The following is a 57,671-nucleotide window of genomic DNA, read 5'->3' on the forward strand; positions in this document are numbered from 1 at the left end:
CGGGGTCTCCGCAGCACGCAACGCCGGGATCGCCGCCGCGGCAGGCCGCTACATCCTGCCCCTCGACGCCGACGACGTGATCGCCCCCACCATGCTGGAGAAGACCGTTGCCCTGCTCGACGCCGAGCCGGACATCACGATCGCTTCCACCGATCTCTTCGTCTTCACCGACGAGGAGGATGTGCCGCCGCAGGTGCTGCCGCTCCCGCCCTACAGCAGGGAACTGCTGCTCCAACGGCTGATCATGTTCTACTGCTCGCTGTACCGCCGCGAAGCCTGGGAGGCCGTCGGCGGCTACGACGAGCGCATGCGGGCCGGCGAGGACTGGGACTTCTGGATCGGCTGCGTCGAGCGGGGATTCGTCGCCCACCACATTCCCGAGCCGCTGTTCGGGGCACGCAACAAGGACACCGGCCTGCACGTGGAAGCGGCCGAGAACGATCTCACCGTCCGGGCCCGGATCGTGGCCAACCATCCCACCTCGTTCAAACCCCTGACCAGAGCGTGGGCGCAGGCCCTGCTCGAACAGGAGGAGGACGCCCACCGGAACGATGCACGGGTGCCCGACGACATCCTCAGCCGGGCCGGGGAGATGGACCAGTTCCTCCGCTCCGTCATGGACCTGCAACGTATCGCGCGCAAGCAGCGCTACCGCATCCAGCGCCTGGAGCAGGCCCTGGCGGAGCAGAATCTACCGAGCCAGGCCGACCCCGGTGCCCAGCCCCAGGCAGTGATCGACAGCGGCGGCGAGGGTGATCCGGCCGGCAAAAGCGCGGACCGGCAGGCAACTTCAGCGCAGGTGATGCCTTGACGTGGTGTGGAGCGGCGGGACACGCAGCGGATGAACGTCACGGCGGGCACGGAAGTTGACGCGGGGGCGGGCTGACGGCTCGGCACCCCGGTCGCCGAGGACGTCCTCGGCGACCGCCGTACTCCAGCCGCCCCCAGCGACCCGGCGCACGCGCTGGTCGCTGCCCAGGGCGTCGATCCGTGACCGGGCACGCCTTCAAGCAGTATGCGGAGCCGGGGTCATGTGGTCGGTGAACCAGTCTCGGGCCAGTTCGGTGACCCTCTCCAGGGCGCCGTGCTCCTCGAAGAGGTGGGTGGCACCGGGAACGGTCACGAGCCGGTTCTCGCAGCGGAGTTGCGCTTGTCCTTCACGGTTCAGGTCGAGTACCACTGGGTCGTGGCTCCCCACGATCAGCAGCGTGGGCGCCGTCACCATGGCCAGCCGTGGCCCGGCCAGATCGGGCCTGCCGCCCCGGGAGACGACCGCGGCGATCCCCGCGCCCGGCTCGGCAGCCGCCCACAACGCGGCGGCGGCGCCGGTGCTGGCGCCGAAGTACCCCATCGCGAGCCCTTGTATCCCGGGCTGTCCGTGCAGCCAGTCGGTGGCGTCCGCCAGACGCCGAGCAAGGCCGCCGATGTCGAAGACGTTTTCCTGGTCTGAGGCATCCTCCTCGGTGAGCAGGTCGAACAGCAGGGTGCCCAGCCCGGCGCGGTTCAGCCTGGCAGCCACGAACCGGTTGCGCGGGCTGTGCCGACTGCTGCCACTGCCGTGCGCGAACACCACGATCCCGGTCACACCGTCCGGCACCGTCAATTGCCCACGCAGCACCACCGATCCGGCCCGCACATCCACCTCGCGATCCATGGGACCAGCGCGACGCGGCTCAGGCCGGAGGGCGCTCAGCGGGGGAGCGACCGCAGCGTTCAGACAGGCGACGACCTCATCGTCGTCGATCTGTGAGAAGTCGACGTAGAACTGTCCGACCGCAGCGAAGTTCGACGGGGCGAGCAGGCATACGAGTTCGTCGGCTTGTTCGCCGAGCCACTGGGTCCAGTCCTGTGGCGCGACGGGGACCGCCAGCACGATGCGGGCCGCTCCGCAGGCGCGAGCGATCCGGCAGGCCGCGTGCGCCGTCGACCCCGTGGCCACCCCGTCGTCGACCACCAGCGCCGTGCGGCCCTTGAGCCCGGTTGGTGGCCGCCCGCCCCGGTAGCGCAGGGCACGGCTTTCCAATATCTGCTGTTCACGGGCCCTGACCTCGGCAAGCTCCTCGGGGGTGACTCGCGCGGTGCGCACCACGTCGTTGTTGATCACGCTGACGCCGCCCTCGCCGATCGCTCCCATCCCCAGCTCCGGCTGGAACGGTAGGCCCAGCTTTCGCACCAGGCAGACATCCAGCGGCGCGCCAAGCGTTTCGGCGACCTCGGCGGCCACCGGAACCCCTCCACGAGGCAGTCCCAGCACCACGACATTCTCGCCTCTGAGGTGCTCCAGCCGGGCCGCGAGCTGTCGGCCGGCGTCACGGCGATCCATGAAGAACACGATCCGACCTCCTCGTCCCTGAGGGGGCTCGGCGGGCAACGCCGTGCCCCTAACTTCTATCCTCGCTCCTGCTGAGAAGGGACGTGCACCGCAGGTTGACGTGCTCCTACCACCTCTCGGATGCTGGGTGGAACGCGAGGAGGGGGCAGCTCACTCCTGGGCAGGCAATCCGCAACCGCGCTGCCCCGTAGCCGTCGTCCCGCGCCCCGCTCCGGCCCGGGATGAGACCGGTCAGCGTCGCTTATGAGATGCCTGGCCCGGCCTCTTGCCCCGATGGGCCGGGAGGCTCTTCGAGGACGCTCCAGGCGATGGGACCGCCGAGCAGGTCGGCCATCCGGCGGAAGACGTCCATGAGCATGTCGTCGACGGCCAGGACCCCGATGACCTGCCGCTCGGCAAGGACAGGCAGGCGACGAACGCCACACCGACGGAAGATCCGGTATGCCTCCTGCGTTCCGTCGTTCACATCCACCGTGATCACTGGGGTCGACATCGCACTGCTCACGGGAGACTCCGGGTCCAGACCGTCGGCCAGGACGCGCAGAGCGAGGTCGCGGTCGGTGGCGATCCCGGCCGGTAACCCGCTCTCCGTCATCACCACGGCGCCAACGCCGTACTCGTTCATCAGCCGGGCGACGTCCCGCAGGGGCAAGGTGGCCCAGCGGCGGGCGTCACTGTCCGGGCCGGAGCAGGTGCTCATCGTCGGACCGGGCAGCGAGGACCTGCCCGGAACGGCCTCCCTCGATGCGCACGTAGGGTGCCGCCCGGCCTGCTGAGCCTCAGTTGTTCCGTAGCGCGGCGAGGGTGTTGGTGCGGTCGGTGCGCTTGGTGCGGTTGTAGGGGAGTTTCCCGAGGAGGGTGGCCATGGCACAGCTGTTGGAGAGGGCGGAGTAGACGAGGCCGGCGGCGATGCCTGCGGAGAGCAGTTGAAAGGCGGGATGGATCACCTGGCTGAGGAGCAGTCCGAGCAGGACGACGGAGCCTGCGGTGAGACGGACTTGGCGGTCCATGGCCCATTTGGGCGCTGCGGTGGTGGCGGGGCGGTGCAGTGCTTCTCCCGCCGAGGCCCAGGCGGCGGTCCCGCCTTCGAGGCTGGCGGCGGGTATGCCGTTGCGGGACAGCGTGGTGCCGGCGTTCTGCGAGCGGGTGCCGGAGGCGCAGACCATGAGGAGGTCGCCGCGGTCGGCCACCTCGCGGAGGGTGGGCAGGGCATGTTCCAGATCGTCGAGGGGGATGTTGTACGCGCCGGGCAGGTGTCCGTCGGCGTATTCACCGGGGGTGCGTACGTCGATGACAACCAGGGTGTGCAGGCGCTCACGGACGACACTGGTGGTGAGAGTCGAGTTCATGGGGTTTGTTCTGTCCTTCGGTTCGGGTGGGGCTGGATCAGATGAGACTGTCGAGGAGCATGAAGGCGGCCACGGCGAGCAGGACGTAGGCGAAGACGTGCTGCAGGCGGTTGCCGGGGATCTTCGTGGCGAGCCGTTTGCCGTCCCAGGCGCCGAGGATTGCGGCTCCGGTGAAGGGGGCGATGACGGCCCAGTCGAGGCCGTCGGCGGTGCCGCTGCGGGTGGCGAGCGCGGCGACCGAGTTGATGATGATGACCAGGAGACTGGTTCCGACGGCGGCCTTCATGCGCAGGCCGAGAACGCCGACAAGGGCGGGCACGGCGAGGAAGCCTCCGCCGACGCCGAGCCCGCCGGTGACGGCTCCCAGCCCGGCCCCGGCCCCTGCGGCTCTGGCCGGCCGTACGGGGCGATCTGGTGCGGGGCGTCCGGGGCGGAGCATCCGCCAGGCCGCGAGTGCGGCGGTCACCGAGAACGCGACGGTCAGGACTGGGGCCGGAATGCGGCTGGCAGCGAGGGCGCCGAGCATGGCGGGGCCGATGCCCGCGGCGGCGAACAGCAGTCCGGCCCGCCAACGGACGTTGCCGTCCCGGGCGTGGGCGACCAAAGAACTGACGGATGTCGTGGCGACAATGATCAGGCTCGCGGTGGTGGCGGCGACGGGGCTGAAGCCGAGCATGTAGATCAGTGCGGGCACGGCCAGCACGCTGCCGCCCCCGCCGAGTCCCCCCAGGGCCAGGCCGACCACCGCCCCCGCCACCAAAGCGAGGATGAGCACGCTCATGTGACGGTTCCCGCTGCCCCGACAGTGTCCTGGACCGGCAGTCCCTGGCGCACCCATGCCTTCAAACCGTCGGTGACTTCGACTGCGTCCATGCCCCGCTGACCCGGCAGGTGGGCGGCGTGCTGGGAGCGCTGTCCGGAGCGGCAGACCAGCAGGAGGCGCGAGCCGGCGTACGCGCTCGATACCTTTGCTCCGGCCGTCAGTCCGGACAGCGGCAGATGCTGTCCGCCGGAGATGTGCCCGGCCCGCCATTCCTCGGTCTCGCGCAAGGCCGGCAGGACGGCGGTGGCTTCCTGGAGCATGCGGTGGGCTTTCACGACGGGAAGGCGGCCGGGGCCCTGACTGGGACGGAAGATGGACATGGCGGGACTCCTCGCGGTGTCGACAAGGGTTCAGGTGGCGGTGCGGACGGTCAGGCCGGCGTCTGCTGCCTGGTCGAAGCCGTCGTCGACGGCGACCACGTCCCGCCCGACCGCGTTCAGCAAAGAAGCCGCGATGCCGGCCCGCATGCCGCCGGCGCAGTGAACCCACACTTCTCCCGCGGGCACCTCGTCGATCCGCTTGTGCAGCGTGTGTACGGGAATGTGGACCGAGCCCTCGATGTACCCGCCGGCACGCTCGGAATCGCGGCGCACATCCAGGACCACCGGCAACTCCGCTGCCTCAGAAAGCTCGGCTGCCAGGTCGGCGAAAACCGCGCGGCGGAACGAGGCCGGGGCATCTCCGGGGCGCAGCCAGTCGGACGGGCCGCCGGTCGCTGAGGCTGCGGGGCGGTCGATCCCGACCCGCACCAGTTCGCGCTGGGCTTCGGCAAGCTGCTGGGGTGTCTCGGCGAGCAGGGTGACGGGCTTGCCCCAGGGGATCATCCACGCCAGGTAGGTGGCGATCTTGCCGTCGGCTTCGAAGTTGAACGATCCGGCGACGTGGCCCTGGGCGAATGCGACACGGTTGCGCACGTCCACGACCCACTCACCGGCTGCGAGCCGGTCGGCGATCTCCTCGGCGTCCGCACGCCGGGGGGTGGTCAGGTCGACGGGGTCCGGGCCGGCGGAGTTGGCCGGGCCCATGTGCGCGTAGTAGGCGGGAACGTCCTCCAGGCCGGCCAGCAGGTCGGCGACGAAGGAGTCGACGTCCTGGGCCAGGGCGGCGTTCACGGTCTTCTCCCGGCCGATGGTGCTCGCGTCGCCCTCGGCCTGGCCGGAAGAGCAGAAGCTGCCGAACCCGTGGGTGGGCAGGACCGAGGTGTCATCGGGCAGTTCCGCGGCGAGCCGGTGCGCGGAGGCGTGCTGCGCACGGGCAAGGTGTTCTGTGAGGCGGGGTTCGACCAGGTCGGGGCGGCCCACGGTGCCGATGAGCAGGGAACCGCCGGTGAAGACGGCGATCGGCGTCCCCCGGTCCTCCAGGACGTACGCGGTGTGGTGTGGGGTGTGACCGGGGGTGGCCACAGCCCGCACGGACAGTTCCTGGTCGAGCTCGATCACGTCGCCGTCACTGACCGGAATGCGGGCGAAGGAGACCTGGGCGGCGGCCGGTACCAAGTAGGCGGCGCCGGTTAGCCGGGCCAGTTCCAGGCCGCCGGTCACATAGTCGTTGTGGATGTGTGTCTCCACCACGTGTGTGATGCGCACTCCGCGCCGTGCGGCAGCCGCGATCACTTGGTCGATGTCACGCGGCGGATCCACCGCCACTGCGGCACGGGCGCCCCCGGCCAGATAGTGCCGGTTGCCCAGGCCCTCGGTCCCGATGGTGTCGACGAAGAACATCTACGGCTCACTTCCTCGGATGAATACCCCCCCGGGTATTGAATTCACCGTAACAGATTACCCCCGGGGGTATAGTCGGAGGGGAATCGCCTCGTCCGTCCAGGCTGGGGAAGGAAGAGCATGGGATACGACCGGACCGTGTGTGTCCACGCCGACTTCGCCCGCACCGTGGCCGCCGCCCGGCAAGCCCTTGCCGCACGGGGTTTCGGAGTGCTCACCGAGATCGACGTGACCGCAACTCTCAAGGCCAAGCTCGGCCGGGAGATGGAGGACTACCTGATCCTGGGGGCCTGCAACCCACGGCTGGCAGAGCGGGCCCTCGACGCCGACCGGGGCATCGGGCTCCTGTTGCCCTGCAACGTGGTGATTCGCACCGAGGGATCGCAGACGGTGGTCCAGGCGCTGGACCCCGCCGCCATGGTCACTCCGACCGGCCTTGACATCATGACCCCTGTCGCGGACGAGGCCACCCACAGGCTGGACAACGCGCTCGCCCAACTCGCCAAGGAGCTCAACGGATGAACCCGACCCTGCCGAACCCGGCCCCGGAAACCGCCGAGGCCGTGACCGCCAAGGACGAAGCCTCCGCCCGCGCCGTGCTCAACCGCCTGCGCCGTGCACAGGGGCAGCTGGCGGGAGTCATCACGATGGTCGAGGAAGGCCGCGACTGCCGAGACGTAGTGACCCAGCTCGCCGCCGTCAGCCGCGCACTGGACCGCGCCGGATTCAAAATCATCGCCGGTCGCATGCGGGAATGCCTGACCGCCCCCGAGGACGGCGGCACCCCCGCCATGAACGAGGAAGAACTGGAGAAGCTCTTCCTCACCCTGGCCTGATCACTGTCACCCGCCCCACAGCAGGGCTGGGCCGTCCGCCACGCTCCCAGAAAGGCTCTCGGCGCAAGATCGGGAACGGTCCACGCGAACGGCCCGGACGTCCGATTCACCGTCAGAACCAGCTCTCACTCAAAAGTGGAACAGGGCCGGTTCCGGGAGTGGTTTGAGTTGTGCGACGCGCTGTTGTGCACGGACGGGCCGGTACGGGCGCTGGTCGACCTGGCGCTTGCGCCGGAACACCGACGCGGACATGGGGCCTCTACGTCGGCTTCAACAACGGACGGATCGACGTCGCCCGGCTGCGTCGCGCGCTGGCAGGGATCCGAATTTCAGCGATGACGGACGGATGCCGACGTCGCCGAGCGTTGGGTCCAGGCAGAGCTGAACCAGGACGACTTCGGCCTGGTCGGACCGGAAGCGTAAGCATGAGACCTGGACGACCGGGCCTGACGGAGCACATACCGTGGGCGGCAGGGAGCAAGGGACCCACTGATGCCCCGCCGCCCACCGCTAAACCGAGAGGGCGTCGAAGTTGGCGGGCAGGGTCTCGTAGTCGCGTGCGAGGTGGCGGTGCATCATGATCCGTCCGATGCTCGTTCCACGACCGAGCGCCTGCACGCTTTGCAACGGTCCATCCGGGGTGTGAGCGGAACGGCCGGTGTGCCAGTGACCGCCCCGGCTCTGGGGCGGGAACCGTAACTGGTCTGCGTTTTACGGCGCGAGAGAGAAGTAGTTCTCCTCCTCCTGGGTGAAGTGAAGGCGCAAAATGGTGTTCAGGCCGTAGAGACAGGAGCGCAGGTCGTCGAGTTGTTCGGAGGCCAGGCCGCCGTTCGCGTGGGCCAGTTGCAGGTGGGTGGCGATGCGGCGGGAGAGCCTTTCGATCTCGGTGTGGGCGCGGCTCATGGTGGCGGTGGTCTCGGAGCCACCTAGGGTCGGGGCGAGGGCGGGGTAGAGCTGATGTTCTTCGGCGTATTCGTGAGGCAGCAGTCGTGCGGTGAGCAGACGATGTGTCTCCTCCACCGTGGCGAGAGCCTCGGGGCCGGGTGTGTCGGAGAGGCGGTCGGCCGCTGCGCGTACGGCGTCGAGGACATCCTGGAGGTCGTCGTGTTCGGCGGCGAAGCGGTGGATGAGGGCTTCGGCTGCGGGTGTGAGGGTCGGGCGTGCGGCCTGGTCGACGCGCAGGGCACGCAGGGCGTTCAGGATGACGGCGACATCGATGCCCTCTTGCAGCAGTGCGCCGGCGGCTGGCGGGAGTAGTCCGACGGCCGCCGCGGCCATGGCGGCCAGGGACATCAGCATGCCGCCAAGGGCACTTTGGACGGCGATGCGGCGGGCGCGCTGGGCAATGGTGACGGCGTCGGCGAGGCGGTCGATGCGGTCGATGCGGTCGGTGGTCAAGACGATGTCGGCGGCTTCTGAGGATGCGGTGGAGCCGCGGGCGCCCATGGCGACACCGATATCGGCGGCGGCGAGGGCAGGGGCGTCGTTGACTCCGTCGCCGATCATCACGGTGACCGCGGCCTCACGCTCGGCGCGCACGACGGCAACTTTGTCGGCCGGGCCGAGTTCGGCACGTACGTCGTCCAAGCCGAGGATGGCGGCGACTTCGCGGGCGGGTGCGGCGCGGTCGCCGGTGAGCATCAGCAGCCGCTCGAAGCCGGCCGCCCGCAGGTGGCGCAGGGTGCGCGGGGCGTCGTGACGCAGGGGGTCGCGCAGCAGGACGGCACCGGCCAGTTGTCCGTCGATGGTGAGCCAGGCGACGGCCGCGCCGTCGAGCAGCGCGCGGTTGTCAACTGCCTTGGCCCACGTGGGCCGTGCGTCTGCGGGACCGAGGCGGCCGATGGAGACCCGGTGCCCGTTCACGGTGCCGGTGGCACCCCGTCCGGGTTCCTCGGTCACGTCCGTCGGGGCCGACAGTTCCAGGTTGCGTTCCCGGGCAGTGTCGACGATGGCCTGAGCCAGGACGTGAGGCGAGTACTGGTCCACGGAAGCCGCCAGGCGCAGCACCTGCGTCGGTTTCAGGCCGGGCGCGGCCGTGACGTCGAGACCACGGGGCCGGCCGCGGGTGAGGGTGCCGGTCTTGTCGAGCAGGAGGGTGCGGGCGCGGCCGAGGTTCTCCAGCGCACCTCCGTCGCGGATGACCACGCCGAGGCGGGAGGCCCGGGACAGGCCGGAGACAATGGCGACAGGGGCAGCCAGCAGCAGGGGGCACGGGGTGGCGACGACCAGGACGGCCACCGCGCGCACCGCGGAGCCGCTGATCAGCCAGGCCAGGCCCGCCACCACGAGAGACAGGGGGAGGAACCAGGCCGCGTACCGGTCGGCCAGCCGCACTACCGGCGCGGACTCCGCCCCGGCCTGCTGGGCCAACCGTACAATTCCGGCGTACGTGCTGTCCTGCTCGGCAGCGGTGGCGCGCAGCTCGAAGGCGCCGCCCGCGTTGACCACGCCACTTCGTATCGTCTCGCCCCGGGGTCGTTCGACCTGTAGGGGCTCACCGGTGAGCACCGACTCATCGAGGACGGCGGCGGTGCTCTCCACACGGCCGTCGACGGGAATGACCTCGCCGGGGCCGACGACGAGCAGGTCGCCGACGGCGACCTCGCCCAGCGGCACCGTGGCCACCCCGGTGTCCGTGCGGCGGCGCGCCGAGCGCGGCGCGTGCTCCAGCAGGGCACGCAGGTCGTGGGAGGCGCGCCGCTGGGCGGCCGTCTCCAGGGTGCGGCCGGTGGCGAGCATGAGCGCGATCAGTGCGCCGGCCAGGTATTCGCCCACGGCCAGGGTGCCGCCGAGCGCGAGTACGGCGATCAGGTCCACACCCGCCTGCCCGCGCTTCAGCGCGGCCAGCACCCACCCGATCGCGGGGATCACGGCGGACACGGTACCCAGAGCCCAGAACAGGTCCGCGAGACCGCGGGCATCGGCCAGCCAGGCGATACCGCCACCCGTCAGGGCCACCGCTGTGACGGCCAGGAGGACCGGTTCGAGCCGTGGGGAAACGACTGCGGCGGTCAGGTGGCGCAGTCGTGCTGCGGTGTGGTTCATGGCGCACCTCGGTCCGTGCGAAGTGGCGACCGCTCGGGGGGTCCCTTTCCATCATCGCGGCAGCTGATCCGGGCGGCAGAGGCCGTCCGGTCCTGCCTCGGGGCCGGACGGCCGGTGTGGCGCGTGCTTGTCATGTCCGACCGTCGGCGAGGTTGGAGGGCCAGAACACGATGCCCCGATCAGTCAGTTCCCCCCGAAGTTCCTCCACGGAGTCCAGCGCGGTGATGTCCACTTCCACTCGGGACGCGATGGTCGGCCGCCGCAGATCCGCTCCAGGACCGCCCGCACCGTCGGCAGGGCAGTTCGCGAGCCATCTCGCCCCCCGACACGAGCGCCGTCGCCCTTGTGCACTCCCGGGCCACTGTCTTGAGGACCGCAGCCTCACCGGCGAGACTCGTGGTGGCGTGCACGTATATTCCTGCGGCATGTCTATTAATGGAACGTGGCATGTGACATGCTACTGAAATGCAGAGTTCGGACGTCGTCGTCGTGGGGGCCGGTATCGTCGGGGCCGCCGTAGCCAGGCGGTTGGCCCTGGGCGGGTTCCGGGTCACCGTGTTGGATCGTGGCGCTTCCGCCGGCGGGACGTCGTCGAGCGGTGAGGGCAACATCCTTGTCTCCGACAAAGGCCCTGGCGCTGAACTCGATCTCGCGGTGATGTCCGGCCGCCACTGGACGGCACTCGCCGAAGAGCTTCCCGCTGAGTTGGGATCCGGCTTCCCTGACCTTGAGTTCGAGGCGAAGGGTGGTCTGGTGGTCGCGACGACCGCGGCGGGGGCGAAGGCTCTGCTCGCCTTCGCGGCGACGCAACGGAGTGTGGGTGTCGACGCGCGACCGGTGACGGCAGTGGAAGCTGCCGAGCTGGAACCCGACCTCACGCCGCACGTCGCCGGGGCCGTTTTCTATCCCGGCGACGCCCAGGTTCAGCCGACCGTCGCGACCGAGGCTCTGCTCGCGTCGGCTCGCCGGCACGGTGCGCGGGTACGGCAGGGTGTCACCGTTCTCGGCGGCATCGTGTCCCAAGGGCGGCTCGTCGGCGTGGAGACCACTGCTGGGCGATTCAGCGCCGAGCATACGGTCGTGGCCGCCGGGCCCTGGTCGGCCGAGGTCGCCGGAAGGCTCGGTGTTCGTCTTCCGGTTCTGCCCAGACGGGGGACCGTGCTGGTCACCGCACGGATGCCTCGCCGAATCCGCCACAAGGTGTACGACGCCGACTATGTCGGTGCCGTCGAGTCGGGGGACGCCGCCTTGCAGACGTCCAGTGTCGTGGAGTCGACGGCGGCCGGGACCGTGCTCATCGGCTCGTCGCGTGAGCGACGTGGTTTCGACGAGCGGATCGAGGCCGCGGTGGTCGGCGAACTGGCCGGCAAGGCCATGGTTCTCTTTCCTTTCCTGGCAGACGTTCCGGTCATGCGTGCGTACGGCGGGTTCAGGCCGTTCGTGCCCGATCACCTGCCGGTCATCGGTCCCGATCCTCGCCTGCCCGGCCTGTGGCACGCGACCGGGCACGAGGGCGCGGGCATCGGGCTCGCTCCCGGTACGGCGGAACTGATCGGTGCGCTCATGACCGGGGCAGAGCCCGAGATCCCGGCCGGCCCCTACGCCGTGACCCGCTCGTCCCTGAAGGAGGAAACGAACGGATGAAGATCTCCGTGACCCTGGACGGCGAACGGCTGCGTGCCGGGCAAGGGCAGACGGTTGCCGGGCTGCTCATGTCGCGTGGCCGTGTCTCCTGGCGCACGACCGCCAGGACCGGCCGGCCTCGTGGTCTGTTCTGCGGTATCGGCGTCTGCTTCGACTGTCTGGTGACGGTGAACGGGCTCAGTGATGTGCGTGCCTGCCAGCGCTTGGTGGCCGACGGCGATGTGATCGAGACAGGGGCGGCCGATGACGAGCGTTGACGTGCTGGTGATCGGAGGCGGGCCGGCCGGGCTGGCCGCGGCCCGGGGTGCCCGGCAGGCAGGCTCCCGGGTCGTGTTGCTCGACGCGTCGGTTGTGGTGGGCGGTCAGTTCTGGAGACATCCGCCGGCCGGGAGTTCCGATGCGGACAGCCGCGCGCTCCAGCACAAGTGGGACCGGTTCACCGCGCTGCGCGTCGCGCTGACGGAAGATCCTGACTGCGAGGTCGTCACCGGCGCCCAGGTCTGGGCGGTGGACCGGCGCGACACCATGCCGCCGGTCGTCCACGCGTTGGTCGGCCCGGCCGACGGCGGCGACCGTCGCCGCCGCGTCTTCGAACCACGCGCTCTGGTGCTCGCCACCGGAGCGCACGAGCGCACGTTGCCGTTCCCGGGCTGGGACCTGCCGGGTGTCTATACGGCAGGCGCTGCGCAGGCGATGGCCAAGGCCGAGCATGTCGCCGTGGGCAAGCGGGTCCTGGTCGCGGGCACCGGGCCGTTCCTGCTTCCCGTTGCCACCGGCCTCATCCACGTGGGCGCGACCGTGGTCGGTGTCGTCGAGGCGAGCAGCTGGCGGCGGATCGCCCGCGGCTGGCTGTCCCGCCCTCACGAGATGAGGCTGAAGGACCTGAAGTCCAAGTCGGCTGAACTCGGCGGATACGTAAGCGCGTTGGCCGCACAACGCGTTCCTTTTCGCACCGGCGCGGCAGTACTGGCCGCGCACGGTGAGGACCGGGTGACCGCGGTCACCGTGGCCCGGATCGCCGATGACTGGACGCCTAGGCAGGGTACCGAGCGGCGTATCGAAGTCGACGCGGTGTGTGTCGGTCACGGATTCGTCCCGCGCACGGAGGTCGCCATCTCTGCGGGCTGCGCGCTCGCCGCTGACGGAAGCGTGCGCGTCGACGACGAACAGCGCACCTCCGTGCCCGGCGTCTACGCGGCAGGCGAGATCACCGGTATCGGCGGCGCCGACCTGGCCCTCGTCGAGGGTGAGGCCGCCGGACGGGCCGCGGCAGGCCGGTCCGCCGGAACCGCCGAGGTGACCCGCCACCGAGTCTTCGCCGACCGCATGCACCGCGCTCACGGAATCCGGCCCGGATGGAAGTCCTGGGTCGGCGACAGCACGATCGTGTGCCGCTGCGAGGAAGTGACCGCCGGGCAGTTGCGCGAGGCAGCCACCGCGACCGAGACCTGCGGGCTGCGCTCCCTCAAGCTCAGCTCACGCGCCGGCCTGGGCATGTGCCAGGGCCGCACCTGCGGCCGAAACGTCGAAGACCTCCTCCCCAACACCCCCCTGGATCCGGGACGCATGGCGAATCGCCCGATCGTCGTCCCGGTCCGGCTCGGCGAAATCGCCACGACCCCAGTGAACACGACCCCAGTGAACACGGCCCCTACGGAACACGACCCCACTGATGAGAGGTAGACCATGACCAGCAAGCAATTCGACCTCGGCGGCGTCATCGTCGCAACGTCGCTGCCCTACAAGGCGGACAGCTCCGCCCCGGCGGGGCTCGCCGTCGACTACGACCGCTACGCCGAGCACTGCGACTGGCTGATGAGCAACGGCTGCCGCGGCGTCGGGCCGAACGGCTCGCTGGGCGAGTATTCGTCGCTGACCGACGAGGAGCGGCGCCGCGTGGTGCAGGTGGCCGTCGAGGCGGTGGGCGGGCGCGGACTGGTGGTGGCCGGCGTGCACGGCGCGGGCTGGCACCAGGCCAAGCACTGGGCCGAACTGGCCAAGGCTGACGGCGCCGACGGCGTGCTCGCCCTGCCGCCGACCCTCTACCGGGCCAGTGACGAGCAGGTGGTCGACCACTATCGGCACATCGCCGAGGTCGGCCTGCCGATGATGATTTACAACAACCCGTTCGACACCAAGGTCGACCTCGTGCCGCAGTTGGTCGCGGAGCTTGCCGAGATCGACGAGGTGGTGGCGATCAAGGAGTTCAGCGGGGACGTCCGGCGGGCTTTCGAGATCAGTGAGCTGTGCGACATCGACGTCATCGCGGGCGCCGACGACGTGCTGCTTGAGCTGATGCTCGACGGCGCGGTCGGCTGGTTCGCCGGTTTCCCCAACACCTTCCCGGCGGAGTCCGTCGCGATCTACGACCACATGGTGGCCGGCCGGTACGAGCAGGCTCGTGAGCTGTACAAGCAACTGGTCGCGGTGTTCCGTTGGGACTCTCGGACGGAGTTCGTACAGGCCATCAAGCTGGGGATGGACATGGTCGGCCGGTTCGGCGGCCCGTGCCGTCCGCCGCGTGGGCCGCTCACCCCGGCCCACGAGAAGCAGGTGCGGGCCGCCATGGAACGGGCGATCTCCGGAATCGCCGCACTGTCCGTGGAAGCGGTCTGACGTGCGGGCGAAGCGGCTGTTCTCGGCGGTCGACTCGCACACCGAGGGAATGCCCACCCGCGTCGTCACCGGCGGGATAGGCGTCATCCCCGGCGCGACGATGAACGAACGCCGACTGTACTTCATGGAACATCTCGACGATGTTCGCCGGCTGCTGATGAACGAACCACGCGGGCACGCCGCGATGAGCGGGGCCATCCTTCAGCCGCCGACCCGGCCGGACGCCGATTTCGGGGTGCTGTTCATCGAGGTGTCCGGCTGTCTGCCGATGTGCGGCCACGGCACGATCGGCGTGGCCACGGTGCTGGTCGAGACCGGCATGGTCGCGGTCAGCGAGCCGGTCACCACCATCCGGCTGGACACCCCGGCCGGACTGGTGGTGGCGACGGTCCAGGTCAGCGAAGGGCACGCCGACTCGGTGACGCTGGAGAACGTGCCGGCGTACAGCGACCGGCTGGACGCGACGATCGAGGTGCCGGGGTTCGGGCGGGTGCCATACAGCCTGGCCTTCGGCGGCAACTTCTACGCGATGGTCGATCTGGACGCGGTCGGGCTGCCGTTCGACCGGGCCCGCAAGACCGAGATCCTCACCGCGGGGCTGGCCATCATGGAGGCGATCAACACCCAGGCGCCGCCGAAGCATCCGGAGATCGCCGGGGTCGACCACTGTCACCACGTGGAGTTCATCGCACCCGGCTCGACGGCCCGGCATTCCCGGCACGCCATGGCGATCTTTCCCGGCTGGTTCGACCGGTCGCCGTGCGGCACGGGCACGTCCGCGCGCATGGCGGAGCTGTGGGCCCGCGGCGAGTTGGAGATCGGCGCCGACTTCGTCAATGAGTCGTTCATCGGCAGTCGGTTCACCGGGCGGCTGCTGAGGGAGACGACGGTCGGCCCGCACGCCGCCGTCGTGCCGACCGTCACAGGCCGCGCCTGGGTCACTGGGTTGGGGCAGTACATGGTGGACCCGTCGGACCCGTACCCGGCCGGCTTCGAGTTCTGAGGAAGACGTATGGACTTGATCGAGACCTCGCCGTCCGAGCGGGCGGGTGTGCTCACCGCGATAGCGGACGAGCTGTCGGCCGCGGCCGACGAACTGATACCTCTGGCGATGGCCGAGACCGGGCTGGCCGAGGCGCGGCTGACCGGGGAGCTGAAACGCACGGTCGTGCAGCTGAGGATGTTCGCCGATGTCTGCGCCGAGGGTGAGTTCCTTGACGTGCGCATCGACGAGGCCGACCCGGGGTTCGTCCTGGGCCCTCGTCCCGACCTGCGGCGGTTCAACCTGCCGGTGGGGCCCGTGCTGGTGTTTGCCGCGAGTAACTTTCCCTTCGCGTTCTCGGTAGCCGGCGGCGACACGGCCTCCGCACTGGCCGCCGGCTGTCCGGTGGTCCTCAAGGCACACCCCGGCCATCCGCGACTCTCGGCGCTGACCGCCGAGAGGGTGCGGTCCGCACTGGTCAGGGCCGGCCTGCCCGCGGAGACCTTCGAAGTGGTCTTCGACCAGGACGACGCCGTACGGCTGCTGCGCGACGACCGGATCGCCGCGGCGGCGTTCACCGGTTCCCTCAAGGTCGGCCGGATGCTCGCCGGGATCGCCGCCGGGAGGGCTCGCCCGATCCCGTTCTACGGTGAGCTGGGCAGCGTGAACCCGGTCGTGGTGACGCCGGGCGCGCTGGCCGAGCGGGCCGACGCGATCGCGTCCGGTTTCGTAGCCAGCGTCTCCGGATCGGCCGGGCAGCTCTGCACCAAACCCGGCTTCCTGTTTCTCCCGGAGGACCATGGCCTGGCTCAGAGGCTCGGCTCGGCGGCGGACGCGGTGCCGAGCCATCCGATGCTGCACCAGGGCATAGCCAACGCCTACACCGAGCGCCGCGCCGCCGTCCTCGCGTCCCGGGGTGTGTCCGTGCTGGCCGAGGGGGCCGTGGAGGCCGAACCGGACGGCGGGAGCCGGGCCGCACCGACTCTGGTGGAGGTGGGCCTGGACGATCTGCTGACGCAACGGAGCACACTGCTGGACGAAGCGTTCGGTCCACTGTCGATCGTCGTGCGCTACGCCCCGGACCGGCCCGACCTCCTGGTGGAGGCGATCGGCGAGCTGTTCCCGGGCGCCCTGACGGCCACGGTGCACCGCGGCGCCGGGGAGGACCACGCGTGGCTGCGCGGGCTCGTCGCGGTGTTGAGGGAACGCGTGGGCCGTTTGCTGTTCGACGGCTGGCCGACGGGTGTCGCGGTGACTCCCGCGATGCAGCACGGGGGTCCATATCCAGCCACCACCGCCCCAGCGACGACGTCCGTCGGCACAGCCGCGATCCAGCGCTTCCTGCGCCCTGTGACCTTCCAGAACTGCCCACCGGAGCTGCTGCCTGCGGCGCTGCGCGATGACAACCCCTGGAGCGTTCCCCAGCGCCGTGCGGCTGCCGGTGAATCGCTGAACTGGGGAAACCACTCCGCCTGACACAGTTGGCCGAAACACAGTTGTTACCGTCGACCTCTTTCGCGCTGGGTGCAGTGTGACATATCACTACTCCATGGCAATCTAACCGGAGGTTCTCCGATGAACAGTTTGCGCATCTCCGGCACCGTGGCTCTGACCGCCACCGCCCTCCTCCTCACCGCCTGCGGCGCTGCCGATTCGACCGGCTCGAAGGGCGAGACGCTCAAGGTCGCCGTGCTCGCGGCATCCAGCCAGAACGGCTACAACCAGGCCGTCTACCAGGGCGTCCAGCAGGCCGCCGAGGCGTCCGGCAAGAAGATAACCCTGAAGCTCCTCGACGGCCAGTTCGACTCGAACACACAACTGTCGCAGCTCCAGAACGTCACCAGCACCGGCAACTACGACGGCGTCGTCGTCGTACCCAACGACGGCGTCGGCCTGGCGGCGGCATTCCCGCTGTCCAAGAAGATCCCCGTCGCGACGGTCCTCAACCCCGTCGGACCGGACATCAACAAGATGGAACCGCAGGTCGACGGCGTGGTCACCACAGTCGGCGTGCCCCCCACCACGGCCGCGGAGAAGCAGGCCGAAGGCGTGGCCACCTACTGCGCCGACATCAAACCCTGCAACGTCGTGCTCCTGGTGGGCAACCTGTCGACGCCGCTCGACGTGGCCCGCCGCGACGCGTACAAGAAGGTGCTCGGCACCCACCCCAACATCAAGGTGGTCAGCACGGTCGAGGGCCAGTACGACCGGGACACCTCGCTCAAGGCGATCAGTAACGTGCTCCAGGCCCACAAGGACATCAACGTCATCCTGTCGAACGCCGACCAGCAATCAGCCGGTGCCCAGATCGCCCTGCAAAACGCGGGCATCAAGCCGGGCAGCATCTACCTGACCGGCGGCGGCGGCACCAAGGACGCCGTGGCCGCCGTCCGCGCGGGCACCTGGAAGGCGGACTACGTCAACTTCCCGGTGAGCATGGGCAAGGCCGCGATGGAGCAGTTGGTCAAGGCGATGGACGGGGGCACCGCGAAGGCCGTCGTCAACGCGGATGACATCGGCGGGACCGAGCCGTACGCGAACAAGGAAACGCTGGCCAAGACCCCGGACTTCACCGGCGAGTGGAACGGCTGACGCCGATGGTCACCGCCCAGCCGGTCGTCGAACTCACCGGCATCACCAAGCGGTTCGGCGGAACAGTGGCCCTGGACGCCATCGACCTGATGGTGCACGCCGGCAGCGTGCACGCCCTGGTCGGGGAGAACGGGGCAGGCAAGTCCACCCTCGGAAAGATCGCAGCCGGGGTCTACGCCCCCGATGCGGGGCACATCTCCGTCGACGGGCAGCCGGTCGGGCGCTGGGACACGGTACGGGCCCAGCGCCGTGGGATCGTGATGATCGCGCAGGAGCTGTCGCTCGTACGTGACCTGACGGTGGCTCAGAACGTGTTCCTCGGCATCGAGCAGAGCAGGTTCGGCCTCCTGCGCCGCGACCAGGACCGGCGGTTCGCCGAGCTGGACGAGATCGCCCGGTTCGGCCTCGACCCCGAGGCGCGGGTGGGCGATCTGCGCATCGCCGACCAGCAGAAGGTCGAGATCCTGCGCGCCCTGGCCCGTAAGGCCAAGGTGATCGTGATGGACGAGCCGACATCGTCGCTCACCGCGCACGAGACCCAGCGGCTGCACGATGTGATCCGCCAGCTCACGGCGCAGGGACGCGCGGTCGTCTACGTGTCGCACTTCCTCGACGCCGTGCTCGAAGTCAGCGACACCGTCACGGTGCTGCGTGACGGCCGCAAGATCCGCACCGCGCCCGCGGCGGACCAGACCAAGTCGTCCCTGGTGGAAGCGATGCTCGGCCGGGAACTCGCTGTCACGTTCCCGCCGCTGCCGCCCGCGCCCCACCCGGACGTCGAACCACTGCTCAAGGTGGCGGCGCTGGCCAGCGACGGGGGCGTGAAACGGGCCTCGTTCGAGGTACGGCCGGGCGAGATCGTCGGGCTGTTGGGGCTGGTCGGCTCCGGGCGCACGGAAATCGCTCGCGCCCTGATCGGCGCGGACCGGGTCACCGCTGGAAGCGTCACGCTGGCCGGCCGCACGCTCGGCCGGACAACACCGCGCCAGAGTCGCGATGCGGGCCTGGTGCTGGTCCCCGAGGACCGGCACGGGCAGGGCCTCGTACTTCAGCGCAGCGTCACCGAGAACATGACGCTCGCCTCTCTGGGCCGCTTCTCACGGCTCGGCGTGATCGACCGACGGGCGGTCGGCAAGCAGGTGGACGAGCTGGTCCGCCGCTTGGAGCTGCGCCCGGCCAGGCCCGAGCTGCCGGTGCAGAGCTTCTCCGGCGGCAACCAGCAGAAGGCGCTGATCGCCAAGTGGCTGGCCAGTGACCCGAAGCTGGTGATTCTCGACGAGCCGACCCGCGGCGTCGACGTCGGCGCCAAGCTCGCCATCTACGAACTCATCGCCGACCTGGCGGTCCGCGGCATCGGAGTGCTGCTGATCTCCTCGGAACACGAGGAAGTGCTCGGCCTCGCCCACCGGGCCCACCTGGTCAGCCGCGGCGAGGTGCTCGACGAGGTGGACCCGCGCGGCCTGGCCGTCGAAGACGTCCTCCGCAAGCTGTTCGATGTCGCCGACACGGCCGGCACGGGCGAAGCAGGAAAGGCAAAGGAGTCCGTCCAATGACCGCCACCGAAACCGCGCCCGAGGCCGGCGCAGGCGCCGCCGTCCATGGCGGCACCCCGATAGGCCCGCGCGTCATCGCCTTCGCCCGGGACTACGCGGCACTGATCCTGCTGGTCGCGGTCTTTGTGACGCTGTCGATCATCTCGTCGTCGTTCCTGTCCTTCACCAATGTCATGAACATCCTCAACCAGAACGCACCGCTCGCGATCATCGCCGTTGCCGGTACGTTCGTCATCGTCTCGGGGGCGTTCGACCTCTCCACGGCGTCGATGTACGCGGTGGTCAGCGTGGTCGCCGCGTCGATCGCCACGTCCACCGGCAGCACCTTCCTGGCCCTGCTCGCCGCACCGGTCCTGGGCCTCGTCATGGGCGCGCTCAACGGGCTCGCGGTGACCCGTCTGAACGTACACTCGTTCCTCGCGACACTCGCCTCCAGCCTCGTGTACAAAGCCATCGCCGTGCTGGTCACGGGCGGTTCGCTGATCACCGTGACCACGAGCGGCTTCTCCGAACTCGGGCGCGGCCAAGTCGCCGGGATCTTCTACTCGGTCCTCATCCTGCTGGCCGTCTTCGCCATCGCATCCCTGCTGCTCAACGGCACGGTCTTCGGCCGGCATGTGTTCGCTGTCGGAGGCAACCCGGAGGCGGCTCATCTGTCCGGCGTGCGCGTGGACCGGGTCAAGGTCATTGTGTTCGCGCTCAGCGGTCTGGCCGTCGGTATCGCCGGCGCGATCGGAGTCTCGCGCCTCGCATCCGGTCAGCCGCAGGCAGGCAGCGGCCTGGAGCTACAGGCCATCGCGGCGATCATCCTCGGCGGCTCCAGCATCTACGGGGGTGTCGGCGCGGTCTGGCGCTCGCTGGTCGGTGTCTTCCTGATCGCCCTGATCGGCAACGGCTTCGACATCCTCAACGTCAATCCGCAGATGAAAGACCTGGTCACGGGTGTCATCATCCTCGCCGCGGTGGCGCTGGCGGCGGCCGACCGCCGTCGGCGCTGACCAGTCCCCTGAACGCAGAAAGGTTCGACATGGCCGAAGTTCGCATCGCCATCGATGTCGGCGGCACCTTCACCGATGTGGTGAAACTCGTCCCGCAGAGCGGGGAGCTGCGATTCGAGAAAGTGGCCACCACCCCTGCCGAGCCCACCAAGGGGGTGCTCGCGGCCTTCGCCGCCGCCGAGGCCGTGCTGAGCGAGGTGACGACCTTCAACCATGGCTCCACGCTCGGCCTCAACTCGCTGCTGACGCGCACCGGTGCCAAGGTGGCGGTGGTGGCCACCGCGGGTTTCCGTGACGTCTATCTCCTCGGGCGCACCGACCGGCGACCGATGTACGCGCTCACCTACCGCAAGCCGGAAGCCCTGCTGAAGCGGCGGGACACCTTCGAAGTGGTCGAGCGTTCACTGTTCGACGGCAGCGTCGCGACACCGTTCGACGAGTCCGGCGCACGCTCGGTCGCCGCCGAGATCGCCGCCGGCGGCTATCAGGCGGTCGCGGTCGCCTTCCTGCACGCGTACGCGAACCCGGCCCACGAACTCGCCATGCGCGCGGTACTGGACGAGGTCGCACCCGGCGTCGAAGTGACGCTCTCGCACGAACTGTCCGGCGAGTACCGGGAGTACGAGCGGACCTCGACAGCCGTACTGGACGCGTACATCAAACCGATCATGCGGACGTATCTCGAAGCCCTGACAAGGCGGCTGGACGAGGGCGGCTTCGCCGGCCGGTTCCTGATGTCGCGCTCCGGCGGCGGTGCGATGACGGCCGCCGCGGCAACCCGGCAGCCGGTCAACCTGATCCTGTCCGGTCCGGCAGGCGGTGTCGTCGGCGCCGCCTCACTGGCCAAGGTGATCGGCATCCCCAACCTGATCACCATCGACATGGGCGGCACCAGCCTGGACGCCTCGCTGGTGCTCGACAGTGAGCCGGTACTGCACCAGGGAGCCGAGTTCGAGGGCCTGCCCATCAACACCACGTCCCTGAACATCCACACCATCGGCGCGGGCGGTGGCTCGATCGCTTGGCTGGACGCGGCCGGTGCGCTCCAGGTCGGTCCGCAGAGCGCCGGGGCCTCCCCGGGACCGGCGGCGTACGGGCGGGGCGGCACCCAGCCCACCTTCACCGACGCCGCACTGGTACTCGGCTACATGGGCAGTGACGTACCGCTCGGCGGCTCGTTGGTGCTCGACCACGATCTCGCCGCCAAGTCGCTGCAGCCGATCGCCGATCAGCTCGGGATGAGCCTGACCACCGTGGCCCGCGGCATCGTCCGCATCTCGACCACCAAAATCGTCGGTGCGGTCCGGGCGATCACCGTTGAACTCGGCCGCGACCCGAAGGACTTCGCGCTGCTTTCGTTCGGTGGCGGCGGCGGCCTGGTCGCCGTGGACGTGGCCCGCGAACTCGGCATCCCGACCGTCATCGTGCCACCGGGACAGGGCGCGTTCTCGGCGCTGGGCATGCTGATGGCCGACGTGCAGCACGACTACGCGCGCACCGACGTGCTCCCCTTGGCGTCGACCCCGGACTCGTACTTCGAAGAGGCGTTCGCCGCGATGGAGGCCGAGGCGAACACGGCCTTGGGCGAAGAGGGCTTCGGCCCTGAGAACCGCGTTCTGCACCGTTCGGTCGACCTCCGTTATGCCGGCCAGGAACACGCGGCGACGGTGCCCCATCCGGCCGAGAACGTCGCCGACAGCCTTGCGGAGAGCTTCCGCGCGCTCCACGAACGGCTCTACGGCCACGTCATGGACGACCCGGTCGAGATCGTGACACTGCGGCTGCGAGCGGTCGGCCTGGTCGACAAGCCCGCATGGCCCCTGCACCCCGAACGCACCACCGGTGGACCGCCGGTGCTCGGCCGGCGCACGGTCTTCGCCCACTCCGACACAGGTGTGCCCTATCACCTGGTCAGCCGCGAATCACTGCTGGTCGGCGACGTGATCGACGGCCCCGCCGTGGTCGCCGAGCACACCGCGACCACCGTGTTGCACACCGGCGAGCGGCTGCGCGTGGCTCAGCACGGCGAACTCGTCATCAGCGTCAAAGCCGAGGAGACGGACCAGTGACCGACGCGATCACCCTTGAGGTCATTCGGCACGCCTTGCTTGCCACCGCCGAGGAGATGGCCCGCAACCTGTGCCGGACGGCGTACAACACCGTGGTCTACGAGATCCACGACTACGGCATCGGCCTGCACGACGCGAACGGTGACGTGGTCGCCGACGCCCCCGGCATCGCGATCTTCACGCGGGGCAACGACTACGGCATCTGCCGGGCCGTCGAGCACATCGGCGCCGAGAACATGGCGCCGGGAGATGTATTCCTGCTCAACTACCCCTACTGGTCGTCGGCGCACACACTGGACACGCTCGTCTTCGCACCGATCCACATCGACGAGCAGCTCATCGGCTTCGCCTCGTGCCGCATCCACGTGCTCGATCTGAAGCAGAAGAACCCCGGGTACGTGCTCGACTCGACCGACATGTACGAGGAAGGCATGTTCTTCCCGGGCTCGCGGCTCTACCGCGCGGGCGTGCCCAACCAGGAGATCTTCGACATCGTCCGCTTCAACTCGCGGATGCCGGAGAGGACCGTCGGTGACTTGCAGGCCCAGGTCTCGGCCTGCGTGACAGGAGTGCGGCGCACCCGGGAGTTGGCCGCCCAGCACGGCACCGGCGTACTCGTCGCCGCGATGGGGTCGATCAACGACCACGGCGAGCGGCTGGCCCGGCTGGCCCTGGCCCAACTGCCGCGCGGGACCTGGAGCGCCACCGACATCGTCGACTCCGACGGCATCGACACCGAGCGCGAGATCCTGCTCAAGGCCACCGTCACCATCACCGAGGACGAGTTCGTCGTCGACTGGACCGGAAGCGAACGTGACGTACGCGGCCCCATCAACCTGCCGGTGGGCCAGACGATCGCGCTCTCCAGTCTCGTGTTCAAGGCACTGACCACACCGGACACCCCGGTGGTGGCCGGCAACTTCGCCCCACTGCGGGTGATCACCGACCCCGGCAGCGTCATGCACGCCGTGCCTCCGATGCCCACATTCACTCTGTGGACCGGTCTGCTCGCCGGAGAAGTGATCCTCAAGGCGCTGGCACAGGGCATGCCGGAGCGCATTCCCGCCTGCTCCGGCGGCGACGTCTCGTCGATGATGGGACTGGGAACGAACCCGCGAACAGGCCAGCCCTGGCTCGAAGCAACCAACGAGGCCGTCGGGTTCGGCGGACACACCGGCGGCGACGGGGAGGACGGCATCATGCACATGTCCGAGCCGGGATGCCGCAACAATCCGGTCGAGGTGCTGGAACAGAAGTCGCCGATGTTCATCGAACGCTACGGCTATGTGCCGGACACGGCAGGCCCTGGCAGACATCGCGGCGGCGTCGGCGTCCAGCGCGTCTACCGGTTCACCGCGCCGTCCACCGGCATCGCGCTGGTCTACCGGACCAAGTCGGCACCCTGGCCGATCGACGGCGGAGAGCCCGCGTCCCCCGCTCGCATCGTGCTCAACCCGGGCACCGACCGCGAGGTTGTCACCCGCGGCAGCTACAACTCGCTGGAGGCGGGGGACGTACTCGCCAACGTCACCGGCGGCGGGGGCGGCTACGGGTCCGCGTTCGCACGCGAGCCGGTGAAGGTGCTGGAGGACGTGATCGACGGCTTCGTGTCGGTCGAGGCGGCCCGAACCGCATACGGCGTCGTGATCACCGAGCAGCCGTGGGCCGTCGACGAGTCGGCCACGGCGCATCTGAGGGCGGCCCAGTGACCACGGCCGATCTCGTCATCACCGACGCGTTGCTGCACGAGGACGAACCCGTCGAGGCCGACGTGGTCGTCCACGGCGGGCGGATCGTGGCCGTCGGTCCCGGTGCGGGCAAGGGCCACTCGGCTGCGCGGACACTCGCCGCCGGGGGAGCCACACTCCTGCCGGGCCTCATCGACGCGCACTTCCACGCCTACGCGACCAGCCTCGACGCGTGGCAGCTGGAGAACGCCCCCCTCAGCTACGTGGCGCTGGCCGGCGCCCGGAGGCTGAGCCGGGCGCTGCACCGTGGGTTCACGACGGTCCGTGACGTCGCGGGTGGCGACGCCGGCCTGGACCGGGCCATCGCCGCCGGGCTGATCGAGTCCCCCCGATACCTGTGGACCGGCCCGGCCATGAGCCAGACGGGCGGCCACGGCGACCCGCGCGCCGCCGACACGGACATCTGCTTCCACTCAGGGCACATGAACCAGGTCGTCGACGGAGTGGACAATCTGCGGGTCGCGGCGCGCGACCGGTTCCGCCGTGGCGCGCACGCACTCAAGATCATGACTTCCGGCGGTGTGGTGTCGCCCACCGACCCGATCCGGGTGCCGCAGTACTCGGCCGAAGAGATCCAGGCGGTCACCGGGGAAGCCCGACGCCGTGGCAGCTACGTCGCAGCACACGCCTATTCACCCGAGGCGATCCGGCACTCGATCGCCAACGGGGTGCGCTCCATCGAGCACGGCAACCTGCTGGACGAGGACACGGCCACCGCGATGGCCGCGGCACACGCCTTCCTGGTACCGACCCTCGCGGCCTACGACGCGATGGCCCGGCGCTGGCAGGAGGTGGCCCTGAGCCCGGTGCAGCGAGCCAAGAACGCCGAGGTGCTGGACTCCGGCCTCAGAGCGGTGCAACGTGCCCAACAGGCCGGGGTGCGCGTCGGTTTCGGGACCGACCTGATGGCCGACCTGGAAGACGATCAACTGCGCGGACTGAAACTGCAGGCGGAAGCGATCGGCTGGCAGGCGACCCTGCGCTCGGCGACCAGAGTGAACGCGGAACTCATCGACCGGCCCGACCTGGGCCGCGTCGAGGTGGGCGCGACCGCCGACCTGCTTCTGCTGGACGGCCCGCTCACCGATGACGAGACGCTGCTCTGGGACGAGAGAAGGAGCCGCACCGTGGTGCAGGGGGGAGTGCTGAAGTGACTGTTCCCCTCCTCTCCTGCCTGGTCCTGCCCGATCAGGCCCCGGCGGAGTTCCTGGTCCGGGTCCGTGACGCGGAGCAGGCCGGCGTGCGTACGGTCTGGACATACGATCACCTGTCCTGGCGGGACCTGGCCGACGGCCCCTGGTTCGGTACGGTGCCGCTGCTCGCGGCGGCGGCCGGGGCGACGTCCACCGTGCGTCTCGGCGCGCAGGTGGCGACGCCCAACTTCCGGCATCCGGTGCCGTTCGCGAAGGAGGTCATGACCCTCGACCATGTGGCCGCGGGAAGGCTGGAGCTGGGGGTCGGAGCGGGCGCGGAGGACGCGGACGCCCGCGTGCTCGGCCGGCCGCCGGCGTCCCGCAAGGAGCGCGCCGACCGGTTCGAGGAGTGGGCGACGCTGCTCACCGCTCTGCTGGAGCAGGACCGAACGGACTTCCGTGGGTCCTTCTACATCGCCGAGGACGCGCGCATGATCCCGGGCTGTGTGCAGCGGCCCCGGGTGCCGCTGACCGTCGCCGCGACGGGCCCGCGGAGCATGCGACTGGCGGCACTCATCGGCTCGGCCTGGGTGACGTACGGGCCGTATCGCCAGTCACCGGCGCCGCAGGAGTGGCTGGCGGCGATCGCGGAGCAGAACAGAAGCCTGGACGCCGCGATCGCCGACGTGGCGCCGGGCAAGCGGATCCGCCGCATCGCGCAGGTGGCGCTCGACGAAACGCGTCCGTTCAGGGACGCGGACACCTACCGGCAGTTCGCCCGGGACGTGGCGGCAGCCGGATTCGACGAACTCACCGTGCACTGGCCACGTTCCGACGGCCGAGGCGTGCCGGCCGCCGCCCTCGACATGGTCGTTGCCACCCACTCCGGATCCTGAGTGGAGGGCGACGCCCGACGGCGGGAGCGACGGTCGGTAGGATGTGCCATTGCACTGAGAGAGATTGGCTGTTGATTGGTGATGGGGATATTCATGGCGACTGCGGACGGCCCTCCTCTGGGACCGCTCACACCTGGGAGCAGCTTCCGTGAGCGGGTCGAGGAGGCGATCGCCGCGGCCATTGTCTCCGGTCAGATGCCTGCCGGTGAGGTGTTCTCGGCCCCGACTCTGGCCGCTCGCTTCGGTGTCTCGGCCACGCCGGTCCGCGAGGCGATGCTCAACCTCGCCAAACGCGGCATGGTCGACATCATCCGCAACAAGGGCTTTCGCGTCACCGCCGTGAGCGAGGCCGAACTGCGCGCGATCGTCGACGTACGCCAACTGCTTGAGGCGCCGGCGGTCAGACGGCTCGCGGGGAAGCTCTCCGACGCCGACCTGACCCACCTGCGCGGCTTGGCCGGGGAGATCGTGCGGGGCGCTCGTGACGCCGACCTGGCCCACTATCTCCAGGCCGACACGACCTTCCACCTCACGCTGTTGAAACTGGCCGGCAACCTGAAACTGCATGACATCGTTGCCGACTTGCGTGCACAGACGCGTCTGACGGGTCTGGCAAATCTGGTGGCGACGGAGGAACTCCAGGCGTCTGCTCGTGAACACCTGGACCTGCTGGACCTCCTGGAGGCGGGGTCGGCCGAGGAGTGCGAGCGGCTGATGGTCAGGCACATCGGCCACGTACTGGGCTGGTGGGCCGGCCACACCGAGGCGTGACACCCGATGGGGGATCGAGCGCGACAGCGGTGGCCACGCCGGTCACGCGCGAGCACATCGGTTCCACGGCGAGCGCGCCGGGCTGGTCCCGGTCCTTCAGGAATACGGGACCGGGCTGCGTGTCGCGGCTGACGGCATGTGGGCTGCGGCGGGCATGGGGCGAATCAGCCCACCGCAGACGCAGTTGACCCGTAAGGCTGGCCGAGGTCCCCCTACGGCAGTGCGCCGATGCAGGGGGCGCTTGTTGAGTCTCTACAGGCGTACGAGGCTCGGTGACCGGATGAGCTTCCTCGGCGCCAGCGAGCCAGTGGCTGGTCACTACGTGGTGAGCAGCGATGTGCGCCGACGGACAGCCGGTGGACAGACGCCTTTGGACGGTACAGCACGGGCCGGCGCGCCCCAGCCCGGTGCACCTGTTCTGATCAGCAGAAACGTCACGAGGGGGCACCACACGGCACCGGGCAACATGATCGCTCACGGTCTTGCAATGCGTAGGTCGTCGGTTCGAATCCGACAGGGGGCTCCGAAAAAGGCCAGGTCACATAGCCCGAGACCTGGCCTTTGTGTTGCTCGGGGCATGACGGGTCACACGGCTGGGGTGCCGTGCGATGGCTTGCGTGAGTGATGCGTGAGCGGAGCGGCTCGGTGCCCTACTCCTTGGGCTTCTTCCGCGCCTTCTTCTCCGCCTTGGCCTTGGCTTTCGCCGTCTCCTTGGCTTTCCGGGCGGCCTTGTGGGCCTTCTCCGCCTCGGACTTGCGCTGGAGTGGGACCAGCTTGGCGGTGGCCTCGGCGGAGCTCTTGCCGACGTGGGGGAGGACGCGCCGACGAGCCGTTCGAAGAGGTCGGTGACCTTGCCAGGGTGCAGCCAGGAGCCGTCTTCCTGAGTGAAGAGGAGGCCGGTGTCGACCCAGGCCGGTCCCCATTCCGCGTGGTCTGACTCCCGCTGCTTGCGGTGGTGTTCCAGGACGGCGACGGTGTCGTCGTCCAGGGCCACGACGCGGAAGCCGCTGTCGGCCTTCGGTTCGGACGCCTCCACCTCCCAACCGTCCTGGACGAGCTGACCGGTGACGGCGAGGGATTGCCGTTCGAGGTTGGTTTCCGACCAGGGCTGGCCGCACGCCTCGCCCCGACGCAGGCCGCGGAAGGCGATCAGGTGCCACATGGCGTACAGCCAGTCCGCGATGACGACGTAGAGGAAGGGCCGGTCTGTTCCGGCGTCCAGACCATGACGGGGGAGGGTTTCTCGCCGGTCTGCTGCCACCTGGCAAGGCGTGGAGGTGTCCGGCGCGAAGGCCGCCGTCGGCCACACCACGGTCATCGCGGACGGTGGCTACCGGGGCACTGGCCTCGTCATCCCGCACCGCCGGGAGAAGGGCCAGGCCGAACTCCCCGCCTGGACAGAGGAACACAACGCCTCCCACCGCAAAGCCCGCGCCCGTGTCGAGCACGCCTTCGCCCGCATGAAGACCTGGAAGATCCTCCGCGACTGCCGTCTGAAGGGCGACGGCGTCCACCACGCCATGCTCGGCATCGCCCGCCTGTACAACCTCGCCCTCGCGGGATAACGGGCAAACGGCCAGGCCATCCGGCACGTCAGAGATCATTTACGGCACAAGGCTTTAGAGCCAAGGACGACTCTGACCGGAACACCCGGTATCGAGAGTTCTTCCCCGAGGGAATCCTGCCGTCACCGATATATTCGGGCTAACCCGTCAGATCTCCTTGAACGTTCCGCTTATGCCGAGTTCTTCTAGGCACTGCTGGATCTGCTCGGCCGCATCGGCCTGTATGACCAACTGGAGCGTGCCCTGCAGATAGCTGATCTGCCTTTCGTCTAGGGCCATGTAGAACGCCCGGAAGAGTGCGGCGAAACCGTCGGCGCCGTCGCCGTTGGCCAGGAGGTTCTTGGTGAACGAGAAGGCGAGCTGCCGGTCCCTGGCCTGCTCCCTTTGCGGAGATTCGTCCGGACTCGGCGCACCGGTCTCGCGCTGCCGGGGCACGCTCGGTGTGTCGACAGGTGGGCCGGCTGGCTTGCGAGTCGAGCCGTGATCGACGGTGTCGTCGGCACTCAAGGAGCATCGACCCTCGTGAACCGGTTGGTCGCAGTCGGTGCATGTCCTGGGTTGTGGCTTGGCAAGGCGCAGGCCCGTGCTAGCGAGGTTGACTTGTCCGGGTGCCGTGACCTCCACCTCGGTGCCCGCTCCGTCGACGATGCTCAGCAGGCCCTGGCTGACAGCATCGTAGATCGCCTGTTGAAGGTCGCGGTCACCGCCGTACAGCAGCGGCAATCGTGGGGCGCTGTAGAAGGCGGCTCGGATGTCGGAGAGGGTTTTGCCGTAGTCGTGGTCGCGAAGGTTGTGCAGGAGAGCCTTTGCGCTGAACTGGCCGGTGTCGAAGACCTTGTCCCGAGCAGCGAGGCCCTTCCAGACGAGCATGCCGTCGAGGGCGGTGATGTTGTCCTTGTCGAATGTAAGTTGGTCGAGGTACCGCTCCCCGTCCGGGTCGGGCTGGGCCAAGTAGGCAACATGCTGGTACGCCCGCTTGAGCGCCCTCTCCAGCTGAGTCTTGGCCTCGGCGAGCTCCTTGGCACCGATGGTCTTGAGTTCGTCGTCGTTCTGAATCTCGGGCGCCTGCATGGCCTTCTGCCTTGCCAGGTACTCCACCGCCAAGTTCCGGGCCAGAGCGCGCTGCTGGGTGTTCACCACGGCGTACACCGCGCTGCTGGCCCACTGGACGGGGAGTTGCTGCGCGCCTTGCCCGAGCCCCATGGCGACGGTGAGTGCCTCAAGGGTCGGCTTCTCCATGCCGTTGCGCAGGCTGTACTGCGCCGGGTCGAGGACGATGAGCCGGGTGGTGTAAGCGGTGTCTAAGCCGGCCGTGGCGAGGACGTCGGCGGGTCTGCGCTGGGGGTCCGCCGTGACGAACTGCAGATCACGGAATGGACCGCTGCTCGCCAGCCTCTTCGCGATGTCGGCGATGACCTGGTCGCGTTCGGTCTCGGTGATGGTGCGCCGGATGTTCTTCACCAGCATGCGGTGGGTGAGCCGGGTGGAGAGGAAGTAACGGGCCGGCCTGTTGTTGCCCTGACCGGGAGTGATGTCGAGCGCGCTCATCCCTTGGTTCGGGTTGACCAGCTCATCGACGACGCCGTCGGCGTCGGTCATGGTGTACGTGGCCTCCGGCACGCTGGTGGCCGCTTTGACCTCAGGAGCACTGGCTCCGCGGCCCCGCCCCGGGCGCAGGGTGCCGACAACGCTCGCCAGGAAGATGAAGGTGGCCGCCCGTTCAGCCGCGCGCGGATTGTTCGTGCCCCAAGTGCTGGACTGCCGTTCGAGATCCTGCCGGCGCGCTGCGCCTGACGAGCCGTCGTGGTTGACGACCTCGATCTCGGCTAAGCTCCGATAGTTCGCGATGGTGCGGTCGTCCTCGACCAGGCCGCTGCCCAGGAGCGCCTCTCGGACGGTGCTGTCCGACAGCGGCAGGTCGCCGGGCCCTATGAGAGCCGGCACCCACTCGCCTGACTTGCCGCGCTGCTGCAGGGCATAGACCGTGGCGGCGAAGATGCGGATCGTGGACCGGACCCGTTGGAATCCGGTGACCTTGCTCCACTCCTCCTGCGCCAGACTCATCAGCATGGGATGGAACGGGTAGCAAGATGTCATCTCCGCACGCCAGTTGCGGCGCCACGCGGCGCCGATCGGGTCCCAGACCTGCTTGCTCCAGGTCTTGTCCGTCAGGACTTCCTTGTAGAGCGCAGCAGTCGCGACGAGCACCTCACCTGCGGGTTCGGCGTCGAACAGCCGCCGGCGGAGGATGTCGGCGAAGTCGCCCACGCCGGTCACGGTGGTCGGCAGGCCGTTGCGGTCAAGCTGGCTGTTCAGGTCGTCGCGGCGGGCCTGAGCGGCGGGCGAGAGCGCGGTCTTGTCGGTGTCGGAGGCGATCATCACAACCAGCATCGCGACATGGGGGACATCATTGACGACATCGAGCAGAGCCCGTAGGAACGCCATGTCCTGGGCCGCCAGGTCGGTCTGGTTTGCGCCGTCCAGTCCGTTGCCGATGTAGTCGAGCACCTCGTCGACGATGATCAGCACGGGTCGGTTCACCGCGCTGATGGCCTCAGCGATCTTGTGCTTGTCGCTCCAGAACCGCCGGTAGCGTTCGAAGAGGGTGTAGTCCCTGGAGAAGAGACGCCACAGGAAACGCTCATACAGGTTTATCGCGGGCCCATCTAGCTCCTGTACTCCGACCCCTGGGGTCATGTTGTCGCAGGGCAGCACGACGAAATGCGGACGCCCGAGGCCGCCGGCAAGTGGGTGGCCGATTCTGACCCTCGCTCGCTCGGTCACCTTCTGACCAAGCTCGGTTCCCAGCAACGCCCTTGGATTGGCGGCAAGATGGTAGGCACCGATGCACGCGTGCGACTTACCGCCGCCCATGCCCTGGTCGAGTCGGGTGACTGCTCGGGCTTTCAAGTAGTCGTCGCCACCACCGATGCGGACTGCGATTTCGGTGAGCAGGTCAGTGAGCCGTTCGGTCGGGTGCGTGATGTCACCGTAGTAGTCGGCGTCGGCATAGGGCGGCCGGTCGGCTCCCATGGCGTGAACGGCTCGGAACAGCGACATCTGTACATCATCGATCTGCCCGGAGGCGCTCCGGATCTCCTGGCGAAGCTTGAGTGCCCTCCACCACGGCGTCACGCTGGTCGTCACGGCTGCTCTCCTGGGCTGGCGGACCTGAGGATCACGGTGGTGGTACTGGTCGTCATCACGCGAGCCGCAACTGGGCGTTGTCGATCAGTTGGAGCTGAGTCTTTTCGTAGTTGCTCGCTTCTACGGCCTCGGCGGCACCGACGACGCCGGTCCGGTTGCGCAACACCCGGGTGAAGCGGATGGAGTCCGGGTCGTTGACGGGAAGTCGGTCCGCGAGGAACTGGACGGCCGCCCACAAGAAGGTGTCGTCAGCTGCATACTCCGTCGCCGCCATTACCTGGCCCATGGCCTCCAGCCCCTCCTCCGAAGCAGCTGCGAGCGCGAGGGCGATGTCGATGACGGTCGAGTCTTCGTCGATCTTGCCGTTGTATTCCCGGGAGGCGACGAACCGGACACCCTTGTCGGCATCGGGAACCAGGTCCCGTATCGCTGCCAGGTCGAGTGAAGAAGCCAAAGCCTGCCAGCGCAGTTCGGACTTCGCCCGAACCTGTCGGTTGTAGAGAGTGATCCACCACAGCGCGAACCGCGTCCGGGCATCAAAGGTCTCCAGCGGCTGGTGGTTAATCTCGACGGCCATGGCCTCCTGGACTGCAGCTCGCGCCAGCGGAAGAAACGTATAGATGTCGACGGGTTCGCCCTTGGCGTTGAGGATCTCGTGGTAGCGGCCGACGACCTCCATGGCTGGTCCGGCAGCGGCCATCAACATGTCCGCCGGGGCCAGGCCCCACCGCTCCCAGTCCGGGTAACGCCGCTTGATCTCGGCCTTTATCTCGGACTCGACCGCGCCCTTGCGGCCTGCAGGCCGGTCGATCGGGGCCGGGCGGCAGGCCATGGTCAGGGTCGTCTCGATATTGGCCTTGCCCTGCTGCCCACCGGACTCGGTATTGGCTGGCCATGAACCGGTCATCACCAGCCCGGCTCGCTCGATCGAGTGCAGCAGGCGCTGCCACACCTCGGGTTCCCCGTGGCCGAAGACGATCGTGACGACGCCGTCATCCCGGACGACCTGCCGCATCTGAGTGAAGGCTTCGGTGATTAGGGTGTCGTAGTGCTCGCGGGTGCGGTGTTCGTCAGGGGCTTCGCCCCGAACCCGCTTGACGATGATCTCCTGGCTCTTGTCCTGGCAGCCGTAGGGGTCGGCAGTGATAGCGAGTTCCGGCCAGGTGTTGTGCAGGCACCGCTTAGCCCACGTGAAAAAGAGATCGGAGGCGTCCGCGTACGCGATCATCTGGTCGTACGGAGGGTCAGTGACGACCGCGGTGAAGGTGCGAGGAGGGAAGGCCAGAGCAGTGGCGGTTCCTCGCTGCACAGAGGCGGACGTGCCGCACAGGTCGGAGAACAGATTGCGACAGGCGGCCAGCACGTTGTCCGAGATCGACTTCCACGTTCCGGGGCCATCGCCGATGCCAGCTTCGAAGAAGTCGTGGGAGAAGGTGATCGACCCTTCGTTGACGAACAGATCCCCGACCTGTGCACCGCCCTTGCTCTGGAACCGCGCACCACGAGTGGACCGCCGCAGTTTCTTCACCACGACCGCAGTTGCGTACCCAGTCAGGGCCCGCACGTATTCCCGCGACAGCCCGGCGGCGGCCAGCTCCTCACCAAGCTCATTGATGATGCGCGCGAGCCGCACGTAGGAAAGTGTCTGACGGTCGACCATCAAGTCGCCGTAAGTCTTCGCCCCATAGATGCTCGGGCCGATGATGTTGTTGTTGCCCGGCGCGATGCCCTCGTCCGGAACGGCGGACAGGAACGGGCTGAACGCTGCCTCCGCAGCCAGCGCTCGCCCGGCCGCAGCGACAGCCTCGCGCTCTGCGCCCGTGGGGCGGCGGAAGGTCTTCTGGCTCTTGACGTCGATGTCCGCAGCGAGGACCAGGGCGTCCTGGCCTTGTCCCTCGTGTAACTGCCGACGGTGCACTGCAAGCGGGTGGACGTGGTTACAGAACACGCAGATCGCACTCTTCCCCGCCACCTTCCTGCCGTTCACTACGGCGTTGGTCAGCGTTGGCATGCGAGCGGGCTTTCCGGAGGTCACGACCGCCTCCCACGTGCTGGAGGCCCGGTCCGCGTCGATGTAGAACGAAACGGCTTCTCTGCCGCCACGGGCTGGCATCAGCTCGTAGGAACCGATGAGCGGGAACCGGTGGTGGCATTCCTGGCAAGGGATAGTCACGGACCACAAGTACCCCCACGGCAAGGCTCCGTTGTGCCGGGGGTAGACGTCGCTCATTGAGGCCGCGTGACGGGTCTGTGTCTCTGCGAACAGTGATTTGAGGTCGCCGAGCAATCTGTCCGTACGGGACATGAGTAGGTGGTCGCGCTCTTCCCCGAACGGCAGCTCGGGCTCCTCGCTCCAGTCCTCGAACGGTGCGGAGGTGAGCAAGTGGCTTGCGAGCGCCGCGACTGGGCTGTAGTCGACGGCGGATGCCCGGACGCCCAAACGCGCCGACTCCAAGGGAATCATGCCTCGTCCTGAGAAGGGGTCCAGAGTGGTCGCGCCTTCAGGATTCGCCTTGGCGATCTCGGTTTGAAGATCACCCCATGCGGCATAGCGCCCCCTCATGGCTTCTCGGACCAGGTTCTGCAGCCTGGTCCGTTCTTCGGCGTCGTCTGGCCACGGCAGCAGTGAACAGATGGTGGCCGCTTTGGCCTGAGCGGTGGGTCGCTTTGCGAACCACATGAACAGGGAGATCTCGCTGTTGCCCGAGCCCCAGCCTTTGTCACTGTTGGCCGATACCTCTGCGCTGGGAAACCAGCGTTCAATCATTCGGGTCATGCGTTACTCCCGGGGGCGTTCTTGAGGCTGCTGCCCGGGACACGGAACACCGCGTTCCCGGCCATGACGTTCGCGAAGAGGGTGGCGGGGTCTTGGTAAGCACCGAAGAACCGGCCCTTGCCGTCGGCGCACTGGTCGATGACGTAGAGCCAGTACTCCTTGCGGTGCTGGGTCGCGATGAGGACTTCGTTGCCTGTCATCCGGATGCCGTCGCTGGCTGCGCTGCCGATCACGCCCTTGACCTCGACATGGCGGACCTGGCTGTGGCGGCGGGCCTCCAAGTCGTAACCGCGGCCCTCGGTGTGGACATCGGTCACGGTCCAGCCGTCGTCCTCGAGGAGCTGCTGCACGCGCCGCATGGAGACCAACTCGGCGTCGATCTCGGCCTGGACGCTGAGGTCGGCGGTGGCCAGGACGCGGATTCGACCCACCTGCTTCGGTTCGGTCAGATGCACGTCCGCGAGCCGCTCCAGTTCTTTGAGTCGTTGAGCGGTCTGGTCCTGAAGTCGGTGCCGCAGTTCAAGGCGGGCAAGTCGGTCATCGATACCGTCGGTCAGGCTCAGCGGCAGGTTGGTCAGGTCACGGCGGGCCTGGGCGAACCAGTCGGCGCGCACCTTCCGGTGCTCCGCGACGGTCGCGGCGGCTACTTCGCGGGCCGCTGTGAGCGCATGGCTCTCCCGAGCCGGATGTGGTGAGCCGCCGTGCTGGTCGGTGGGCACGAGGTTGGCCAGGGACTCCCATCGCACCGGGCGGGCATTGCCGCTGTCGTCCACCTTGATCAAGGTGGCCCATATGCTGGCGCGCTTGCCGTTGCTCTCGGTCATCGTCGCCTCGTATGCGTACAAGTCGTACGGGGTGAGACTGGTGGGGTCGGATGCGGCGCCGGACTGGTACAGGTCCTCGGCCAGGGTGTGCTCGGCTGTGTTGATCAGGTCGCTGAAGCCGGGCTCGCCCGGGCCGAGGGTGACGGTGTCACTGATGTCGATGCTCTCCGAGGCTTCGCGCACCACGTCCCCGCTGGTGGCGACGTGAACCTCGTTCCGTCCGCCCAGCGTTGCCGGAAATATGACCTTGCCGCTCAGGGAGAGCCGACGGAACCCGGACCCGGCTGCGGTCGGAGCGGACTTCAGCACGCCAGCCGCCGCGAGCCGGTCGAGGTATGCCTCGACGATGGCCGGGTTGATGCGTGCGAACAGGTCACGCTGAAGCAGCGTCAGTGCGGCCACCGCGTCCACCTGGCTGGCCAGGCGTCGCTCGTTGTCCCGTACCTTCCGGGCTGCCCGGCTGAGTTCCTGCGCCTGGACCGCTTGGGCGGCGTCGATGGCCTGCTGTTTCTTCAGCTCGTCGTTGCCGTAGAGGTCCGACAGCCACTTGTCGTAGTCGACGCCGGTGATTTCAGCGACCGCCGAGAGGCTGTCGAACATCTGGCCGCGCAGCTCGTTCGCGGCGGTAACGAAGTTGTCCAGGAGGCGGAGCAGCGTCTTGCCTTCCCGGGTGTCGGTAGCGACCAGGTTGTAGAGGTAGACGTCGCGTTGCTGACCGACACGGTGGATACGTCCCATCCGCTGTTCGAGGCGGACCAAAGACCACGGGATGTCGTAGTTCACGAGCACGTGCGCGGCCTGCAGGTCGATGCCTTCGTTGCCGGCGTCAGTGGTGACGATGATCTGGAATTCGCCGCGCATGAATGCCTTGCGCGTCTCGTCGCGTTCGGTCTTTCCCTGGCGGCCGGAGTAGAGCTGTGCGGTGTATCCCTGGGCCTGGAGCCGCTGGGCGATCCACTCGGCCGAGTCTGCGTACTCGGTGAAAACAACGGCCTGTTCACCGTTCCCGGGGTGGATTCCATGGGCGGCCAGGCAGTCGTCGGTGAGCCGCTTCCACTTCGACGGCTGCCAGCGAGAGTCAGTGACCGTTGCCTCGATCTGCTGCACAAGGCTGTTGATCGCGGACCGCTCAGCCCTGGACGCGGCCGAGACCGTGTGAATCACCTTCGCCTCATCGACCTCGGCCTCGTCACCGTGATCCTCGCGGTCGGCGATGAGCGCCGCCTCCGCCTCGCTCATCGCCCCCATGTGCTCGTGCCGCCGGTGCAGAGTCTCGGCCAGCGCGTAGAGACTGGAGGCTGCTCGCTTGCCGTAGACCATGCGGGCAAGCGGCTGCGCCACCGGGGGGAAAAATCGGTCGACCATATCCAGGGCGGCCCTGTAGAAGCCGTACTCGGTTTGCGACAGCGGGACGCTGTGGTTGTGCGCGGTGCGCCCCTTGAACAACCGGGTCGTACCGTCGTAGTCGACTAAGTCCTCCTTCATCCGCCGCAAGAAGTGGATGGGGCCGGGACGTAGTGCACTGAGCTCGATGTTGGGGTCGCTGCCCGGATCCGGGTAGATCTCCGGGTCGACCAGATGCAGCAGGTGTCGGAAGAGCCACTCTTTGCCCCGGTGCGGCGTGGCCGTCATCAGCAGGGCACGCGGGGTGTTCTGAGCCAGTAGCCGTCCGACCTGGTGGAAGCCGGCGGCAGTCGGAGTCAGTCGGTGTGCTTCGTCGAAGACGACCAGATCCCAGCCGGCCTTGTCCGGCCGGATGGCGTCCTGCACTGCGGGGTTCACTGCTGCTAACTCCAGCGACACCACCCACAGGTCGTTGGAGTTCAGAGCGTCCTCACGCACCGTGGCCGAGGTCAGCTGCCGCAGCCCGCCCCCCAGCAACCGCTGAAAGTCGTCCACCCACTTGGTGGCGAGGTTCGCCGGGCACACGATGATCGCCCGCTTTATCAGGCCGAGCCTCTGCATCTCTCGCAGGTGTAGGCCAGCCATGATCGTTTTGCCGGTACCTGGCTCGTCACAGAGGAGGAAACGCAGCAGGGGCTGAGGGAGCATCGCTCCATAGACAGCCGTGGTCTGGTGCGCGTACGGCTTCAGTGGCGTAGCTGCCATCGCGCTGGACTCGGCGTTGGTTGCCGCGGCGTTCATCCACTGCGTCCACATCGCGGCCAGCACACGGGCGGAGTCAGCTTGCCCGTCGCTGGCGAGGGGGCGCACGGTCTCGCTGTCTCCGGCTGTCAGATTCACTTCGTGACGACGGTCTTCGTCGTCAACCAGGATGAGATCCCAAGACCCCGATTGATCTCCGGGCAGGGCGAACCTGATTGTGGCGAACTCCGGTACGCCAGCGGCCTGAACCCTTACTCTCTGGCCGCGCTCGAATGCGGCTTGGGGCGGCATGCTTATTTGTCTGCCCCAAGGCTCGCCCGAATCCAGCTGATGAGACTGGCCACAGGCCAATCCGTTAGACGTGGACATGCCATGCCCTGGGCCCCCTCCCCCGGTCAACCGTGGTTCCCCAACCACCGGTCAACTAACGGAACGTCAAGTTACAGTAACCGCCTGCGACTTCCAAGGCTGGGGACGTGAGGACTGAGGCGTGTGCGATGTTTTTCGGCCACCCATTGCCCCTGGGTGCAAGGATCTGTTGGAACGCGATCCCGTTCGGTCAGCCTCGCGAGACGCATCATGGAGGCGAAGGCGGGCTGTCGGGGGAACTGGCGCGTCGGCGGCCGTGTGTGTCAGTGCGCCGTATCAACAGGGCACGCAACTTTCGGTCGGCCGGAGCGGCATGGCCGAGGCTGTTAAGAACTCGCGCAGATAGGTTCGATGGGTCAGCTCGGAAGGAGAAGAGGAACAGGGTCTGGTAATCATGGAGTTGCGACGCTCTGTGATCACCGGGAGGGCTGTGCCTGCCTTGCCATCATGGCTGACCGAACCCCTGTGGGACCAATTCGCGGCACTGCTGCCACAGCGGCCCGGCTACGATCCAACCCACCCGCTGGGCTGCCACCGCACGCGCATCAGCGACCGGACCATCTACGACAAGCTGCTGCAACCCCGCCTTTGCCGGTCTTGGAACTCAGGCAGTGCACGGAGTCGCGGCGGGCCGCCGCCCCGCGGTGAACGCGGCCGGCGGGACACCCATGAAGTGGCGGAACTCGGCCGTCATGTGGGACTGGTCGTAGTATCCCGCCGTCGCGGCGATGTCCGACCACCGGCCGGCATCGGCCGCGAGCACACTGCGAACGCGGTCGATGCGTGCGAACTGCTTGGGGGACAAGCCGGTGCCGGCGGTGAACAGGGTGTGCAGGCGGCGCTCACTGATGTGCAACCGGGCCGCGGTCGTGGCGACAGTGGCGCCGACCAGTAGGTGTGCCGCCTCTTCGAGCCGCTCCGGGGGCTCCGGCCAATCGGCCAATGCTTCTTCGAGAGTGGCGATCGGATCGGCGGCGAGCTGGTCGACGTCCAGGCCCGGTAGTTCGCGGAGCGGCAGGGCCCGGTCGGCGAGATCACGCAGCGGAAGGCCGAGCAGGGCTTGGGCACGACCCGGCCGCATGCGAACCCGCACGCACGAATGGCCGGGCGCGCCGACATGATAGGCGGCCCGGGTGCGGGGACCCATGACGATCAGCTCACGCTTGTCGCTGCGCAGGAGAAGTGTGGTGGCGTGATCGGGCACGTCGACCGCCGCCGAACCAGCCGCCGTAGCGACATCGATCCCGGCCACCCAACGCAGAAGGGCAGGCGGCACGACGAGAGAGCTCACGCAGCCCACGATAGTGCCGAAACTTCCTATCACGCGGCGTGAGAGCGATGCGATCGTCGGGACATGATCCTTGTTACCGGTGCCACCGGCACCATCGGTAGTCACGTCGTCCGTCTGCTCACCGAACGGGGCGTGCTGTTTCGGGCGATGTCCCGCCGCGAGCGGCCCGGAGGGGTACGGGCCGACTTCGACGACCCAGCGTCGCTGGCGCGCGCGGTGGCCGACGTCGACACGGTCTTCCTCCTGACCGTGCCCCCCGTGCCGACTGCGGACCACGACATCGCCCTGGTCACGGCCGCGCGGGCGGCGGGCGTCCGTAAGGTCGTCAAGCTGTCCGCCATCGGCAGCGGCGAGCGGTTCGACGGGGCGACCGTTGGCGCGTGGCACGTCGCCGCGGAGGAGGCGATCGAGGCCAGCGGGCTTGTGTGGACGATGCTCCGCCCGCCGAGCTTCGCCTCGAACTTCTTGTGGTACCGGGCGCTGATCCAGGCCGGAGAGCCGATCCCGAATCTGGTCGGCGACTCCCGGCAGGCCATCGTCGACCCGAGGGACGTGGCTGCGGTCGCCGTCGCCGCCATGACCAGCGATGCGCACGACGGGCAGCGGTACGACCTGACCGGGCCAGAGCTGCTGACGTTCGCAGACCAGGCGGCAATCCTGGAGCGCGTGCTGGAACGGCCGGTCAAGATCACCGACACGAATGCGCTCGACCAGTTGCCGGCCGGGATGATCACTGGCATCGGCTGGGCGCGCGCAGGCGGTGCGGCCTACGTCACCGACCACGTGCCACGGGTGCTCGGCCGACCGGCGGGCACGTTCGAGCAGTGGGCACGCGACCACCGGGAGACATTCGCGCCAATGCCGTAACCCACCGCCGCCGACGGCCGCCAGGCTCTCGGGCAAGAGGCCCTCGTAGCTCAAGGGACAGAGCCCGTTCTCCTTTGGTGCTTCTGGTGCTTCTGGTGCTTCGCTGGAGTTGGAGAGAACTCGCGCAGATGGGTGCGGGTCATGGTCGCCGGGTGGAGCGGTCGTCCCAGCGGTGAGTGGTCAAGGCGCGGCGAACGAGGCTACGCACGGTGATGACGGCATCCGTGAGGTCGAAGAAGGCGTTGATGACGTCGATCCGGCGTTCGTAGCAGCGTGCGAGTCGATGGAAGGCGTTCTGCCAGGCGCGGGTGCGCTCTACGTGCCAGCGCCCGGTGGCCTGGACGGGAGCCTTCTCGCCCCTGTGTACGATCCAGCCGCGCAGTCCGCGTTCGTCGAGGGTGATGCGGGTCTTGCCCGAGTCGTAGCCGGCGTCGAGGTACACGGAGATGTCGTCGGGCAGCGGGCCCAGGCCGTCCAGAAGGTACAGGGTCGGGGCGAGCAGCGGCGAGTCGCGGCTGTTCGCCCCGACCCTGGACGCGGCCCAGCGGGATGCCGTACCTGTCAGTCATCGCCGAGCGTTTGAGGCCCTGTTTGCCACGGCCGACCGGCGAGCGTCTAGCGGCTCCTCCGCCTCCGGGTGCCTTGGTGATCGACCCGTCGATGGCGATCTGGTCCAGAACGAGGCCGACGATGCGGTCGTGCGCCTCCAGAGCGATGTGCCGGAGCCGGGCGAAGACGCCGAGCCGGATCCACTCGTCACGGCGGTTGCGAATCGTGGTGGCCGAGCAGGTGGTGTCCGCCAGGGCTTCGTAGGAGCAACCGAAGCGCAGGAGTTGCAGCAGCTTGTCGTAGATGGTCCGGTCGCTGATGCGCGTGCGGTGGCAGCCCAGCGGGTGGGTTGGATCGTAGCCGGGCCGCTGTGGCAGCAGTGCCGCGAATTGGTCCCACAGGGGTTCGGTCAGCCATGATGGCAAGGCAGGCACAGCCCTCCCGGTGATCACAGAGCGTCGCAACTCCATGATTACCAGGCCCTGTTCCTCTTCTCCTTCCGAGCTGACCCATCGAGCCTATCTGCGCGAGTTCTAAGGGCTTACCGCGTGAGCGGATGGGGTGGCATCCGCTGGATCAGGTGTCACATCCCGCAGGTGCGGTGGCCGTCTGATCAGGCAAAACAAGATACGGCGTCAGTGTCTGGCATCTATCAGGACGATCTCGCCGGGACTTGTAATGCGTAGGTCTTGGGTTCGGATCCCGAAGGCGGCTCAGAGAAGACCCAGGACAGACAGCCTCTGACGCGGCCGTCTGCCGCAGAGCGTGGGACAACTCGTCGTGAGCCAGAGCAACGGGTGCGGTGGTGTAGCCGCAGCATCAGCCGTGCTTCGCATGGCGGGTAGCCGCACTTGCCGGTGTAGTCCGCCAGGTCCCGGGTCCAGTACCTCGTCGACCAGGTCGGCTACGAACCGGGCCAAGTGGTCCTGGGGCAGTCAGTCGTCCAGTGACGGTGGCAGCAGCAGGACCTGGTGCGGGTCGAACGCCCTGAACGTCCTGCCCACCGCCGCCCCACTGCCTTGCGGTTGCCTTTTCTCAACCGGCTCGGTCTCGAACAGCCCGTCCCCACCATGCATACCGGCGTTATCGCGCATGAATGATCACGAAACGCAGGCGGGTAGCCGAGCACGGGATGAGCTCGCGCTGCTCTCAGCCCGGCCTGTGGCCACCGGAAATGACTGGCGATATGCCTGACGGCCGGGTAGGAAGGGCGCCATGAGTATCTCCGCCCTCCAGAACCCCGCCGATCAGCGAACCTTCCTACGGACCACGCTCGACCTGGGTGATGTGCTGCTGCACCCGTGGGGCCGGGAGACCACCGAGCCGGACAAGATGCTGGACGGTCTGATAGCCGCCGCGGCGGACCCGCTGATCGCCCTCTGGAACCCTCTCGCGACAGCCGACCGCAGCGACGCCCTGGCATGGCTGGATTCTCGCGATGGAGGCTGGGACCGCGGTGCCAGCGCCTCCTTCGCCGTGCTGACCGCTGGTGAAGGCGCCCTGCTGGGCAGCGTCACCGTGCGCTGGGTCGATCGTGCGGACGGCCTGGCGATGATCGGCTACTGGACGCTGCCGACCGCCCGCGGAGGAGGCGTGGCCACCCGGGCGACAAGGGCGGTCACCAGTTGGGCCTTCCGGACGGCCGATGCCCGCCGGATCGAGATCGCCCACGCAGTCAGCAACGAAGCGTCCTGCCGGGTGGCCAACCGCTGCGGCTACCTCCCCGAAGGCACCCTGCGTGACTCACACCGCTTCGGCGACGGGGCGTACCACGACGAGCACCTGCACGCGCGCCTGGCCACCGACCCTGAACCGACCGATCCCACGGAGTGACCGATGGCATACGACAGCCCGACCACCGGACAGGCGAGCGACACGTCACGGTAGCTGGGCAAAGCCCTCGCCGCTGAACAACTGCCGACCTGTTCGTAACTGAGGATGGGTCGGCCGCCGAGTGCGGAGGAGCGGAAGGGTTGGGACGGCGGGGCCTCAGGGGGTTTGATGCTGGACACGCTGGTGACAACGGCCGCCGGTGCGCTGTCCGCCACAGCGGGTGTGCTGGTCGGCGGTATCGTCACGCGCCGTGCTCAAGATCGTCAGTGGACGCGGGATCAGCAACTTGCCGCCTACCAGGCGATGTTCAGCCACTACGCCAAGTTCACGATGGAACTCAGGCGAGCGCATGCAGACCAGCGCCGTTATGACTACGACTGGGGGGAGTGGAGCGCGGCCCTGATGCGCGTAAGCCTGGTCGCTCCCTCGCAAGTCGCGGCCGAAATGGACAACTTCGGCCGTGCCATCAGCTCCTTCCTGGACCAGGTGGAGCGAGGTGAACGCAACCCGCTGCGTGATCCGCTGAGTTCGGAAGAGTTCGAACAGGCCAGGCAGGCACCCGCCCAAGCGCAGGTGAAGCTGGTCAACGCCATACGGCGTTCACTGGGCAGCGGGCATAAAGGTCTGCCCTTCGGAATGGGCGGGTAAGTCGGCACCCCGGCACGGCGGCGCGCTGACTGAACTCACCAACCTTTCCCGTGCTTCGGTCACGTCGGCATGGGCGGTGGTGCCGTCGAGGCGCGAACCTTCAACGTGCTGGGCATCACGTTCTCGCGCTGTGCCGGAAGCCGTCCGTCCAGAAGGTCGAGCAGGATCCGGGCGGCGCTTCGGCCCACCTCGACACTGTGCGGACTGACACTGGTCAGCGGCGGATCGACGAGTTCCGCAGCCGATGTGTCGTCGAATCCCGCGACCGAGACGTCCCCCGGAACGCCTCGTCCGTGCTCCCTCAACCAGCGCGTCACACCGAACGCCATACCGTCGTTGAAAGCGAAGATCGCGGTTGGCGCTTCGGCCCGCGCCATCAGCCGGCCGCCCGCCCTGAAGCCGGATTCGGCGGTGAAGTCGCCGTACTCCACCAGCTCGTCGGAGAACTCACGGCGCGCATCGGCGAAGGCACGGCGTACCCCCCGCAACCGGGCGGCCATGGCGAGCCGGTTCTCCACCGGGCCGTTGACGACGCCGATCCGGCGATGGCCCAGGGCGAGCAGATGCTGGGCGACCGCGTAGGCGCCGCCCTCGTCATCAGGGTGGACACAGATCAGGTCGTCATCGGTATGGCCCATCACCACCAGGGGACAGCCGGCCGACCGAAGGACGGACAGCGCCTCCCCACCCGCCCCGGCCTCCACCAGCAGTCCGTCGACCACGCGCCGCCGGATGAAACGACGGTGGGCCGAGCCCGCGTCGTCCGGCACCTCGCGGGTGGACAGCAGCAGGCCGTAACCGCGAGCGGCCAATTCGCCGTCCGCGCCCGCCATCAGGCGGATCAGGTGATCGTTGGAGAACGCGAAGTCTGGATTGTGCGGAAGAACGACTCCCACGATTTCGGTACGTCCACTCGCCAGCGCTCGGGCACCCGCGCTCGGGCGGTAGTCGAGCAGGCGCATCGCCTCAAGCACCCTCGCCCGGACGCCATCAGTGACCGTCGGATCGCCGTTCACCACCCGGGAGACCGTCTGATGGGAGACCTCCGCCTGGGCCGCGACGGTACGCAGAGTCGGCCGATCGGACACGCGAGAACCCCCTCTTGGATGGAAGCAGGATGGAAACAGGATGGATGAAGATGACCGTTCACTTCACTTTTGGTCGCATCGTACGGCCCGTCCGCACGTACTGAAAGCCGTACAACGGATTGACGCACCGATCGGACGGCTCTAGCTTCAAGGCTGTCAAGTGACCGGTCACTCACGGCACTTGACGTCCGACCGACCGGGCCAGGCTCACGGAACAGAGGATGCCGATCATGAGTGACAGGACGTCGGAACCGAACACACCGTCACCCCGGACGGGCGGTCTGACTCGTCGTCAGGCGCTGGTCCTGGGCACGAATGTGGCGATCGCCGCGGGACTGAGCGGAACCTTGTCCGCGGTGAGCGCCACCCCGGCCGCGGCAGCACCGAGCGGCGGCGTGCCGGAAGCTCTCGCCGGGCGGGCGACCGCTGTTGCCCCGGCCGCAGGCTTGTCGAATGTCGTCACCTCCTGGACCGGCAACACGTTCTCCGGGGCCACGGAGTGGGTGCAGGACTTCGTCTTCAACATCGCCGTCGCCGCCGACGGCACGGTCTACACCGTCAGCTTCTGGGACGAGGGCGGCAACTACGCGGGCATCTACAAGGACGGCCACCTCGTCGGAAACTGCAAGGGAGCCAACGGAGACGCGGTCGCCGTCAACAAGTCCTACGCCTATCTGTCCGTCGGCAACGGACTGACGCGTTTCGGCCTGAACGGGGCAGGTACGTCGCTGACGTTCAACGTGGGCAGCCCGCCGGCCGCCGCCGCGGCTTCGGAGACGCAGGTGGTGGCCACGGACCGGGCCGCCAACCAGGTGAAGGTCTTCGACGCGGCCACCGGAGCACTCCTGCGGAGTTGGAGCGTCAACCGACCGGGAGCGGTCGCGATCGGTTCGGGTGGTGACATCTGGGTCGTCGAGAACATCACTCGCGACACGAACGACGGGCATTTCTGGCACGTCGATCCCGCGAACCCGGCGCGGATCCGGCACTTCTCCAACACGGGAAGCGCGTTGTCGGGAACCATCAACGGGCCCTCGAACGCCTGGATCCCGACCTCCCTGGCGATCGACGTCCACGGAGACCTCCTGGTCGGCGACAACGGCCCGCTCCGCCAGGTGCACACCTACGGCAACCTGTCCGGGACGCCGGTACTCTCACGGAGCCTGGGTCAGGCCGGCGGCATCGGGGCGGGGACGCCGGGCCGGAACATCGCCGACAAGTTCTTCGGCATCACCGGCGTCGGCGGTGACTCGGCGGGCAACGTCTATGTCGCCCTGGGCGAGTTCGGAACGTGGCTGCGCAAGTTCGACTCCCTCGGTAACACGGTCTGGCAGCTTCAGGGCAGCGCCTTCGTCGACGCCGCCGACTTCGACCCGCAGTCCGACGGGCTGGACGTCTACACCAAGCAGTGCCATTACCGCATCGACGTCACGAAGCCACCGGGACGCGACGTGGCCTGGCGCGGCTACTCCCTCGACTCGGTCAAGTACCCCCAGGACGCACGCCTGTTCCTGACCGGGCACTCGCACGGCGCCACGTCCCCGTTCCTGCGGCGCTTGAACGGCTCCCTGTACATGTACATCACCGGTATGTACTGCTCACAGATGCTCATCTACCGCTTCGAGGGCGAGATCGCCAAGCCTTCCGGGGCCATCTTCAAACAGCGCTGGGTCGGCGACGACCCCACCTGGCCGCCGTACCAGCCGGCGCAGGGCGAGTGGATCTGGCGCGACATGAGCGGGAACGGCGCGTTCGAGGCGGGCGAATACCTCCAGCCGGGCACGGGCCTGAACTCTCCGGGCAACTGCTGGGTCTGGTTCGTCGACACCAATGGCGACATCTGGGAGGGCGGCGACCGCGATCTGCGCCGCTATCCCCTGAAGGGCTTCGACTCCCAGGGCAACCCGATCTACGACTACGCGAGCCGGGTGACGATCCCCCTGCCCGCGCCGTTCAACCGCGTCCGCCGTCTGCACTACGACGTGAGCAAGGACGTCATGTATATGTGCGGCTACACGCCTGATCAGGTATTCGACAACGCCCACTGGAAGGAGTGCGGCAAGGTCCTGGCCCGCTATGACAAGTGGAGTACCGGCAACCGGACCCCGACCTGGACCATCGTCCTCCCCTGGGACACCACGTCGACACCGATGGTGGCGATGGTGAGCCTCGCGTGGGCCGGCGACTACATCTTCACCGCCGGTGTCCAGACCCGTGGCCAGGTGTGGGCCTTCAAGGCAGCCGACGGAAGCCTCGTGGGCAGTTGGCTCCCCGGCGACGTCGTCGGCGGAGTCGAACGCACCGGGTGGGTCGACATCCCGTACGGCATCTCCGCGGTCCAGCGCTCCACTGGCGAGTACATGGTCAATGTCGAGGAGGATCTCTTCAACAAGGTGCTGCTGTACCGCTGGACCCCTTAGAGAATGGGATGACGGAACTGTGCACAAGCCCGCGCTCACGCCGCTTCATATGATCGTCCTCCCTGGCGGTGGCTACGAGATGCACGCGGCACACGAGGCCGAACCCGTGGCCGACTGGCTCGCGTCGCTCGGCGTCACCGCTGACGTGCTGCGATATCCGGTGCCGGTACGCCATCCCGGACCGGTGGAGGCGGTGCGGGCGGAGATCGCCGGGCTGCGAAGGCGCGGCGTGCGGCGGATCGGCGTGCTCGGCTTCTCGGCGGGCGGTCATCTCGCCGGATACACGGCACTGGCACCGGACGCGCGGCCTGAGGAGCGGCCGGATCTCGCGGTGCTGTGTTATCCGGTCGTCTCGATGCTGACCGAGCACCACTCCGGGTCGCGGGTGAACCTGCTCGGTGCCGAAGCGACGCCGGCACAGCGCCGACAGGCGTCGCTGGAGGAATTGGTCACACCGCACGCGCCGCCGTTCTTCGTCTGGCACAGCTCGGACGACCAGGCCGTCCCGGTCGAGCACAGCTACCGGCTGGCCGGGGCTCTGGCGGCGCATGGCGTACCGCACGAGCTGCATGTCTTCCCGCACGGCAGGCACGGGCTCGGGCTGGCCCAGGACGACACGTCGGTCGGTGCGTGGACGGGGCTGTGCGCACGGTGGTTGGCAGGGATGGGTGTCGCCCGGGATGCCGCGGAGGGGGACGGCACCTCCGGGTGACCCGACGTCGGACCCCGCTCAGCCGAGGGGCATCGTGCAGAAGCTCGCACCGACCCGGTGGGAGCGCAGTGCGGCGAAGTCGGCGTCACCGACGGCCGGGATCTGCGCCGCGTACCGTTCGGCGTCGTCCTGCGGGCGGTACCCGATCGCCTCCGCCTCGGCCGACGACCACCATCGGCGGGTGTTGGCGGAGATGCCCCACAGGACGCGGAATCCGGCCGGTTCGACCCGCAGACATGCCTCGACCAGCCGTACCGCATCCGCCGGAGACAGCCACGCGGCCAGATCCTCGGGTGCCGCTGGGCGCGGTCGGAACGCCCCGATGCGCAGGCATGTCACGTCGATGCCGAACCGCGAGTGGTACAGGCTGCCCAACGCTTCTACCGCGGCCTTGCTCACCCCGTAGAAGGTGTCCGGACGAGCCGAACTGTCGGCGGGCAAGGGGCCGTTCACTGTCTCGTCGCGGGTGCGGAAGCCGGCCGCGTGGATGCTTCCGGCCAGGACCACCCGCCTGATGCCCGTCTCTGCGGCGGCTGCCAGGACCTGTTGAGTGCCGTCCACGTTCACGGCGCGGATCGTTTCCCAGGACGCCTCGCCGCTGCACCCACCGAAATGGACCACCGCGTCGACGTCCCGGCAGGCGTCGCGGATGGCGTCCGGGTCGGTGAACGACGCCTGCACGATCTCCACCCGTTCGTCCGGAGCCGCCGGCGCCAGCGGGGCGACATCAAGCAGCCGCAACACCCGCTCCGGGCAGGCGAGTCCGGACCGCAGCACAGTGCCGATGCGCCCGGCGGCGCCGGTGAGCAGGATGCGCCGATTCGGCGCGGGCACCGACAGTTCGGGTACTGACGGTTCGGGTGCTGACGGCTCGGGCATGACAGGAACCCCCTGCTGCTACGGATGACGGGAAATGGCCGGCAGGTCGGGCGGCTCTTCCTGCCCGTCGTAGTGCTCGGGAGTCGCCAAGTCGGCCAGATAGGGCGGCTCGTGGTAGCTGTGGCGGCGGCGGAAGACGAGCGGCACCGGCGGGCGCCAGTGTCGCCAGCCGCGCGGATCGGCCGGCACAGGTGTGCCGGGTGGGCCGACGCCGTTGCCGTTCTCCGCGGCCACCGCGTACTCGTGACCGGTAACCGCCGGAGGATCCTCGCGCCCGTCGTCGCGTTCCTCGCCCGGAGTTGTCACCGAAGGCGCTCTGCGTTCGGGGTACGACGCCTCATGGTCGACGTACGAGAAGGCGAGACCGGCGAAGATCTCGCGGTATTCGGTCTCGCCACTGCCGCGGCGCAGCACCCGGTACCCGCTCGCGCCGAGTGTCTCGCCCCAGCTCAGCTCGATCCCGCCGGATCCCGGCCGCAGGGCGAGTCCGTCCGGCGGGGCGGGTGGGGCGGCGGTGACGTACAGCGGGTAGTCCGCGCCGGGCGGAGCCTGGTGCCGGGAGTTGGTGGCGACGATCCGTATGTGCAGCTTCCGCCCGTCGGCCAGGCCGGTCAGCCGGTACGGGCTGGTGCGGGCGGTCGCGGCCGTGCGCCATGTGTCGCCGCCGTCCTCGCTGAGCTGGACCAAGTACTCCTCGGCCGCCGGAACCGGTGTGAAGTGCACCTCGGCGGCGCCACTCGCGTTCACCGTGCGCAGTACCTCGGCGGCGACGGGGCGGGGTGTGAGCGCGGTGAGTTCCCATCGGTGCCGCCCCTGCGGCAGTGCCACCGTCACCTCGTCGGGAGTCTCGCGCAGCGGCCGTACGGGCGCGCCATCGAGGTGGAAAACGGCACCGTGCAGGCCGGCCGGCACCTGCACGGTCAGCGTGGTGTCGGCCGGGGCACGGTAGGTGCCGTGGCACTTGTGTCCGTCCGACCGGTAGCGCGCGCTGATGCCCAGATCCGGGTCGCCGGTGGTCAGGAGTATGTCGCCGGTGCCGATCGCGGTGCCGTGGAAGAGCGCCAACTGGCGCTCGCCGTCGTGCCGCAGGCGGATCACCCCGGCGGTGCCCTGGAAGCGCAGCCCGGCCCCGGCGGCACCGAATGGACCGCCGCCTGTGACACCGAGCGTGACGTCGAGCGTGGTCGGCTCATGGTGGCCGGGCTCGTGCCGGAACACGTGATCCACGCTGTCAGGGGTGATGATCCGAGCGCCCCAGGGCGTGCGGTGCTGCGGGTCGACCGTGAGGTCGTCGCGGTGGCTGACGATCGCCAGCGTGCTGCCGGTGGGGGAGTCGGTCGGGCCCTCCAGGCGTATCCCTCGGGAGACCGGGGTCCGGAAGTCGCCGCCGTCCGCGCCGTCGGTGCGTACCCCGCGCACCACATGGACGAAGGGCATCCGGTCGCTGAGGTGGTCGAAACTGTTGGCGTCACCGCCGGTGGGTTCCGTCAGCGTGGCCCATGTCCACACCATCCGCTGGGGGGCCGCGACCGCATCGTGGACGACGAGGTAGTCGCTGCCGACCAGGATGACGCTGCGGCCGAGGTAGTGGCCGTACACCGGGCTGTCCGGAGCGGGGGTGATCTCGGCGTACTGCGCGGTGTCCAGGTCGTAGTGCGGGCGGTCCAGGGTGTTCGGGCCGAGTGACCGGATCGCCCCGGCGCGCCAGATGCCGCAGGAGGTGACGAAGGAGGCGTCCGGTGCGCGTCGGTCCCCGGCGTCCTCCCGGCCGTGTCCGCTGTAGGCGCGCCCGCGTGCGTAGTAGTACAGGTGCCCGCTGCCGTTCTCGTCCGCGATGCCCCAGCGGTAGTTGGGGCCGCGGTCGGTCTGCTGGAGGTGCACCGACACCTCCGTGGGCCTGCCGACGTCGGCACGCAGAGTGATCCCGTACCCGGTGTATTTGGTGCTGCCCAGGCGCGGGTTGGTGCCCCGGTCCCCGGCCGGTGGATGCAGCACCCGCCACGGGTCGGCGGCGCCGCGCGGCTGGTCCAATCGGTGCCCCGCGGCGTCGCACGCCCACAGCAGGTGTTCGGCGACGAGCGGGCGGTAATGGCGCAACTGGTCGCCGAGCAGCCGCATTTCGATGGGCGGCCGACGCGGCGAGCCGGCGTGCGCGCCCTGCGGCGGGTGCGTGCGGAGCGTGCCGGGGGCGGTGGCCGACGCGTGCTCGTCCGGTACGGGGGCGGTCATCACCGGTGCGGTCAGCGCGTCGACCAGCCACTCGCCCAGGGCCGCGAAGTGGGGGGTGCAGAGCCGGTTACGGCCGTCGGCGCGGATACCCAGCGCGTTGCCGAGGGTTGCCGGGCGCAGGAACGCCCACACATAGGTGGCGAGACTCTCCGTCCACCGGCCGGGTCTGGCCTGCTTGGCGGGCAGCGCGGGCCGGACGTTGAAAACCCCGGCCAGCCGCAGGAACGTCTCGAACTGGTCGAGCCAGTCGCCGGCCGCCGGATGCTCGGGGTACAGCCAGGCCAGGCAGGCGAGCGCCGCCTTGCCGTCCGACATGAAATTGGGATGGCCGCCGAACATCCGCCGCATCGGCCCGATCTCCTCGCCGGCCGAGACGTACGCGGTCAACAGCAGCAGGGCGTCGACCTGGGCCGCCTGCTCCGGGTGCAGCTCGCCGCGCAGCCGGTCGTAGCCGTCCAGCAGCCGGTCGTAGAGCGGCCGTTGGCCGATGTTGAGATAGCCGGCGACGTCGTTCACACCGTGTGCGATCAGTCGCGGGCCCTCGGGTCCGGCGAACAGAGCGGTGAGCAACTGCCGCCCGGTGGAGATCTCGCCGGTGACGCACAACGGGGCCGGGCGCCCCCCGTCGTAACCGAGTACCCAGTCCTTGACCCGGTCGAGGTCCAACGTGCTGTGCCAGTGGTGGAGGTGGCGCACATGTGTGGACTGGTAGCAGGTGGCTCGCAGGGCAGCCTCGGGGTCGATGTCGTAGCGCGCTGAGAGTGCCTGCGCGTGTCGGCGCTGCCCGCGAAGCACCTCCCGGTCGCGTTCGTGGTCGTAGAAGACGATCGCGGTGCGCCGGGTGCCGGTACGCAGCGGCCACCGCCAGCGCAGCACCCCGTCGCGGTACCGGAAGCGGATCTGGAGGTCCCGGGCGGAGGCCCAGGAGGCGTAGCGGTGGTCGTCCCAGCGGGCGGGGTCGCGGACGAACACACCTGCGGCGTCTCCGGTGCGCACGTCCCAGAACGTCGCGTGCGGACGGATGTCCCAGGCGTACGAGGGCGCGTACGGGCCGACGCTGAACGCCATCTCCTCGTGCGGTACCTCGGGTCGGCCGGGTCCGGAGAAGGCCGGATCCTCGCCGCTGTCGGCGACCAGCAGCGGGTCGGTGATGCCCGGCCACCGGTAGGTCTCCGGCGAGCCGGGGTCGAGGTGGTCGGCCGCGTCCTGCGAGTAGGGCCAGGTCGAGGAGAACCGGTGCGTCGGCGAGAACCCGTCCATGTACATGTCCCATGCGGGGGCGAGCCGGCCGTCGTGCATCCGCTCCGTCAACTCGATGAAGTCGTACCCCTGCACACAGCGCACGGTCGCGGTGTACCTGCCGCCGCCGACGAACAAATAGCTGATTTCGTGGGCGACGACGAGCGGCCCGGCCTCCACCTCGCGTACGTCGATCCGCTCCACCGGGGCCTGTTCGCCGACCAGCACGGACCGGCCCACCCAGCCGTGGCCGCGGTCCACCGCGAGGATCGGGCCCGGAGCGGGCCGTGCGCCGGGCCGGTGGGACCGGGGAAGCAGTACGCGGATCGGCCCGGCGTCCACCACGATGCCGTCCTCACCGTGCACGACGGTCACCGGGTCGACGACGTCCGCCACCGGGACCGACTCGTCGGCGCACAACCTGAACGCGTGGGACTGGCCGGGCGCCAGTCCGGCGAAGAAGCCGACCACCGCGTCACGCAGCAGTCCGGCGCCGTCGACACGTACCTCGGACAGTTGGAACGGCACCGGCGTGCCCGTGGCGTCGACCAGGCGCAGCCGCCGGGCCGGTACCGCCGGCACGGGCCAGTGCACCGCCCAGTGCAGCAGCGTCCTCGGCCACGCGAACTCGGGATGACCGATCGGGTCGCGCAGCCGGAACGTGACGCCGGCCCGGCCCGGCTGCCATGCGGTCCGGCGGCCGGGCGGGAACGGGTCGTTCACTTCGCACCGCCCGACGGTTCGCCGGCCCCGGAGCCGCGCGGCACGATGCCCCTGCTGCCCAGGCTCGCCCCGCCCGCGACACCCTCGACGAGGTGGCGCTGGAGCAGGATGAACAGCACCAGGATCGGCGCCGCCACGATGAACGTGCCGGCGGCCACCAGCGGCCAGTTCTGGGTGTGCTCGCCGAAGAACGAGTAGAGGCCACGGGTGACCGGCCACAACGCGCTGTCGGAGAGCATGACGAGCGGCAGGATGAGGTTGTTCCAGGAGGAGACGAAGCCGAAGATGCCGAAGGTGGCGAGGGCCGGCTTCATCTGCGGGATGATCATGGTGAAGATGAACCGGATGTAGCCGCAGCCGTCCAGCACCGCCGCCTCGTCCAGCTCGCGGGGTATTCCCTTGATGTACCCGACGAAGAAGAAGAACCCCGCGCCCGACATGCTGGTCAGTACGAGGTAGCCGGGCATGCTGTTGTACAGGTGCAGCGTGCGGGCCTCGATGAACAGCGGGATCAGGCCGCCGGGCAGGAAGCCGGAGAAGATGAAGAACGTGTAGAGCGCGTTCGAGTGCTTGAAGTAGCCGCGGGAGATGGGGAAGGCGAGGAAGACCCCGAGTACGAGGGTGATCGCGGTCGGAATCACCGAGTAGACAAGGCTGTTGATCATCTGGCGGCCGAAGTCGCCCTGCTGCCACGCGTCGGTGAAGTTCTGCATCGTCCAGGTGCCCGGCAGTCCGGTGGGGTCCTGGAGGAAGCCCGGGTAGGTCTTGAAAGCCTGCACCAACAGATAGATCAGCGGAGCCGCGAACAGCAGCACCGAGATGAGGAAGCACACCACGTTCGTACGGGCGCCGCGCAGCAACTCCCGAGCGGCACGCCTCTGTTGGGGAGGGGGTACGGCCGGGGCCTGGGCGTGGTCCTTCGGCAGGGTCGAGGTCGTCACAGTGCCACCTCCCGGCGTCGCAGGGCCCACAGCGCGCCGCCGCCGAGCACCAGGGTGAGGAAGAACTGGAGCATCGCCAGCATCGAACCGAACCCGAGCTGACTGGTCCCGCTGAGGAACGCCGAGTTGAACATGTAGATACCCAGCGTCTTCGTGCCGAAGTTCCCCCCGGTCAGCACCAGGATCAGCGCGTACTCGCCGAGCGCACCCACCACGGTCAGGAACATGTTCACCGTGAAGGCCGGCGCGAGCAGCGGGAAGGTGACGCTGCGGAACGTGCGCCAGCGTCCCGCGCCGTCCATCGAAGCCGCCTCGTACACCTCGGACGGTATGTTGCGCAGCCCGGCGATGTAGATGAGCATCGAGTACCCGGAGAACATCCAGACGTTGACGAGCATCACCAGGGGCAGCGCCAGTCGGTCGGAGCCGAAGAAGGCGCTGGAGATCCCGAAGACGTCATGCAGGATCTGCCCCGTCGGGCCGGAGAACGGGTCGAAGATCAGCGCGAAGATCGCCCCCACGACCGCGACCGAGAAGATCTGCGGCATGAAGATGAGCGCCCGGTACACGGCGTAGGAGCGGCCCCGCCGGTTGAGCAGCAGCGCAAGGCCGATGCCGATGGCGTTCTGGGCGATCGTCACACCCGCCACGTAGATGAGCGTGACCTTCACCGCGCCCCACACCTCGGAGGACAGCCCGGTGAACGCGGTCGAATAGTTGCACATGCCGCAGAAGTTGAGCGGTGTGCCTGGCAGACCGGAGTACTGGGTGAACGAATACCCGATGGTCGCCAGTGACGGGTACAGCCCGAACAGCAGCCACCCCAGTCCGGGTATCGCGACACTCGCCCAGGGAATGAACCGCCGGGTCCGTGGAGTGCCGAACAAGCAGCGTGACACGCCGCCCTCCTTCCACCGTGGTGTCGGACTACTGGACGGCGGTCCGGTAGGCGCGGGCGGAGCGGTTGAGGACGGTGTCCACGCTCTCTCTGCCGACCGGCGCCATCTTGGACAGGTCGGGCCCGGCGGCGTCGAGCGAGGCGCCGACCGGCGCCCATGGGACGGTCAGCAGCTGGAACGAGTCGGTCATGTGCGAGTTCAGCCAGTCCATCCAGGGCAGTCCGGTGTTCTTCACCGCCGGCTGGGTGGACAGCGAGCCGGTCGAGGTGAGCCACTTCTTGTAGTTCTCCGGGCGGGAGAAGAACTCCAGCCATTCCAAGGCCAGTTCGCGCTGCGGCGCGCTCTTCGGCACCACCCAGGTCAGGTCCGGTTTGACGGCCACCCGGTTGGCGGCCCGGTCGTCGGTGCCGGGCAGCATGAAGAAGCCCAGATTCAGCTTCGGGTTCGCCTGCTGAATCGCCGCGCCGTCCCAGGAACCGTCCAGCAGGAACGGGAAGTCGTCGGGCTTGCTGGCCCACACACCGGGCGCGGTCTGCTGGGCGACTCCCGTCGCGCCGGGCTCCAGGTACTGCACGACCTTCTGGTACTGCTCGGAGATCTTCTTGTAGACCGGATCGGCCCAGGACTGCTTCTTCTGCCAGAACGCGGCGGCCCGGTCGCTGGACACCTTCACCGAGTCCGTGGCGGGGCGGCCCGCCATCAGCGTCTGGTTCATGATGCCCTGCCAGACACCGCCCTGCATGCCCTCCTTCGCCGCGGCGAAGATGGGGGTGACTCCCTTGTCCTTCAGCTTCGCGCAGGCGTCGAGGAACTCCTGCAATGTCTCCGGCACCTCGATGCCGTGCTTGGCGAGGAGGTCCTTCTTGTACCAGACGGCGCCGGCGGACACGTACTCCGCGGCCATCACACCGTAGATCCCGTCCTTGTATCCGACGGCGCCCTGCTGCCGGTCCAGGTCGTAGTTCTTCATGAACGGCTGGTCCTTGAGATCGACCAGCTGGCCCGATGCGACCAACGCCGCCGAACCGCCCGGCTTCAGATTGGTGTACGACGGCGCGAAGCCCTGTTGGGTGGGTGCGAACTGGGCAAGCACGTCGACCGACTTGGACTGCAGCATGCTGCTGGTCAACTGCTGCCATGCCCCGTTGGCGGTCGGCGCCTGCTGGAGCTTGACCGTCACACCCGGGTGCTCCTTCTCGAACGCGGCGTTGAGTTCCTCGGTGAACCCGATCGCCCCCGGGTTGGACCACTCGCCGATGGTCAGGGTGACGTTCCCGGCGGAGGACGCCGGGTCGCCGGAGCAGGCGGTGAGGCCGGAGAGGAGACACCCGGCCGCGAGGGCGGCGATCAGCGGCATCGCTCTGGTGCGCCGTCTCGCCGGTGCGGGACGCGTGCTGGCACGACTGTGCATGGAGGTTGCTCCTTCTTGGGGTCGGGGTGCGGGTCGGAGTACGGATCAGGGGCGTTGCAGAGCGCCGTCGGCCCGGCGCGGCGGTGCCCAGGCGTGACCGAGGCGCCGGGGCGGGAACCGCAGCGCCAACCGCTCGTCGAAGTCGATGCCGAGGCCGGGTCGGTCGCTCGGCCACAGATGGCCGTCGCGGATCTCGGGGCAGCCCGGGAACACCTCCCGCAACCGCGGTGCGAACAGGTGCTGTTCCTGGATGCCGAAGTTGGGGCTCGCGAGGTCCAGGGCGAGGTTCGCCGCGTGCCCGATCGGCGAGACGTCACCCGGTCCGTGCCAGGCGGTCCGGATCCCGAACAGGTCGCACGCGGTGGCCAGCCGCCAGGCCGGGGTGATGCCGCCGATCGCCGAGACATGCACGCGGATGAAGTCGCACAGCCCGTCGGCGAGCAGCGGACGGTACTCGGCGGGGTTGGTGAACAGCTCGCCGATGGCGATCGGGGTGCCGCACCGGTCGCGTATCCGGCGCAGCCACCCGATGTCCTCCGGAGCCACCGGGTCCTCCAGATAGAACAGGTGGAACGGTTCGAGGTCCTTGGCGAGTCCGACGGCGTCGGTCGGATGGACCCGCTCGTGCACGTCGTGGATCAGCTCGACCTCCTCGCCCAACTCCGTGCGCAGATGCGCGAAGAGCGAGACGACGGTGCGCCGGTACGCGGCCGGATCCCACGCGTTCGCGGTCAACGGGGGTCGGGAACCGGGCGGAGCCGCGGCGCCGGGTGCCCCGTACGTACCGGCTCCCGGCACGGCGACCTGGCACCGCACGTGCCGGTAGCCGTCGGACGTCAACTGCCGTACCTCGTCGGCCACTTCCCGGGCGTCGCGGCCCGCGGCATGGGCGTACAGCGGTACGGCGGTCCGGCAGCGTCCGCCCAGCAGTTGCCAGACCGGCAATCCGGTCTGCTTGCCCTTGATGTCCCACAGCGCCATGTCCACCCCGGACAGTGCGTTGTTGAGGACGGGGCCGGACCGCCAGTAGCCGCTGACGTGCAGCGTGGCGGTGATGTCGGTGATGTCGGCCGGGTCGCGGCCGATGAGCTGGGGCGCCAGGTACTCGTCGACCACGGTGGCGACCGCCGCGGCGCGCTGGGTGAACGTCGCGCAGCCCAGGCCGTACAGGCCCGGCTCGCTGGTGTCTACACGGACCACGACGAGCGTGTGGTCGGCGGGGGCGGTGAGCACCGCCCGCACGCCGGTGATGCGGAGGCCCGTCGCATCCGCCCATGGCGGTGCGGCAGGGGTGCCTGCGACGCTGGTCACGGCTGCGGCTCCTTGTCTGATCGGTTGAGGGGCGGCGCGGGGCAAGGGGCAAGGGACGGGTGCCCGGCCGGGCAGATCTCCGCCCTGCACGGCGCGCGGGGAGGCGCGGTGGCCGAGGGGTCAGCGGCCGAGGCCCCAGCGTGTGTCGACACGTCCGCCGCTGAACTGGGCGCCGGTGCCCCAGAACGCCGCGAAGTTGTAGCACCCCGACTGGGGAGCCTGGGACTGCGTGGTCGAGTACGTCATGCCGTGCCCGCCGGTGCCCGCGTCACCCACGGCGAACGCGAAGGCCATCGTGGTGCTCCCGCCCGCCGACGCGGGCAGGGTCGCCGCGAGCGCCGGCAGTTGGTTCCAGGCGATGGCCACCTCGTAGACGGTCACCTTGGCGACGGCGTCCCGGGTGATCAGGATCCGGCCCTCGCTGCCGCCGGTGGGCGAGGCGTCCATCGGGCCGAGCGGGGTCGGCAGGGCGGCGTTGGTGGGGTAGTACGTCTGGTAGTTGGTGCCGGGTGCGCATTGCCGGTGCAGTTGGGGGACCGCGTTCTGACTGGCGTGGTCGGGGGTGCTGCTGCCCAGCGTGGCCACGAAGAGGTGCGAGAGCGAGACCAGGCACTTCTCGTAGTGCGGGTCGCCGGCCAGCAGGTCGTCCGGCTTGTTTCCGCTGTCGAAGCCGAGCTGGATGCTGTCGGTCTGGAACGGGAACAGATACGGGTTGGTCGCGAACGGCACCTGGAAG

At 68.7% G+C, this 57,671-nt stretch carries 41 protein-coding genes and 6 pseudogenes (2 of these 47 cut by a window edge); 25 read left to right on the plus strand and 22 right to left on the minus strand.

Going from position 1 to position 57,671, the window contains the following annotated elements:
• Nucleotides 1-811, plus strand: partial view of a glycosyltransferase family 2 protein gene (locus ACFVT5_RS13795; RefSeq protein WP_389885872.1) — the 3' portion only. It extends 221 nt beyond the left edge of the window; the window shows 811 of its 1,032 coding nt (coding positions 222-1,032); the start codon falls outside the window, past its left edge; the stop codon is at nucleotides 809-811.
• A 195-nt stretch (nucleotides 812-1,006) separates the two neighbouring features.
• Here the strand turns inward: ACFVT5_RS13795 and ACFVT5_RS13800 are convergent, their stop codons facing one another.
• The 6 genes from ACFVT5_RS13800 to ACFVT5_RS13825 form a co-directional block, all read right to left on the minus strand.
• Nucleotides 1,007-2,332, minus strand: a complete 1,326-nt coding sequence (locus ACFVT5_RS13800; RefSeq protein WP_389886651.1) for a phosphoribosyltransferase family protein — start codon at nucleotides 2,330-2,332, stop codon at nucleotides 1,007-1,009.
• Nucleotides 2,333-2,573: 241 nt separating this feature from the next.
• The gene (locus tag ACFVT5_RS13805) at nucleotides 2,574-3,032 is read right to left on the minus strand and encodes a cyclic nucleotide-binding/CBS domain-containing protein (protein WP_389885874.1); all 459 of its coding nucleotides are present in this window, start codon (nucleotides 3,030-3,032) and stop codon (nucleotides 2,574-2,576) included.
• Nucleotides 3,033-3,111: 79 nt separating this feature from the next.
• Nucleotides 3,112-3,681 carry a rhodanese-like domain-containing protein gene (locus ACFVT5_RS13810; protein ID WP_389885877.1) on the minus strand — a complete coding sequence of 190 codons (570 nt, stop codon included), beginning with the start codon at nucleotides 3,679-3,681 and terminating at the stop codon, nucleotides 3,112-3,114.
• Between the two features lie 37 nt (nucleotides 3,682-3,718).
• On the minus strand, nucleotides 3,719-4,462 hold the full coding sequence (locus tag ACFVT5_RS13815; RefSeq protein WP_389885880.1) for a sulfite exporter TauE/SafE family protein: 744 nt from the start codon (nucleotides 4,460-4,462) through the stop codon (nucleotides 3,719-3,721).
• Nucleotides 4,459-4,824 carry a rhodanese-like domain-containing protein gene (locus tag ACFVT5_RS13820; RefSeq protein WP_389885883.1) on the minus strand — a complete coding sequence of 122 codons (366 nt, stop codon included), beginning with the start codon at nucleotides 4,822-4,824 and terminating at the stop codon, nucleotides 4,459-4,461. Before ACFVT5_RS13820 ends, ACFVT5_RS13815 begins: the two co-directional genes overlap by 4 nt.
• A gap of 30 nt (nucleotides 4,825-4,854) precedes the next feature.
• On the minus strand, nucleotides 4,855-6,225 hold the full coding sequence (locus ACFVT5_RS13825; RefSeq protein WP_389885886.1) for a rhodanese-like domain-containing protein: 1,371 nt from the start codon (nucleotides 6,223-6,225) through the stop codon (nucleotides 4,855-4,857).
• 120 nt (nucleotides 6,226-6,345) lie between these two features.
• Between ACFVT5_RS13825 and ACFVT5_RS13830 the strand changes: the two genes are divergently transcribed.
• The 3 genes and pseudogenes from ACFVT5_RS13830 to ACFVT5_RS13840 form a co-directional block, all read left to right on the plus strand.
• Nucleotides 6,346-6,747 carry a DUF302 domain-containing protein gene (locus ACFVT5_RS13830; RefSeq protein WP_389885889.1) on the plus strand — a complete coding sequence of 134 codons (402 nt, stop codon included), beginning with the start codon at nucleotides 6,346-6,348 and terminating at the stop codon, nucleotides 6,745-6,747.
• Nucleotides 6,744-7,061, plus strand: coding sequence for a metal-sensitive transcriptional regulator (locus tag ACFVT5_RS13835; RefSeq protein ID WP_389885891.1), 318 nt, complete (start codon nucleotides 6,744-6,746; stop codon nucleotides 7,059-7,061). Before ACFVT5_RS13830 ends, ACFVT5_RS13835 begins: the two co-directional genes overlap by 4 nt.
• A 162-nt stretch (nucleotides 7,062-7,223) precedes the next feature.
• Nucleotides 7,224-7,408 (plus strand): annotated as a pseudogene (locus ACFVT5_RS13840) (transposase); the annotation flags it as partial.
• A 364-nt stretch (nucleotides 7,409-7,772) separates the two neighbouring features.
• Here the strand turns inward: ACFVT5_RS13840 and ACFVT5_RS13845 are convergent.
• Nucleotides 7,773-10,106: a heavy metal translocating P-type ATPase gene (locus ACFVT5_RS13845; protein ID WP_389885894.1), complete on the minus strand. Its 2,334-nt coding sequence runs from the start codon at nucleotides 10,104-10,106 to the stop codon at nucleotides 7,773-7,775.
• A 465-nt stretch (nucleotides 10,107-10,571) separates the two neighbouring features.
• On the opposite strand from ACFVT5_RS13845, the gene ACFVT5_RS13850 reads away from it, so the two are divergent.
• The 14 genes from ACFVT5_RS13850 to ACFVT5_RS13915 all read left to right on the plus strand — a co-directional run bounded on the left by ACFVT5_RS13850 (nucleotide 10,572) and on the right by ACFVT5_RS13915 (nucleotide 27,108).
• Nucleotides 10,572-11,750: an NAD(P)/FAD-dependent oxidoreductase gene (locus ACFVT5_RS13850; RefSeq protein WP_389885896.1), complete on the plus strand. Its 1,179-nt coding sequence runs from the start codon at nucleotides 10,572-10,574 to the stop codon at nucleotides 11,748-11,750.
• The gene (locus ACFVT5_RS13855) at nucleotides 11,747-12,007 is read left to right on the plus strand and encodes a (2Fe-2S)-binding protein (protein ID WP_389885899.1); all 261 of its coding nucleotides are present in this window, start codon (nucleotides 11,747-11,749) and stop codon (nucleotides 12,005-12,007) included. Before ACFVT5_RS13850 ends, ACFVT5_RS13855 begins: the two co-directional genes overlap by 4 nt.
• Nucleotides 11,994-13,433, plus strand: coding sequence for an FAD-dependent oxidoreductase (locus ACFVT5_RS13860; RefSeq protein WP_389885902.1), 1,440 nt, complete (start codon nucleotides 11,994-11,996; stop codon nucleotides 13,431-13,433). The genes ACFVT5_RS13855 and ACFVT5_RS13860 overlap by 14 nt, the downstream gene beginning before the upstream one ends.
• A gap of 3 nt (nucleotides 13,434-13,436) precedes the next feature.
• Complete coding sequence (locus ACFVT5_RS13865) at nucleotides 13,437-14,366, plus strand: dihydrodipicolinate synthase family protein (protein WP_389885905.1); 930 nt, start codon at nucleotides 13,437-13,439, stop codon at nucleotides 14,364-14,366.
• 1 nt (nucleotide 14,367) lies between these two features.
• Nucleotides 14,368-15,369, plus strand: a complete 1,002-nt coding sequence (locus ACFVT5_RS13870) for a proline racemase family protein (protein ID WP_389885908.1) — start codon at nucleotides 14,368-14,370, stop codon at nucleotides 15,367-15,369.
• A 9-nt stretch (nucleotides 15,370-15,378) separates the two neighbouring features.
• A complete protein-coding gene (locus tag ACFVT5_RS13875) occupies nucleotides 15,379-16,824 on the plus strand; it encodes an aldehyde dehydrogenase (NADP(+)) (RefSeq protein ID WP_389885910.1) in 1,446 nt (481 codons plus the stop codon).
• Between the two features lie 99 nt (nucleotides 16,825-16,923).
• Complete coding sequence (locus tag ACFVT5_RS13880; RefSeq protein ID WP_389885913.1) at nucleotides 16,924-17,940, plus strand: sugar ABC transporter substrate-binding protein; 1,017 nt, start codon at nucleotides 16,924-16,926, stop codon at nucleotides 17,938-17,940.
• Nucleotides 17,928-19,493 (plus strand): sugar ABC transporter ATP-binding protein, encoded by a 1,566-nt coding sequence (locus ACFVT5_RS13885; RefSeq protein ID WP_389885916.1) that lies wholly within the window; start codon nucleotides 17,928-17,930, stop codon nucleotides 19,491-19,493. The genes ACFVT5_RS13880 and ACFVT5_RS13885 overlap by 13 nt, the downstream gene beginning before the upstream one ends.
• Nucleotides 19,490-20,491 (plus strand): ABC transporter permease, encoded by a 1,002-nt coding sequence (locus tag ACFVT5_RS13890; RefSeq protein WP_389885919.1) that lies wholly within the window; start codon nucleotides 19,490-19,492, stop codon nucleotides 20,489-20,491. The genes ACFVT5_RS13885 and ACFVT5_RS13890 overlap by 4 nt, the downstream gene beginning before the upstream one ends.
• Nucleotides 20,492-20,520: 29 nt before the next feature.
• Nucleotides 20,521-22,560 (plus strand): hydantoinase/oxoprolinase family protein, encoded by a 2,040-nt coding sequence (locus tag ACFVT5_RS13895; protein ID WP_389885922.1) that lies wholly within the window; start codon nucleotides 20,521-20,523, stop codon nucleotides 22,558-22,560.
• Nucleotides 22,557-24,269 carry a hydantoinase B/oxoprolinase family protein gene (locus ACFVT5_RS13900; protein WP_389885925.1) on the plus strand — a complete coding sequence of 571 codons (1,713 nt, stop codon included), beginning with the start codon at nucleotides 22,557-22,559 and terminating at the stop codon, nucleotides 24,267-24,269. The genes ACFVT5_RS13895 and ACFVT5_RS13900 overlap by 4 nt, the downstream gene beginning before the upstream one ends.
• Nucleotides 24,266-25,462, plus strand: coding sequence for an amidohydrolase family protein (locus tag ACFVT5_RS13905; protein ID WP_389885928.1), 1,197 nt, complete (start codon nucleotides 24,266-24,268; stop codon nucleotides 25,460-25,462). The genes ACFVT5_RS13900 and ACFVT5_RS13905 overlap by 4 nt, the downstream gene beginning before the upstream one ends.
• Complete coding sequence (locus tag ACFVT5_RS13910) at nucleotides 25,459-26,337, plus strand: LLM class flavin-dependent oxidoreductase (protein ID WP_389885931.1); 879 nt, start codon at nucleotides 25,459-25,461, stop codon at nucleotides 26,335-26,337. The genes ACFVT5_RS13905 and ACFVT5_RS13910 overlap by 4 nt, the downstream gene beginning before the upstream one ends.
• A gap of 93 nt (nucleotides 26,338-26,430) precedes the next feature.
• Entirely contained in the window at nucleotides 26,431-27,108 is a 678-nt protein-coding gene (locus ACFVT5_RS13915; protein ID WP_389885933.1) for a GntR family transcriptional regulator, read from the plus strand.
• Nucleotides 27,109-27,758: 650 nt separating this feature from the next.
• Here ACFVT5_RS13915 and ACFVT5_RS13920 read toward each other — a convergent pair.
• Nucleotides 27,759-28,389, minus strand: a pseudogene (locus tag ACFVT5_RS13920) (site-specific integrase); the annotation flags it as partial.
• Here ACFVT5_RS13920 and ACFVT5_RS13925 point away from each other — a divergent pair.
• Nucleotides 28,383-28,673 (plus strand): annotated as a pseudogene (locus tag ACFVT5_RS13925) (transposase); the annotation flags it as partial. The pseudogenes ACFVT5_RS13920 and ACFVT5_RS13925 sit on opposite strands and share 7 nt — an antisense overlap.
• A 147-nt stretch (nucleotides 28,674-28,820) precedes the next feature.
• Here ACFVT5_RS13925 and ACFVT5_RS13930 read toward each other — a convergent pair.
• The 3 genes from ACFVT5_RS13930 to ACFVT5_RS13940 are packed head-to-tail and all read right to left on the minus strand — an operon-like array spanning nucleotide 28,821 to nucleotide 37,817.
• A complete protein-coding gene (locus ACFVT5_RS13930; RefSeq protein WP_389885936.1) occupies nucleotides 28,821-31,820 on the minus strand; it encodes a DUF499 domain-containing protein in 3,000 nt (999 codons plus the stop codon).
• Nucleotides 31,821-31,875: 55 nt separating this feature from the next.
• Nucleotides 31,876-34,596: a DUF1156 domain-containing protein gene (locus tag ACFVT5_RS13935; RefSeq protein WP_389885939.1), complete on the minus strand. Its 2,721-nt coding sequence runs from the start codon at nucleotides 34,594-34,596 to the stop codon at nucleotides 31,876-31,878.
• Complete coding sequence (locus ACFVT5_RS13940; protein WP_389885941.1) at nucleotides 34,593-37,817, minus strand: helicase-related protein; 3,225 nt, start codon at nucleotides 37,815-37,817, stop codon at nucleotides 34,593-34,595. The genes ACFVT5_RS13935 and ACFVT5_RS13940 overlap by 4 nt, the downstream gene beginning before the upstream one ends.
• Before the next feature lie 508 nt (nucleotides 37,818-38,325).
• Between ACFVT5_RS13940 and ACFVT5_RS13945 the strand changes: the two are divergent.
• Nucleotides 38,326-38,475: pseudogene (locus tag ACFVT5_RS13945) on the plus strand (IS5/IS1182 family transposase); the annotation flags it as partial.
• 24 nt (nucleotides 38,476-38,499) lie between these two features.
• Here ACFVT5_RS13945 and ACFVT5_RS13950 read toward each other — a convergent pair.
• Nucleotides 38,500-39,186, minus strand: coding sequence for a helix-turn-helix domain-containing protein (locus ACFVT5_RS13950; RefSeq protein WP_389885944.1), 687 nt, complete (start codon nucleotides 39,184-39,186; stop codon nucleotides 38,500-38,502).
• 63 nt (nucleotides 39,187-39,249) lie between these two features.
• On the opposite strand from ACFVT5_RS13950, the gene ACFVT5_RS13955 reads away from it, so the two are divergent.
• The gene (locus tag ACFVT5_RS13955) at nucleotides 39,250-40,053 is read left to right on the plus strand and encodes an NAD(P)H-binding protein (RefSeq protein WP_389885946.1); all 804 of its coding nucleotides are present in this window, start codon (nucleotides 39,250-39,252) and stop codon (nucleotides 40,051-40,053) included.
• Nucleotides 40,054-40,192: 139 nt separating this feature from the next.
• Here ACFVT5_RS13955 and ACFVT5_RS13960 read toward each other — a convergent pair.
• A pseudogene (locus ACFVT5_RS13960) lies at nucleotides 40,193-41,036 on the minus strand (IS5 family transposase).
• A gap of 317 nt (nucleotides 41,037-41,353) precedes the next feature.
• Nucleotides 41,354-41,660: pseudogene (locus ACFVT5_RS13965) on the minus strand (IS1182 family transposase); the annotation flags it as partial.
• 157 nt (nucleotides 41,661-41,817) lie between these two features.
• On the opposite strand from ACFVT5_RS13965, the gene ACFVT5_RS13970 reads away from it, so the two are divergent.
• On the plus strand, nucleotides 41,818-42,435 hold the full coding sequence (locus ACFVT5_RS13970) for a GNAT family N-acetyltransferase (RefSeq protein ID WP_389885949.1): 618 nt from the start codon (nucleotides 41,818-41,820) through the stop codon (nucleotides 42,433-42,435).
• A 168-nt stretch (nucleotides 42,436-42,603) separates the two neighbouring features.
• Nucleotides 42,604-43,083: a hypothetical protein gene (locus ACFVT5_RS13975; RefSeq protein ID WP_389885952.1), complete on the plus strand. Its 480-nt coding sequence runs from the start codon at nucleotides 42,604-42,606 to the stop codon at nucleotides 43,081-43,083.
• 59 nt (nucleotides 43,084-43,142) lie between these two features.
• Here ACFVT5_RS13975 and ACFVT5_RS13980 read toward each other — a convergent pair whose 3' ends face one another.
• Nucleotides 43,143-44,171, minus strand: coding sequence for a LacI family DNA-binding transcriptional regulator (locus ACFVT5_RS13980; RefSeq protein ID WP_389885955.1), 1,029 nt, complete (start codon nucleotides 44,169-44,171; stop codon nucleotides 43,143-43,145).
• A 230-nt stretch (nucleotides 44,172-44,401) separates the two neighbouring features.
• Between ACFVT5_RS13980 and ACFVT5_RS13985 the strand changes: the two genes are divergently transcribed.
• Nucleotides 44,402-46,591: a hypothetical protein gene (locus ACFVT5_RS13985; RefSeq protein WP_389885958.1), complete on the plus strand. Its 2,190-nt coding sequence runs from the start codon at nucleotides 44,402-44,404 to the stop codon at nucleotides 46,589-46,591.
• A gap of 49 nt (nucleotides 46,592-46,640) precedes the next feature.
• Nucleotides 46,641-47,303: an alpha/beta hydrolase gene (locus ACFVT5_RS13990; protein WP_389885961.1), complete on the plus strand. Its 663-nt coding sequence runs from the start codon at nucleotides 46,641-46,643 to the stop codon at nucleotides 47,301-47,303.
• Nucleotides 47,304-47,321: 18 nt separating this feature from the next.
• On the opposite strand, the gene ACFVT5_RS13995 is transcribed toward ACFVT5_RS13990, so the two are convergent.
• From ACFVT5_RS13995 to ACFVT5_RS14025, 7 genes are all read right to left on the minus strand, one after another.
• Nucleotides 47,322-48,182 carry an NAD-dependent epimerase/dehydratase family protein gene (locus ACFVT5_RS13995; RefSeq protein WP_389885964.1) on the minus strand — a complete coding sequence of 287 codons (861 nt, stop codon included), beginning with the start codon at nucleotides 48,180-48,182 and terminating at the stop codon, nucleotides 47,322-47,324.
• An 18-nt stretch (nucleotides 48,183-48,200) separates the two neighbouring features.
• Nucleotides 48,201-52,373 carry a hypothetical protein gene (locus ACFVT5_RS14000; RefSeq protein ID WP_389885967.1) on the minus strand — a complete coding sequence of 1,391 codons (4,173 nt, stop codon included), beginning with the start codon at nucleotides 52,371-52,373 and terminating at the stop codon, nucleotides 48,201-48,203.
• On the minus strand, nucleotides 52,370-53,314 hold the full coding sequence (locus ACFVT5_RS14005; RefSeq protein ID WP_389885970.1) for a carbohydrate ABC transporter permease: 945 nt from the start codon (nucleotides 53,312-53,314) through the stop codon (nucleotides 52,370-52,372). The genes ACFVT5_RS14000 and ACFVT5_RS14005 overlap by 4 nt, the downstream gene beginning before the upstream one ends.
• A complete protein-coding gene (locus tag ACFVT5_RS14010) occupies nucleotides 53,311-54,213 on the minus strand; it encodes a carbohydrate ABC transporter permease (RefSeq protein ID WP_389885973.1) in 903 nt (300 codons plus the stop codon). The genes ACFVT5_RS14005 and ACFVT5_RS14010 overlap by 4 nt, the downstream gene beginning before the upstream one ends.
• Nucleotides 54,214-54,241: 28 nt before the next feature.
• Complete coding sequence (locus tag ACFVT5_RS14015) at nucleotides 54,242-55,624, minus strand: ABC transporter substrate-binding protein (protein WP_389885976.1); 1,383 nt, start codon at nucleotides 55,622-55,624, stop codon at nucleotides 54,242-54,244.
• 45 nt (nucleotides 55,625-55,669) lie between these two features.
• Complete coding sequence (locus ACFVT5_RS14020; protein ID WP_389885979.1) at nucleotides 55,670-56,935, minus strand: enolase C-terminal domain-like protein; 1,266 nt, start codon at nucleotides 56,933-56,935, stop codon at nucleotides 55,670-55,672.
• 120 nt (nucleotides 56,936-57,055) lie between these two features.
• A protein-coding gene (locus ACFVT5_RS14025; protein ID WP_389885982.1) for a hypothetical protein crosses the window boundary here: on the minus strand, nucleotides 57,056-57,671 show its final stretch. 2,297 nt of this gene lie beyond the right edge of the window; 616 of the gene's 2,913 nt are visible here — the last part of the coding sequence; its start codon lies beyond the right edge, outside the window; the stop codon is at nucleotides 57,056-57,058.

The sequence above is a fragment of the Streptomyces sp. NPDC058001 genome (genome assembly GCF_042886315.1).
Classification (GTDB): Bacteria; Actinomycetota; Actinomycetes; order Streptomycetales; family Streptomycetaceae; genus Streptomyces.

Coding starts and splice junctions, on each gene's coding strand:
- ACFVT5_RS13805 (WP_389885874.1), bottom strand. CDS start 3,032: ATGAGCACCTGCTCCGGCCCGGACAGTGACGCCCGCCGCTGGGCCACC.
- ACFVT5_RS13810 (WP_389885877.1), bottom strand. CDS start 3,681: ATGAACTCGACTCTCACCACCAGTGTCGTCCGTGAGCGCCTGCACACC.
- ACFVT5_RS13815 (WP_389885880.1), bottom strand. CDS start 4,462: ATGAGCGTGCTCATCCTCGCTTTGGTGGCGGGGGCGGTGGTCGGCCTG.
- ACFVT5_RS13820 (WP_389885883.1), bottom strand. CDS start 4,824: ATGTCCATCTTCCGTCCCAGTCAGGGCCCCGGCCGCCTTCCCGTCGTG.
- ACFVT5_RS13825 (WP_389885886.1), bottom strand. CDS start 6,225: ATGTTCTTCGTCGACACCATCGGGACCGAGGGCCTGGGCAACCGGCAC.
- ACFVT5_RS13830 (WP_389885889.1), top strand. CDS start 6,346: ATGGGATACGACCGGACCGTGTGTGTCCACGCCGACTTCGCCCGCACC.
- ACFVT5_RS13835 (WP_389885891.1), top strand. CDS start 6,744: ATGAACCCGACCCTGCCGAACCCGGCCCCGGAAACCGCCGAGGCCGTG.
- ACFVT5_RS13845 (WP_389885894.1), bottom strand. CDS start 10,106: ATGAACCACACCGCAGCACGACTGCGCCACCTGACCGCCGCAGTCGTT.
- ACFVT5_RS13850 (WP_389885896.1), top strand. CDS start 10,572: ATGCAGAGTTCGGACGTCGTCGTCGTGGGGGCCGGTATCGTCGGGGCC.
- ACFVT5_RS13855 (WP_389885899.1), top strand. CDS start 11,747: ATGAAGATCTCCGTGACCCTGGACGGCGAACGGCTGCGTGCCGGGCAA.
- ACFVT5_RS13860 (WP_389885902.1), top strand. CDS start 11,994: ATGACGAGCGTTGACGTGCTGGTGATCGGAGGCGGGCCGGCCGGGCTG.
- ACFVT5_RS13865 (WP_389885905.1), top strand. CDS start 13,437: ATGACCAGCAAGCAATTCGACCTCGGCGGCGTCATCGTCGCAACGTCG.
- ACFVT5_RS13875 (WP_389885910.1), top strand. CDS start 15,379: ATGGACTTGATCGAGACCTCGCCGTCCGAGCGGGCGGGTGTGCTCACC.
- ACFVT5_RS13880 (WP_389885913.1), top strand. CDS start 16,924: ATGAACAGTTTGCGCATCTCCGGCACCGTGGCTCTGACCGCCACCGCC.
- ACFVT5_RS13890 (WP_389885919.1), top strand. CDS start 19,490: ATGACCGCCACCGAAACCGCGCCCGAGGCCGGCGCAGGCGCCGCCGTC.
- ACFVT5_RS13895 (WP_389885922.1), top strand. CDS start 20,521: ATGGCCGAAGTTCGCATCGCCATCGATGTCGGCGGCACCTTCACCGAT.
- ACFVT5_RS13915 (WP_389885933.1), top strand. CDS start 26,431: ATGGCGACTGCGGACGGCCCTCCTCTGGGACCGCTCACACCTGGGAGC.
- ACFVT5_RS13935 (WP_389885939.1), bottom strand. CDS start 34,596: ATGACCCGAATGATTGAACGCTGGTTTCCCAGCGCAGAGGTATCGGCC.
- ACFVT5_RS13940 (WP_389885941.1), bottom strand. CDS start 37,817: ATGCCGCCCCAAGCCGCATTCGAGCGCGGCCAGAGAGTAAGGGTTCAG.
- ACFVT5_RS13955 (WP_389885946.1), top strand. CDS start 39,250: ATGATCCTTGTTACCGGTGCCACCGGCACCATCGGTAGTCACGTCGTC.
- ACFVT5_RS13970 (WP_389885949.1), top strand. CDS start 41,818: ATGAGTATCTCCGCCCTCCAGAACCCCGCCGATCAGCGAACCTTCCTA.
- ACFVT5_RS13975 (WP_389885952.1), top strand. CDS start 42,604: ATGCTGGACACGCTGGTGACAACGGCCGCCGGTGCGCTGTCCGCCACA.
- ACFVT5_RS13985 (WP_389885958.1), top strand. CDS start 44,402: ATGAGTGACAGGACGTCGGAACCGAACACACCGTCACCCCGGACGGGC.
- ACFVT5_RS13990 (WP_389885961.1), top strand. CDS start 46,641: ATGATCGTCCTCCCTGGCGGTGGCTACGAGATGCACGCGGCACACGAG.
- ACFVT5_RS13995 (WP_389885964.1), bottom strand. CDS start 48,182: ATGCCCGAGCCGTCAGCACCCGAACCGTCAGTACCCGAACTGTCGGTG.
- ACFVT5_RS14015 (WP_389885976.1), bottom strand. CDS start 55,624: ATGCACAGTCGTGCCAGCACGCGTCCCGCACCGGCGAGACGGCGCACC.